The sequence below is a fragment of the Streptomyces sp. NPDC036822 genome, from assembly GCF_055609145.1.
In genome coordinates this window covers 1-56,058 of the sequence record NZ_JBVJPY010000009.1, presented here as the reverse complement: position 1 = coordinate 56,058, position 56,058 = coordinate 1, and the positions used below count along the sequence as shown (strand labels likewise).

General features: G+C 72.6%; 51 protein-coding genes and 1 pseudogene (1 of these 52 only partly in view). 31 read left to right on the top strand and 21 right to left on the bottom strand.

Annotated features, from left to right (window positions below):
• Window positions 1-734: the 5' portion of a poly-gamma-glutamate hydrolase family protein gene (locus ACZ68P_RS21230; protein ID WP_471008324.1), read on the bottom strand. 211 nt of this gene lie to the left of the window's left edge; 734 of the gene's 945 nt are visible here — the first part of the coding sequence; it begins with the start codon at window positions 732-734; its stop codon lies beyond the left edge, outside the window.
• Between the two features lie 281 nt (window positions 735-1,015).
• Here ACZ68P_RS21230 and ACZ68P_RS21225 point away from each other — a divergent pair, with 281 nt between their 5' ends.
• From ACZ68P_RS21225 to ACZ68P_RS21210, 4 genes and pseudogenes are all read left to right on the top strand, one after another.
• Window positions 1,016-2,242: a polyprenyl synthetase family protein gene (locus ACZ68P_RS21225; protein WP_471008323.1), complete on the top strand. Its 1,227-nt coding sequence runs from the start codon at window positions 1,016-1,018 to the stop codon at window positions 2,240-2,242.
• Window positions 2,239-3,759: pseudogene (gene crtI, locus ACZ68P_RS21220) on the top strand (phytoene desaturase family protein); the annotation flags it as partial. The gene ACZ68P_RS21225 and the pseudogene crtI, both read left to right, overlap by 4 nt.
• A 286-nt stretch (window positions 3,760-4,045) precedes the next feature.
• Window positions 4,046-5,041: a phytoene/squalene synthase family protein gene (locus ACZ68P_RS21215; protein ID WP_471008321.1), complete on the top strand. Its 996-nt coding sequence runs from the start codon at window positions 4,046-4,048 to the stop codon at window positions 5,039-5,041.
• Entirely contained in the window at window positions 5,038-6,075 is a 1,038-nt protein-coding gene (locus ACZ68P_RS21210; RefSeq protein WP_471008320.1) for a DUF5914 domain-containing protein, read from the top strand. The genes ACZ68P_RS21215 and ACZ68P_RS21210 overlap by 4 nt, the downstream gene beginning before the upstream one ends.
• Window positions 6,076-6,228: 153 nt before the next feature.
• Here the strand turns inward: ACZ68P_RS21210 and ACZ68P_RS21205 are convergent, their stop codons facing one another.
• The 9 genes from ACZ68P_RS21205 to ACZ68P_RS21165 all read right to left on the bottom strand — a co-directional run bounded on the left by ACZ68P_RS21205 (window position 6,229) and on the right by ACZ68P_RS21165 (window position 16,455).
• The gene (locus ACZ68P_RS21205; protein WP_471008319.1) at window positions 6,229-7,788 is read right to left on the bottom strand and encodes an FAD-dependent oxidoreductase; all 1,560 of its coding nucleotides are present in this window, start codon (window positions 7,786-7,788) and stop codon (window positions 6,229-6,231) included.
• Complete coding sequence (locus ACZ68P_RS21200; RefSeq protein WP_471008317.1) at window positions 7,785-8,519, bottom strand: class I SAM-dependent methyltransferase; 735 nt, start codon at window positions 8,517-8,519, stop codon at window positions 7,785-7,787. Before ACZ68P_RS21200 ends, ACZ68P_RS21205 begins: the two co-directional genes overlap by 4 nt.
• Window positions 8,516-9,736 (bottom strand): lycopene cyclase family protein, encoded by a 1,221-nt coding sequence (locus tag ACZ68P_RS21195; protein ID WP_471008316.1) that lies wholly within the window; start codon window positions 9,734-9,736, stop codon window positions 8,516-8,518. Before ACZ68P_RS21195 ends, ACZ68P_RS21200 begins: the two co-directional genes overlap by 4 nt.
• On the bottom strand, window positions 9,733-10,443 hold the full coding sequence (locus tag ACZ68P_RS21190; RefSeq protein WP_471008314.1) for an SDR family NAD(P)-dependent oxidoreductase: 711 nt from the start codon (window positions 10,441-10,443) through the stop codon (window positions 9,733-9,735). Before ACZ68P_RS21190 ends, ACZ68P_RS21195 begins: the two co-directional genes overlap by 4 nt.
• A gap of 101 nt (window positions 10,444-10,544) precedes the next feature.
• Window positions 10,545-11,834, bottom strand: a complete 1,290-nt coding sequence (locus ACZ68P_RS21185; protein WP_471008313.1) for an NAD(P)/FAD-dependent oxidoreductase — start codon at window positions 11,832-11,834, stop codon at window positions 10,545-10,547.
• A 325-nt stretch (window positions 11,835-12,159) separates the two neighbouring features.
• Window positions 12,160-14,262, bottom strand: coding sequence for an MMPL family transporter (locus tag ACZ68P_RS21180; RefSeq protein WP_471008312.1), 2,103 nt, complete (start codon window positions 14,260-14,262; stop codon window positions 12,160-12,162).
• 202 nt (window positions 14,263-14,464) lie between these two features.
• Complete coding sequence (locus ACZ68P_RS21175) at window positions 14,465-14,956, bottom strand: MarR family winged helix-turn-helix transcriptional regulator (RefSeq protein ID WP_471008311.1); 492 nt, start codon at window positions 14,954-14,956, stop codon at window positions 14,465-14,467.
• 140 nt (window positions 14,957-15,096) lie between these two features.
• A complete protein-coding gene (locus ACZ68P_RS21170; RefSeq protein ID WP_471008310.1) occupies window positions 15,097-15,678 on the bottom strand; it encodes a fasciclin domain-containing protein in 582 nt (193 codons plus the stop codon).
• Between the two features lie 165 nt (window positions 15,679-15,843).
• Complete coding sequence (locus tag ACZ68P_RS21165; protein WP_471008308.1) at window positions 15,844-16,455, bottom strand: RNA polymerase sigma factor; 612 nt, start codon at window positions 16,453-16,455, stop codon at window positions 15,844-15,846.
• Between the two features lie 184 nt (window positions 16,456-16,639).
• Here ACZ68P_RS21165 and ACZ68P_RS21160 point away from each other — a divergent pair, with 184 nt between their 5' ends.
• From ACZ68P_RS21160 to ACZ68P_RS21130, 7 genes are all read left to right on the top strand, one after another.
• Window positions 16,640-17,872 carry a MerR family transcriptional regulator gene (locus ACZ68P_RS21160; protein ID WP_471008307.1) on the top strand — a complete coding sequence of 411 codons (1,233 nt, stop codon included), beginning with the start codon at window positions 16,640-16,642 and terminating at the stop codon, window positions 17,870-17,872.
• A gap of 323 nt (window positions 17,873-18,195) precedes the next feature.
• Window positions 18,196-19,380, top strand: coding sequence for an ATP-binding protein (locus ACZ68P_RS21155; RefSeq protein WP_471008306.1), 1,185 nt, complete (start codon window positions 18,196-18,198; stop codon window positions 19,378-19,380).
• On the top strand, window positions 19,377-19,787 hold the full coding sequence (locus tag ACZ68P_RS21150) for a roadblock/LC7 domain-containing protein (RefSeq protein ID WP_365722294.1): 411 nt from the start codon (window positions 19,377-19,379) through the stop codon (window positions 19,785-19,787). Before ACZ68P_RS21155 ends, ACZ68P_RS21150 begins: the two co-directional genes overlap by 4 nt.
• A complete protein-coding gene (locus ACZ68P_RS21145) occupies window positions 19,784-20,161 on the top strand; it encodes a DUF742 domain-containing protein (protein WP_471008304.1) in 378 nt (125 codons plus the stop codon). The genes ACZ68P_RS21150 and ACZ68P_RS21145 overlap by 4 nt, the downstream gene beginning before the upstream one ends.
• Window positions 20,136-20,729, top strand: coding sequence for a GTP-binding protein (locus ACZ68P_RS21140; RefSeq protein WP_365722298.1), 594 nt, complete (start codon window positions 20,136-20,138; stop codon window positions 20,727-20,729). Before ACZ68P_RS21145 ends, ACZ68P_RS21140 begins: the two co-directional genes overlap by 26 nt.
• Window positions 20,730-20,737: 8 nt before the next feature.
• The gene (locus ACZ68P_RS21135; RefSeq protein ID WP_471008303.1) at window positions 20,738-22,087 is read left to right on the top strand and encodes a cytochrome P450; all 1,350 of its coding nucleotides are present in this window, start codon (window positions 20,738-20,740) and stop codon (window positions 22,085-22,087) included.
• Between the two features lie 293 nt (window positions 22,088-22,380).
• Window positions 22,381-23,619, top strand: a complete 1,239-nt coding sequence (locus tag ACZ68P_RS21130) for a tryptophan dimethylallyltransferase family protein (RefSeq protein ID WP_471008300.1) — start codon at window positions 22,381-22,383, stop codon at window positions 23,617-23,619.
• 94 nt (window positions 23,620-23,713) lie between these two features.
• Here ACZ68P_RS21130 and ACZ68P_RS21125 read toward each other — a convergent pair whose 3' ends face one another.
• Window positions 23,714-25,051, bottom strand: a complete 1,338-nt coding sequence (locus ACZ68P_RS21125) for a flavin-containing monooxygenase (protein WP_471008297.1) — start codon at window positions 25,049-25,051, stop codon at window positions 23,714-23,716.
• A gap of 163 nt (window positions 25,052-25,214) precedes the next feature.
• Complete coding sequence (locus ACZ68P_RS21120; protein ID WP_471008295.1) at window positions 25,215-26,522, bottom strand: ROK family transcriptional regulator; 1,308 nt, start codon at window positions 26,520-26,522, stop codon at window positions 25,215-25,217.
• A gap of 173 nt (window positions 26,523-26,695) precedes the next feature.
• On the opposite strand from ACZ68P_RS21120, the gene ACZ68P_RS21115 reads away from it, so the two are divergent.
• The 4 genes from ACZ68P_RS21115 to ACZ68P_RS21100 are packed head-to-tail and all read left to right on the top strand — an operon-like array spanning window position 26,696 to window position 31,321.
• The gene (locus ACZ68P_RS21115; RefSeq protein ID WP_471008294.1) at window positions 26,696-28,000 is read left to right on the top strand and encodes an ABC transporter substrate-binding protein; all 1,305 of its coding nucleotides are present in this window, start codon (window positions 26,696-26,698) and stop codon (window positions 27,998-28,000) included.
• Between the two features lie 12 nt (window positions 28,001-28,012).
• Entirely contained in the window at window positions 28,013-29,005 is a 993-nt protein-coding gene (locus ACZ68P_RS21110) for a carbohydrate ABC transporter permease (protein ID WP_471008292.1), read from the top strand.
• Between the two features lie 55 nt (window positions 29,006-29,060).
• Entirely contained in the window at window positions 29,061-29,900 is an 840-nt protein-coding gene (locus tag ACZ68P_RS21105; protein ID WP_471008787.1) for a carbohydrate ABC transporter permease, read from the top strand.
• Between the two features lie 35 nt (window positions 29,901-29,935).
• A complete protein-coding gene (locus tag ACZ68P_RS21100; RefSeq protein ID WP_471008291.1) occupies window positions 29,936-31,321 on the top strand; it encodes a GH1 family beta-glucosidase in 1,386 nt (461 codons plus the stop codon).
• 162 nt (window positions 31,322-31,483) lie between these two features.
• Here the strand turns inward: ACZ68P_RS21100 and ACZ68P_RS21095 are convergent, their stop codons facing one another.
• Window positions 31,484-32,503 (bottom strand): LacI family DNA-binding transcriptional regulator, encoded by a 1,020-nt coding sequence (locus ACZ68P_RS21095; RefSeq protein WP_471008290.1) that lies wholly within the window; start codon window positions 32,501-32,503, stop codon window positions 31,484-31,486.
• A gap of 277 nt (window positions 32,504-32,780) precedes the next feature.
• Here ACZ68P_RS21095 and ACZ68P_RS21090 point away from each other — a divergent pair, with 277 nt between their 5' ends.
• The 12 genes from ACZ68P_RS21090 to ACZ68P_RS21035 all read left to right on the top strand — a co-directional run bounded on the left by ACZ68P_RS21090 (window position 32,781) and on the right by ACZ68P_RS21035 (window position 46,713).
• Window positions 32,781-34,985 (top strand): galactose-binding domain-containing protein, encoded by a 2,205-nt coding sequence (locus tag ACZ68P_RS21090; protein WP_471008288.1) that lies wholly within the window; start codon window positions 32,781-32,783, stop codon window positions 34,983-34,985.
• A 122-nt stretch (window positions 34,986-35,107) separates the two neighbouring features.
• A complete protein-coding gene (locus ACZ68P_RS21085) occupies window positions 35,108-37,288 on the top strand; it encodes a discoidin domain-containing protein (RefSeq protein WP_471008285.1) in 2,181 nt (726 codons plus the stop codon).
• A gap of 100 nt (window positions 37,289-37,388) precedes the next feature.
• On the top strand, window positions 37,389-38,474 hold the full coding sequence (locus ACZ68P_RS21080; protein ID WP_471008283.1) for a DUF1996 domain-containing protein: 1,086 nt from the start codon (window positions 37,389-37,391) through the stop codon (window positions 38,472-38,474).
• A 103-nt stretch (window positions 38,475-38,577) separates the two neighbouring features.
• Complete coding sequence (locus tag ACZ68P_RS21075) at window positions 38,578-40,044, top strand: GH1 family beta-glucosidase (protein ID WP_471008282.1); 1,467 nt, start codon at window positions 38,578-38,580, stop codon at window positions 40,042-40,044.
• A gap of 156 nt (window positions 40,045-40,200) precedes the next feature.
• Window positions 40,201-41,451, top strand: coding sequence for a phospholipase D-like domain-containing protein (locus ACZ68P_RS21070; protein ID WP_471008280.1), 1,251 nt, complete (start codon window positions 40,201-40,203; stop codon window positions 41,449-41,451).
• A gap of 196 nt (window positions 41,452-41,647) precedes the next feature.
• On the top strand, window positions 41,648-42,529 hold the full coding sequence (locus ACZ68P_RS21065) for an SDR family oxidoreductase (RefSeq protein ID WP_471008278.1): 882 nt from the start codon (window positions 41,648-41,650) through the stop codon (window positions 42,527-42,529).
• 135 nt (window positions 42,530-42,664) lie between these two features.
• Window positions 42,665-43,126, top strand: a complete 462-nt coding sequence (locus ACZ68P_RS21060) for a hypothetical protein (protein WP_471008275.1) — start codon at window positions 42,665-42,667, stop codon at window positions 43,124-43,126.
• Window positions 43,127-43,232: 106 nt separating this feature from the next.
• Complete coding sequence (locus tag ACZ68P_RS21055) at window positions 43,233-43,574, top strand: VOC family protein (RefSeq protein WP_471008273.1); 342 nt, start codon at window positions 43,233-43,235, stop codon at window positions 43,572-43,574.
• Window positions 43,575-43,608: 34 nt separating this feature from the next.
• Window positions 43,609-44,109, top strand: a complete 501-nt coding sequence (locus ACZ68P_RS21050) for an MSMEG_6728 family protein (protein WP_471008270.1) — start codon at window positions 43,609-43,611, stop codon at window positions 44,107-44,109.
• Window positions 44,110-44,328: 219 nt separating this feature from the next.
• Window positions 44,329-45,522: a spore photoproduct lyase family protein gene (locus ACZ68P_RS21045; RefSeq protein WP_471008268.1), complete on the top strand. Its 1,194-nt coding sequence runs from the start codon at window positions 44,329-44,331 to the stop codon at window positions 45,520-45,522.
• An 82-nt stretch (window positions 45,523-45,604) separates the two neighbouring features.
• On the top strand, window positions 45,605-46,435 hold the full coding sequence (locus tag ACZ68P_RS21040) for a DUF1206 domain-containing protein (protein WP_471008265.1): 831 nt from the start codon (window positions 45,605-45,607) through the stop codon (window positions 46,433-46,435).
• Between the two features lie 116 nt (window positions 46,436-46,551).
• Window positions 46,552-46,713 (top strand): hypothetical protein, encoded by a 162-nt coding sequence (locus ACZ68P_RS21035; protein ID WP_471008262.1) that lies wholly within the window; start codon window positions 46,552-46,554, stop codon window positions 46,711-46,713.
• A gap of 242 nt (window positions 46,714-46,955) precedes the next feature.
• On the opposite strand, the gene ACZ68P_RS21030 is transcribed toward ACZ68P_RS21035, so the two are convergent.
• The 3 genes from ACZ68P_RS21030 to ACZ68P_RS21020 all read right to left on the bottom strand — a co-directional run bounded on the left by ACZ68P_RS21030 (window position 46,956) and on the right by ACZ68P_RS21020 (window position 48,749).
• On the bottom strand, window positions 46,956-47,408 hold the full coding sequence (locus ACZ68P_RS21030) for a hypothetical protein (RefSeq protein WP_471008260.1): 453 nt from the start codon (window positions 47,406-47,408) through the stop codon (window positions 46,956-46,958).
• 98 nt (window positions 47,409-47,506) lie between these two features.
• On the bottom strand, window positions 47,507-48,076 hold the full coding sequence (locus tag ACZ68P_RS21025) for a mycothiol transferase (RefSeq protein WP_471008785.1): 570 nt from the start codon (window positions 48,074-48,076) through the stop codon (window positions 47,507-47,509).
• 58 nt (window positions 48,077-48,134) lie between these two features.
• Window positions 48,135-48,749, bottom strand: coding sequence for an HPP family protein (locus tag ACZ68P_RS21020; protein WP_471008259.1), 615 nt, complete (start codon window positions 48,747-48,749; stop codon window positions 48,135-48,137).
• Between the two features lie 389 nt (window positions 48,750-49,138).
• Between ACZ68P_RS21020 and ACZ68P_RS21015 the strand changes: the two genes are divergently transcribed.
• The 3 genes from ACZ68P_RS21015 (at window position 49,139) to ACZ68P_RS21005 (ending at window position 51,547) form a co-directional block, all read left to right on the top strand.
• Window positions 49,139-50,881: a PP2C family protein-serine/threonine phosphatase gene (locus ACZ68P_RS21015; RefSeq protein WP_471008784.1), complete on the top strand. Its 1,743-nt coding sequence runs from the start codon at window positions 49,139-49,141 to the stop codon at window positions 50,879-50,881.
• 53 nt (window positions 50,882-50,934) lie between these two features.
• The gene (locus ACZ68P_RS21010; protein ID WP_471008256.1) at window positions 50,935-51,192 is read left to right on the top strand and encodes a hypothetical protein; all 258 of its coding nucleotides are present in this window, start codon (window positions 50,935-50,937) and stop codon (window positions 51,190-51,192) included.
• Window positions 51,193-51,340: 148 nt separating this feature from the next.
• Window positions 51,341-51,547, top strand: coding sequence for a hypothetical protein (locus tag ACZ68P_RS21005; protein ID WP_365722447.1), 207 nt, complete (start codon window positions 51,341-51,343; stop codon window positions 51,545-51,547).
• A 208-nt stretch (window positions 51,548-51,755) separates the two neighbouring features.
• Here ACZ68P_RS21005 and ACZ68P_RS21000 read toward each other — a convergent pair whose 3' ends face one another.
• Window positions 51,756-52,016, bottom strand: a complete 261-nt coding sequence (locus ACZ68P_RS21000) for a hypothetical protein (protein WP_471008254.1) — start codon at window positions 52,014-52,016, stop codon at window positions 51,756-51,758.
• A gap of 489 nt (window positions 52,017-52,505) precedes the next feature.
• Between ACZ68P_RS21000 and ACZ68P_RS20995 the strand changes: the two genes are divergently transcribed.
• Complete coding sequence (locus tag ACZ68P_RS20995; protein ID WP_471008251.1) at window positions 52,506-52,925, top strand: hypothetical protein; 420 nt, start codon at window positions 52,506-52,508, stop codon at window positions 52,923-52,925.
• A 210-nt stretch (window positions 52,926-53,135) separates the two neighbouring features.
• Here the strand turns inward: ACZ68P_RS20995 and ACZ68P_RS20990 are convergent, their stop codons facing one another.
• From ACZ68P_RS20990 to ACZ68P_RS20975, 4 genes are all read right to left on the bottom strand, one after another.
• Entirely contained in the window at window positions 53,136-53,543 is a 408-nt protein-coding gene (locus ACZ68P_RS20990; RefSeq protein WP_471008250.1) for an ATP-binding protein, read from the bottom strand.
• Window positions 53,544-53,651: 108 nt separating this feature from the next.
• A complete protein-coding gene (locus ACZ68P_RS20985; RefSeq protein ID WP_471008248.1) occupies window positions 53,652-54,299 on the bottom strand; it encodes a LutC/YkgG family protein in 648 nt (215 codons plus the stop codon).
• The gene (locus ACZ68P_RS20980; protein WP_471008247.1) at window positions 54,296-55,774 is read right to left on the bottom strand and encodes a lactate utilization protein B; all 1,479 of its coding nucleotides are present in this window, start codon (window positions 55,772-55,774) and stop codon (window positions 54,296-54,298) included. The genes ACZ68P_RS20985 and ACZ68P_RS20980 overlap by 4 nt, the downstream gene beginning before the upstream one ends.
• Window positions 55,771-56,058, bottom strand: a 288-nt coding sequence (locus ACZ68P_RS20975; protein ID WP_471008245.1) for a heterodisulfide reductase-related iron-sulfur binding cluster, incomplete at its 5' end; no start/stop codon positions are given. The genes ACZ68P_RS20980 and ACZ68P_RS20975, both read right to left, overlap by 4 nt.

Below are 56,058 nucleotides of genomic sequence, written 5' to 3'. Positions count from 1 at the left end.
ATGTTCGCCGGGTCGTCGCCGTTCAGCGGACTGTCGACGCCCGCGACGACCACCTTCACCTCGAGGTCGGGATCGCCGGTCTCCGTGGTGAAGCCCGCATCGGCGAAGGCCCGTGCGAGGTTCCGCATCAGCCGCTGGTCCCGGCCGCCGATCAGGATCTGCTTGGCCGGGCCCGTCTCGGGTCGGAAGCCGTGCAGGGAGACGGCGTACAGGTTGTGCCCGCAGACGGCGAGGGCCGCCGGGTCGTCGCAGTGGGTCGAGGTGACGTGGAGATCGTCGTGGGAGGTCAGCGCCTCGAACATCCAGTAGTCCCGCTGCGGCACTCCGGCCCTCGGCGCGGGGAGGGTGGTTCCGGCGCCCGCGAGCTCGTAGCCGGCGATGGCAAGGCACAGTTCGCTGGTGCCGGCCTCGATGCCACCGCCGTGCGGGGCGATGACGGCCGTGCTGCGGACGGCCTCGCTCGTCGCGCTCGCGTTGTCCAGCAGCTCGGTGCGGGCCCCGCAGCGGAAGCGGCGCATCCAGTCGACGCCCTCCTGGAAGGCGCCGCTGGCGTACAGGGCGGTGTTCGTGGCGAATCGCTCCGCGGCGGCCGTCCCCGTGGCCGTGGCCGTGGCCGTGGCCGTGGGAGTGGCGGCGGCGGCGGTGGCGCCGCTTCCGGTGACGTCGGCGAGCACGGGCAGCCCGGCGACGGCGGCGACGGAGGTCAGGACGGTTCTGCGGCTGGTGGGCTTCATAGAATGATCATCTCCGATGGCCCGGCCGTCCCGGTAGCCCCTCCCCGCGGACGGCTCGTCCGCGACGGTCTCCCCTTCTCGCGCGGGCCGTTCGTCTCTCCACCCCCGGTCACACGAGCCGTGCGGCGGCGGCGCCGCGGCCCCTGCCGTAGCGCGTGTTCCGCCGAGCGGGTGACGCGCACTCCCATGAGGCGGCACAGCGGGCAGGCATGAACGCATCCGTGTGCGCGCCGGCTGCCGAAGTACTGCGCGTGCGCGGAAACGGATCTGAGGGGAGTGCCATGCTCCGTACGAGTGCGACGGCGGCGAGAACGGCGGAGGCGGAGGCGTCGGAAGGGGTGACGGCGGGGCCGGGCGCGGCGATCGTGGACGTCCTGGACGGTCCGTCCGGTACCGGCGGCGGCCCGCGCACGGCCGGAGAAGCGGTGGCGGCCGTCGAGTCCGTCCTCGCGGAACACCTCGACGCCCGGGTCAGGGAGGCCGGCCGGATCGACGCCGTGTCCGCGCGCGAGGTGGCGAGCCGGGTGGCCGGCTTCGTCCGGGGAGGCGGCAAGCGGCTGCGGACGGCCTTCGTGTGGTGCGGGTGGCAGGCGGCGGGCGCGGGCGGCGACCCGGAGGTTCCGCTGCGCGTCGGGGCGGCCATCGAACTGCTCCAGGCCTGCGCGCTCATACACGACGACCTCATGGACGGCTCGCCCGTGCGCCGCGGCGGGCCGGCCGTGCACCGCCAGTTCGCCCACCTGCACCGGGCGCACAGCATGAACGGTTCTGCTGACGCCTACTCCACCACCGCCGCCGTCCTGGCGGGCGACCTCGCCCTGGCGTGGGCCGACGACCTGCTCACCGACACCGCTCTCGCCCTCCCCCCGACCGCCGGACGACGGCTCCACCGCGAATGGCGGGCGATGCGGGGGGAGATGGTCGCCGGTCAGTACCGGGACGTACGCGCGCAGGCGACCGGCTCGTCCGGTGTCGACGAGGCGCTCTCCATCGCGACGCTGAAGAGCGCCCTGTACACCGTCGTCCGCCCCCTCGCCCTGGGCGCCTGCGTGGCCGGGACGGGGGCCGACGACGGCGCCATGGAGGCGCTGCGGGCCGCGGGCAGCTGCGCGGGCCTCGCGTTCCAGCTCCGCGACGACCTGCTGGGCGTGTACGGGGATCCCGCCGTGACCGGAAAGCCCGCCGACGAGGACCTGCGCGGGCGGAAGCTGACCTACCTCCTCGCGGTGGCCCTGGAGCGGGCTACGGAGTCGCACGACGGGGCGGCGGTCGACGCGCTCGGGCCCGGCCGCGTCCCCCGCTCCGAGCCGGACGTCGCCCGGATGCGGGCCGCCCTGGAACGCACCGGCGCCCGCGCGGTGGTGGAGGAGGAGATCGCCGGCCTGTGCGCCAGGAGCGTGCGCCACTTCGCGGCCACCGGAGCGAGCCCGGGCGTGCGGGCCGAGTTCGCCGCGCTGGTGGACAGGGCCGCCGGTACGAAGCCGGCCACGGAGAGGGAGAACGCATGAGGACCGTGTCCGGGCCCACGGACCACGTGGTGGTGGTCGGCGCCGGCCTGTCCGGGCTCGCCGCCGCCCTGCACCTGCTCGGTGCCGGCCGCCGGGTGACCGTCGTCGAACGGGACGCGGTGCCCGGCGGCCGGGCCGGCCGGCTGGAGGTCGGCGGCTACCGGATGGACACCGGCCCCACGGTCCTCACGATGCCGCACCTGGCGGACGAGGCGTTCGCCGCGGTCGGCGACAGCCTGTACCGCCGCGTGGAACTGATCGCCCTGCACCCGGCCTACCGGGCCCGCTTCGCGGACGGCAGCCTGCTGGACGTCCACACCGACGGCGACGCCATGGAGGCCGAGGTCCGGCGCTTCGCCGGCGCGGCCGAGGCCGAGGGCTACCGCCGGCTGCGCGCCTGGCTGCGGCGGTTGTACCAGGCGCAGATGCGCCGCTTCATCGACACCAACTTCGACTCGCCCTTCCGGCTCCTCCACCCCGATCTGGCCCGGCTGGCGGCACTGGGCGGCTTCGGACGCCTGGACGCGCAGATCGGCAGGTTCCTCTCCGACGAGCGCCTGCGCAGGGTGTTCTCCTTCCAGGCGCTGTACGCCGGGGTGCCACCCGCCCGTGCACTCGCCGCGTACGCCGTCATCGCCTACATGGACACGGTCGCCGGCGTCTTCTTCCCCAAGGGCGGCATGCACGCACTGCCCCAAGCGATGGCGGACGCCGCGGCCGACGCGGGCGGAGCCTTCCGCTGGGCGGCCGAGGTGAGCGCGCTGGAGACCTCCGCCGGGCGGGTGCGGGCCGTGCGCCTCGCCTCCGGGGAGCGGATCGCCTGCGACGCGGTCGTCCTGACACCCGACCTGCCCGTCGCGCACCGCCTCCTGGGCCGCGCCCCGAGGCGGCCCGTGGCCCTGCGCGCTTCACCGTCCGCGGTGATCCTGCACGCCGGTACCGACCGGACCTGGCCGGAACTCGCCCACCACACGATCTCCTTCGGGGCCGCCTGGGAGGGGACCTTCGACGAACTGACCCGTACGGGACGGGTGATGAGCGACCCCTCGCTGCTCATCACCCGACCGACCACGCACGACCCGGAGCTCGCGCCGGCGGGCAGGCACCTGCACTACGTCCTGGCCCCGTGCCCCAACACCACGACGGGCCCCTCGGCCGCCGCCTGGGACGAGCTCGGACCCCGCTACCGCGACAGCGTGGTCGCCGAACTGGAACGGCGCGGTCTGCACGGCTTCGGGGCCTCCGTCGACCGGGAGGTGCTGGTCACCCCGGCGGACTGGACGGCCCAGGAGCATCTGGCGGGCACCCCGTTCTCCGCCGCGCACACGTTCGCGCAGACCGGCCCCTTCCGGCCCCGCAACCTCGTCCGCGGCTACGACAACGTCGTCCTGGCCGGATGCGGGACGACGCCCGGGGTCGGAGTCCCGACGGTCCTCGTCAGCGGCAAGCTCGCCGCCGCCCGGATCACCGGCGTCCGCCGTCCGGCGGGGGCGCGCGGACACGGCGGGCGGCCCGGCGGCCCGCCCGCGCGCGCCGACGACACGACCCGGCGGACGGCCGGCGCGGGCAGGGCCCTCGACAGAGCGGACGTGCCCGCGACCGCCACGGCCGCCCCCGGCCACGGCGTGGACAGGCTCGTGACCGAAGAGACGGGACCCGGCCACCGCGCGGACAGCCCTGCTGCCGGCACGGTCAGGCCCCCTGCCGGCACCGTCAGCTCCGCTGCCGACACCGTCAGGCCCGCCGGCACCAGCGCCGGCGGGCAGGTGCGCACCACCCTCCCGGACTCGAAAGGCAGTACCCATGACCCGTCGTGAACTCGACGCGGCCGGGGTGACGGACCCCGGCCTCCGCGCCGCCTACACCCGGTGCCGGCAGCTCAACGCCCGTCACGGCCGGACGTACTTCCTGGCCACCCGCCTCCTGCCGCTCGAACGGCGCTGCGCCGTCCACGCGCTGTACGGCTTCGCCCGCTGGGCGGACGACATCGTCGACGACCTCGACCGCGAACAGCCGCCCGCGGAGCGCGACCGGCTGCTGCGCCGCCTGGAGAGCGACCTGGCGCGGGGGCTGCGTACCGGCCACGGTGACGAGCCCGTCGTGCGGGCCGTGACCGACACGGCCGAGCGCTACGCCATCGACCCCGGTCTCTTCGCCGACTTCCTGGCCTCCATGCGCAGCGACCTGACCGTCACGGACTATCCGACCTACGCGGACCTGCACGCCTACATGCACGGCTCGGCCGCCGTGATCGGCCTGCAGATGCTGCCGGTCCTCGGAACGGTCGTCGACCGTGAGACGGCGGCGCCGCACGCGGCGGCGCTCGGGAGGGCGTTCCAGCTGACCAACTTCCTGCGCGACGTGGGCGAGGACCTGGACCGGGGGCGCGTGTACCTGCCCGCCGATCTGCTCGCCGCGCACGGGGTGGAGCGGCCGCTGCTCGAGTGGAGCCGCCGCACTGGCGGCCGGGACCCGCGCATCCGCTCCGCCTTCGTCGAGTTCGAGGCGATGACCAGGACGGTCTACCGGGAGGCCGAGCCCGGTGTCGCCATGCTGGAACCACGGGTACGGCCGTGCATCCGCACCGCGTTCACGCTGTACGGAGGCATCCTGGACGCGATCGCGGCCGATGACTACTCCGTACTGCACCGCCGGGCCGCCGTGCCGCGCCGGCGTCGGGCGGCGACGGCGGCGGCGGGCCTCGTCCGCATCCTGGCCGCGCGGGTACGCCCCCGCACCGGGCGTGGGACGGCCCGGACGCCGCACACGGTGGCGCTGCGCGAGGGAGCACGCCGGTGAGGGACGGCGACGGCGGGTCGGCGAGGGCGGGCCGGACGGGCGGGAAGCGCTGGACCTCGCCGCTGCGCGTGCGCCGCGCCCCCGCGTGGGAACGGCAGCCCGCACCATGGCGGGAGGCCAAGCCGGCCCTGGTCGCGGAGGCGCTCGAGCGGGCGACGGCGAGGCCGTCGGGAAACTGGTTCGTCGTCGGCGCCTCGCGCGAGATCGAGGCGGGCGGCCGGGCGTACGGCAGGACCGTGGGCGGCGTCGAGGTGGTCCTGTGGCGCGGCGAGGACGGTGGACTGCGCGGCGGTCCCGGAGCCTGCCCCCACCTCGGGGCTCCCTTGCGGGACAGCCGGGTCGTGTGCGGGACGCTCGTGTGCCACTGGCACGGACTGGCCCTCCCCGGCGGCCCGTACGCCGGGTGGGAGCCGTTCCCCGTCCACGACGACGGGGTGCTGGTGTGGGTACGTCTCGACTCGGTGGGCGGCGAGCCACCGCTGGAGCGCCCCGTGGTCCCGGAACGGCCGCGGCACGAGGGCGCGATCGACGCGGTGTACACGGGAGTGGGGCGGTGCGAGCCGGAGGACGTGGTCGCCAACCGGCTCGATCCCTGGCACGGCTCCTGGCTGCACCCCTATGCCTTCGTCAACCTGCGGGTGGCCGGGACCCCGCAGGGCGACGAGGACGACGACGCGTTCGCCGTCGACGTCTCGTTCAAGGTCGCGGGCAGCCTGGTGGTGCCGGTCAGGGCCGTGTTCACCGCGCCGACGCCCCGCACGGTCGTCATGCGCATCACCGAGGGGGAGGGTGTCGGCTCGGTGGTCGAGACGCACGCCACCCCCCTGACCCCGCGAGGAGACGGCAGCCCCCGCACCGCGGTGGTCGAGGCGGTCGTCGCGGCCTCGGACCGGCGGGGCTTCGCCCTGGCCCGTGCGGCGGCCCCGCTGCTGCGGCCGATGATGCGCCGCACGGCCGGCCGGCTGTGGCGCGACGACCTCGCCTACGCGGAACGCCGCTGGTCGCTGCGCCGCGCCGGCCGCTTCCCCGGCTGAGGACGGGCGGGGCCCGCCGGCGGGCACCGCCCACCGGCGGGGCGGGCTCACCCGGCCCCGCCGGCGGTACGTTCCCCTGCCCTCCGCTCGACGCGCCCTCCCGGCTGCCGGGGGCCCTCCGTTCGACGCGCCCTTCCCGCCGCCGGGCGAGGGTCAACGGCGTGTTCCCAGCGCGGCCAGCGCCCGCATCGCGCGGGAGCGGCCGCCGCGCGGTACCGTCCAGAGCACCTCTCCGCGGACCCCCCACCCGGCGAGCAGGGCGTTGGCCGCCAGGAAGCCGGAGGTCGCCGCCCGTTCCATCAGGGCCACGGGAAGACCGGTGCGCACCATGTCACCCGCCACCATCAGGCGCGGGTGCGGGGTCGTTACGGAGGGACGGCGGTCGTAGCCTCCGACGGGGAACATCGGGCAGTCGGACCGCCATTCGTGGACGGCGTCGACGATCCGGGCGTCGCGGGTCTCCGGGTACACCTCGTGGAGCTGGGCGACGAGCCGTTCCTGCACCTCCTTCTGCTCGGCGTCCCTATCCGCCGCGTAGGCGTGGAGCTCGACGACGGAACCGCCCGTCCGCCGCGCCCAGCGGGCGGCCTCGCCCTCCCAGCGGTCCAGGACGCTGATGTTGTCGAGGTCGCCGTATCCGCTGGTGCCGAGGAAGCCGGCCCGGTCCCCTCGGACGGGCCGGTCGAGCCACAGCCGTGAGACGAGGAAGGGCGGCGCCGTGCGCAGGACGGCGATGTCCTCGCGCCACGCCGCGTCGCCCAGCCCCGGCGAGGCACCCACCACCGCGCGCAGCCCGGCCGGGTCCAGGGCAAGGACGACCGCCTGGTACCGCTCGGACGTGCCGTCGCCGTCCACGGCCAGCTCCCCGTCGTCGAGCGGCCGGACGCACCGGACCGGCGTGCCGGTGCGCAGCCGTACCCCGAGCCGCTCCAGATGGCCGCCGAGGGGCTCCCACAGCGCCTGGGGAAACGGTTCGCGCGGCACATCGAAGAGCAGGCCCTCGGAGGAGCCGAGGAAGTAGATGTGGAACATCAGCAGGAGTTCGGCGGCGGACAGTTCGGCCGGATCGACGAAGAAACTGCGGGAGAAGACCTCGAACGCCAGATGGTGCGCCGCCTCGGGGAAGCGGATGTCGCGCAACAGGTCGCGGGCGCTGACGCCGTCGAACCGCTCGTACACCTCGGGCACGCTGACGTCGAGCAGCGGCAGCGCCGCCCGCGGATTCATCGAGGCCAGGTCACGCCACCCGAACGTCGGGCTGAGCGCGACGAATCCCAGCGCGCTCCACGGCGGGGTCCTCGGCACGCGCGCGAAGCTGTCGGTCAGACCGCCTCGGTGGCGCAGCGGGTAGTCCGGCACCGGAGTGAGCGCCCTTAGACCGGGGTCCGCGCGGCGCAGGAGGGCGCGGAGGTTGTAGTACTGGCGGAAGAAGGCGTGGAAGCCGCGGCTCATGGTGGCGCCCGACCCGTCCGCGAGGTGGACGGGCCAGCCGGTGAGCCGGCCGCCGAGCGCCGCCTCCCGCTCGTAGAGGGTCACGCGGACCCCGCGTTCGGCCAGCGCCGTCGCCGCTGCGAGGCCCGCGATGCCGCCGCCGATCACGGCGGTGCCGGGCGCCTCGCCCGTGACCCGCTCCCGTCCCGGCGCCGGCAGGAGCACCTCGGCCCTCGGGTCGCGGCCGGGGCGGGGGACCCGGGGACGGCGCGCGGGCCTCATCGGGCCTCCGCCGGGACCGGCCGCGGAGTGCCGCCGGCGACGAAGGTGTGGACGATCCCGGTCTGCCAGCCCGCCACCGGCAGCGCGCGCACGAAGGGGAAGCCGGCGCGCGCGACCCTGGCCGTGAACGCGTCGGCGGTGTCGAAGTCGAGGACACTGCGCCACAGATGACGGTAGAGCTCGCCGTCGCCGCTCGCGGACCCCACCGGGACGATCACACCCGCGCAGATCGCGTTCCACAGCACGCGGTGGACCGGCGAACCGCTCAGGCTGTACTCGTGCACCACGAGCCGGCCCCCGGGGCGCAGGAGCGCGCGTACGGCGCGCAGGACGGCGTCCGGGTCGGTGACGTTGCGGAACAGGTAGGCCGCGAAGACGGCGTCGTACGGCTCCCCGTCCCCGGCGGCGAGGAGCTCCTCGGCGGCCAGGTGCCGGAAGCGCACGTTGGCCGGCCAGGGTTTGGCGAGAGCCCGCTCCAGCATCCCCGCGGACGCGTCGACGGCCTCGATGCGGGCCCGGGGAGCGGCCCGCAACAGGGCCCGCGTCGACGTGCCCGTACCGCAGCCCAGGTCGAGAACGCGCAGGCCGGCGCCGAGGCGTGGCAGCCCGAGCCGGTGCGCCGAGCGCAGAAGGTCGGTGCGGTATCCCGGGTTCAGCGAGGTGAGGCGGTCGTAGGAGTGGGCGGCGTGATCGAAGGCGCGGGCGAGATCGCGGTCGCGCAGGAGCGTCATGGACGGCTCTCCTCGGGTCGGTGGGCAACGCGGCGGGGCAGGAAGGGGAGTTCGGCGGCGGTACGGAGCATCGGGCCGACGGGGGTGCGCAGACCGATGCCGAACTCCTCCCACGGAGTGCTGCGCCCGTCGAGGAAGCGCAGGAGCCGTTCCATCGGGACGCGGCGGAACAGCTCGGTGAAGAACGCCGGCCCGTCGATCCGCCCGGTGTCGAGCGCACGCAGCATGACGGCGTCCATCGCGAGGGCCCTGCGGGGGTGGGGGCGGGGGACGTGCGCGGTGCCGTCGCGCAGCGCGGTGGCGATGGCCCGGCTCTGCCGCTGGACCGCGGCGAAGGTGTATCCGGTCGCCGGCCGGGTGGCCCCGCCCGCCGCCCCGATCCGGAAGACGGCCGGGCCGACGCGTCGGGGGAACCGGCCGTCGGTCATGGGGATCACCCCCTGCTCGGCGGACTCCACCCTCAGCGGTCCCAGCCGGAGCACGTCCGCGGTGTACTGCCGCAGGGCGGCGTCGTAGCCGGCCGCCGTCAGAGGGGCCCTGGAGAACTCGGTGTACTCGATCAGAGCGTGCTCCGGCCCGAGGGGCAGGACGTAGCCGAACGCGAGTCCGTGGCGGGGCTGGGGCACCCGGAAGTCCATGAGGTCGGCCACGTCGGGATCGAAGCGCGGGGTCGCGGTCCGCACGAACCACCCCCGGAAGTGCTGGAGAAGGGTCGTACGGGACGGCGGCAGACCGTGTCGCGGGGGGCGCGAGTCGAAGACGTACCGGCCGCGCACGGCCACCGTCCGGCCGTCCTCGGTGCGGCAGCCGACCTCGACCCCTCCGCCGATGTGCCGCACGGTGTGCGCCGTGGCGCGCAGCACGCGCGCCGCCGGATGGTCCGCCAGCCGGGAGTGGACCAGCCGTTCGAACCCTCCCGATCGCAGCATGCGGTACCGCAGCGGAAGGGGCGCCGCTTCGACGGCGCCGCCGTCCGCGCCGACGACCCGCAGCCGGGGCCAGGAGGCGACCGTCGCCTCGGCGAACTCCCCGGGGCCCTCGTCCCAGTAGCACCAGGTGCGCTCGGCCGGACGCAGCGGGCCGTCGGGTGCCTCCACCACCGTGACCGCCGTGGTCCCCGTCCGGGTGAGCCAGTGGGCCAGGCTGAGCCCGGCCGCGCCCCCGCCCAGGATGACGACCCGGTCCTCCCCGCCGTCGTCCGTCGTGCGGCGCCTCACCCGGCGCGCCGTTCGAGGACCGGTGTCCCGTGGGCGTCCCAGCGCACCCGCTCCGTCTCCGTGCCGAGCGCGTCGGCCACGGACCGGACGACGAGTCCCAGATCCCCACCGGCCGGCATCGGCGGAGGGCTGCCCATGACGGCCCTGGCGGCGAAGCCCGTCTCCAGGTGGCCGGGGCGGATGTCGAGGACCCGGACGCCGTCCGCGCGCACCTCGCGGCGTACCGCGTCGAGCCAGGCGCCGAGCGCCGCCTTGGAGGCGCAGTAGTCGGCCATCGCGGGCTGCGGCCGCTCCACGACGACCCCGGTGACGGCGGCGATGACACCGCCCCGCTCAAGGACCCGGAGTGCGGAGCGGAAGATCGCCGCGGGCGCCAGCGCGTTCACCGTCGTCAGATGCTCCGCCACGGCGTCGCTCACCTCGCCCGCCCGGCCGAAGGCGACCGCGCCGAACGCGGTCAGCACGGCGTCGAGGCCGCCGAGCTCCCGGGCCGCCGTCTCGACCGCGCGGGCGCACGCGTCGAGGTCGTACGCCTCGAAGCGGGCCGTGGGGCAGCCGCCCAGCCGCTCGGACACGACCGCCAGCCGCCCGGCGTCCCGCCCGGCCAGCGCCAGGCGCGCTCCCCGCGCGGCGAGTTCGGCCGCCACCGCGCCGCCGATGACGCCTGTCGCGCCCGCCACCAGCACACGCGCACCGTTGATCTCCACGCCTCACTCCCGTCCGACGCCTGATCTTCCGTCCCGCCCCCGGGTACGGATGCACGCCGGGACGCATCCGAGGGGCGGACCGGACCGGGGCGGTCGGGCGCTCATCCTTCGGGCGTACGGGTCGGCGGGCCGGCCGACTCCTGGGACGCCAGTACCTCCCGCGCGGCTCGGCCGCCCGAGGCCAGCGCCCCCTGGACGGAACCGGTCGCCCGGTGGTCGCCGCAGACGTACCGGCCGGCCGCGAAGCGGGTCGTCCGGCTCAGCGGCCAGGGCGGCCGCATCGCGGGCAGCGCGCCCTCGACGGTGTAGGCGGCGACCGGGTCCCAGCCGCTCGTGTCGGTGTCGTACAAGGCGGCCAGGCGCTCCCGTACGGCGGCCTCGCCGCCCGGCGGACCGGCGCCGAGCACCGAGGTCGACACGAGGGCGGTGCCGGGCGGGGCGTAGGTGGGCGCGGCGTCGCTGACGACGCAGGTGTTGAGCACCGCCAGGGTGCTGTCCACCACGAGGACGGGCTCGGAGAGCGGTGATACTGCGGCCGCGTGGTAGTACGTCGTCACCGTACGGCTGTCCGGGACCGCGAGGCCCGGCAGCAGACGGGCGGCGGTGACGGCGTCCGTCGCCACCACCACCGTGGACGCCGGCCGCTCGCGTCCGTCCGCGAGCAGGACCCCGGAGTCGGTGACCTCGGCCACGGGCGACTCGAGCCGGAGCGTGCCGTCGGGGAGGTCCCGGGCGAGCCTGGCCGGCACCGCGCCGATGCCGTCGGCGGGCAGACAGAGGGTGCCGCGCGCCATGCTGCGCCAGACCAGGTGGAAGAAGCGGGCGGACGTCTCCAGTTCCTCTTCGAGGAAGACTCCGGCCAGGAACGGCCTCAGCAGGTCGTCGATCACCTGCGGCGAGACTCCGGCGGAGCGCAGTGCGGCCTGTGTGGTCGTGTCGCCCCGCCGCCGGAGCACGCCGACCGGGAGCAGGACGTCCCCGAGCGTCAGGGCGGCCAGTGCGGCGAGGTCCCGGGCGGACAGCGCCCGGCCGGGCAACAGCGCGGCCGCCTCGGAGGGACGCCGGGTGGGATCCGTGAGGCGTACCCGGCCGGTGGGCGTCAGGGCGACGAGGCCCGGGGTGAAGGGCCGCAGGCGCAGGGCCTTCAGATCGAGGCGCTTCTTCACCTGCGGGTAGGAGGTGTTGAAGACCTGGAAGCCGCGGTCGAACAGGAAGCCGTCCCGTCGGTCCGTCCGCATCCGGCCGCCGACGCCGTCGGAGGCTTCGAGTAGTTCGACGCGCTGCCCGGCGCGGCTGAGGTCGAGGGCGCAGGCGATCCCGGCGAGGCCGGCACCGACGACGATTGTGTCGGTCCCCGTCCCCGGCAGCGTCCCCTGCTGGTGGGTGGTCATCCGTGCTCCTCGCCCCTCCGCCGTACACATCCCCGCACGTGCCCAAGCCGACCACGATCGGCACGCCGACGCCAGGCGCCTCCACGGGGCTACGCCGAACGTGGGACGGGACGGGAGGGACGGCCGGACGTGAGCGGGACGGCCGCGCGGAGCCCGGCCCGGGGATGTCCCGTCGTGCGGCCACGCCCGGTCGTGGAGCTCACGTCCCCCGTGATGTCCCGTCGTGGAGCGCATGGCCGGCCGCCCCGAGGCACCCGGTCGTGGAGCCCACGTCCGGACGCGGGGCGCCCGGTCCTGGGCGCCCCGCCGCCTCGTCCTCGCGGGGTCAGGCGCGAGGGGCGGGCGTCGCGGCCTCGCGGGCCGTCTCCCGGCTGAGCTTTCCGGGCCACCACGCCTTGCGGCCGATGTCCACGACGAGCGCCGGCACGAGCAGCGAGCGGACGACCAGAGTGTCGAGCAGCACGCCGAAGGCCACGATGAACGCGATCTGGACCATGAAGGCCAGCGGGACGACGCCGAGTGCCGCGAAGGTCGCCGCGAGCACCACGCCCGCCGAGGTGATGACCCCGCCGGTGGCGGTGAGACCCCGCAGGACGCCTTGACGGGTCCCGTGGGCCAACGACTCCTCGCGTACGCGGGACATCAGGAAGATGTTGTAGTCCACCCCGAGCGCCACGAGGAAGACGAACCCGTAGAGCGGGACCGAGGCGTCCGTGCCCGAGAACCCGAAGACGCCCTGGAACACGAGCGCCGAGACGCCCAGCGTGGCGAGGAAGTTGAGGGCGACCGTCGCGATGAGCAGGACCGGCATGACCAGCGACCTGAGCAGCCCGACGAGGATGGCCAGGATGATCGCCAGCACCACGGGGACGATGAGCATCCGGTCGCGCTCGGAGGTCCGCTGGGTGTCGTACTGCTGCGCGGTGTAGCCGCCGACGAGCGCGTCGGCGCCGGGGACGGCGTGCACCGCCTCGCGCAGACGGGCGACGGTGTCCTTGGCCGCGTCGCTGTCGGCGGGAGCCGCGAGGGTGACGTCGACCCTGGCCCTGCCGTCCACCACCAGCGGTGCGCCGGCGCCCGGCCGCCCGGAGGCGGTCAGCGGCGCGGCGGACGCCACGCCGTCCGTCTGCTCGGCGGCCCGCCGCACCTGCGCGAGCCGGTCGGCGTCGGTGATCACGACGGCCGGGTTCCCCGAACCGCCCGGGAAGTGCTCGGCCAGGGTGGCCTGCGCGGCGACCGAGGGGGCGTCGTTCACGAAGATCTCGTCGAGCGGCACGCCCTTGGAGTTCAGGGTCGGCGCGAAGGCGGCGCAGGCGAGAAGACCGGCCAGGGTGACGGCCCAGACCTTGCGGGGGGCGCGGTCGACCAGCGCGGCCACCCGCCCCCAGATGCCCCTGCCGTCCGCCGCCTTCGGCTTGGCCGGCCAGTAGGCGCTCCGGCCCAGGAGGACCAGGACCGCGGGCAGGAACGTGAGCGTGCTCAGCACGGCGCAGACGATGCCGATGGCGCCGACGGGCCCGAGCGCGCGGTTGTTGGTGAGGTCGCTGAACAGGAGCGCGAGCAGTCCCAGGGCGACGGTGGCGGCGCTCGCGGTGATCGGCCCGAAGGACTGGCGCAGGGCGGCGCGCATGGCGGTGAACCGGTCCGCGTGGCGCGTCAGTTCCTCGCGGAAGCGAGCGGTGAGCAGCAGCGCGTAGTCGGTGGCGGCGCCGATGACGAGGATGGAGAGGATGCCCTGCACCTGCCCGTCGACGCGCACGACGTCCCGGTCGGCGAGTGCGTAGACGACGGCGCAGGCCAGGCCGAGGGCGAAGACGGCGCCGAGGATGACGACGAACGGCAGCAGCAGGCTGCGGTACACGAGCAGGAGGATCACCAGGACGGTCACGAGTGCCACGACCAGTAGCAGCCCGTCGATCCCGGCGAAGGCGTCGGAGAGGTCGGCCTGGCTCGCGGCCGGTCCTGCGAGCTGGGCCGTGGTGCCGGGCACCGTCTCCGCCGCCGCCCGGATCCGCTCCAGGACGTCCGGCAGCTGCTCGCCGAGGTCGGGCCGCAGCGGAACGACGCCCTGGAGCGCCTGGCCGTCGTCGGACGGCAGGGCGGGCGACGCCTTTCCGGCTGTGCCGGTCTCGCCGTCGAGGGAGGAGAGCGCGGCGGTGGCGGCCTGCCGTTGCTCCGTCGTGATCCGGGCGCCGGAGGAGGCGGTCCAGACGACGACGGCGGGCAGCGTCTCCTGCCGGCGGAAGTCCTTGCCGGCCTCGATCACCTGGGTGGACTCGGCGTTCCTCGGGAGGAACGCGGCCTGGTCGTTGGTGGCCACCTCGCCGAGCTTTCCGGCGTACGGCCCGAGTGTGCCGCCGATGCCGAGCCAGGTGAGGAGGAGCAGGACGGGCACGGACCACCGGGCGACCGTAGCGAAGCTGAACATGGCACTCCAGGAGAGGGCGAGCAATGACTCAACGATTAACTATCTCAATGATTGAAATACTTTCTCACAGTGCCCTGCTCCGATGGGAGTCGGGCCCTGTGAGGGGTGAGCGCGGTGCGGGTGGATCCGTGAGCGCCGAGCGGGTCCGGGTGGGACCGTCCTCACGCTTCCGTCCCGGAACGGATGCCCCGTGACGGCCGGATCAGTGCGCCTCGCGCAGCTCTTCCAGCTCGTGGTTCAGCGCCGTGAGGAACCGCAGGGCCACGGACAGCTCCTCGTCGCTGAAGCCCGCCTGGGCCCGGGCGGTCGCCTCGGCCAGCGGCAGGAAGTGCGCGCGGGCCGCCGACCGGGCGCCGGCGGCGTAGTGCAGATGGACGACCCGGCGATCCGTGCTCTCACGGGCCCTGCGGACGTGCCCCGCTCGCTCCAGGCGGTCCAGGCACGCGGTCACGGCTCCCGAGGTGAGACCGAGGTGCTCGCGCAACCGGCCGGGTGTCAGCGGGGTGTCGGAGTCCAGGATCGCCGCCAGAGCCTGGACGTCGGTGGCGTGGAGCCCCTGCGCGGCCGCGAAGGAGTGGGCCATGCGGTTCATCTCGCCGTTCAGATACCGCAGCCGCACCGCGAACGCCTGCAGCTCGCGGCCCGGGGTGTCGGCGGCCGCGTCCGCCCCCGCCGCCTTGTTCGTCCTCGCCATGGGGGCAGCCTATAGAGCGAGGGACGGAAGTCTCCCCGACGGCCCGGCCGCGCCCCGGCCGGACGCGACCGCGCCCCCGGCGGCGGCACGGCCGCGCCGGGGGAGTCGGCCTCGGGGCTCAGGACGTCGGCGTCGCGATGTCAGGACTTCGGCATCAGGACCGTGTCGACGACGTGGACGGTCGCGTTCTCCGTCTTCACGTCACCGCAGACGATCGTCGCGGAGTTGTTCACCTTGTACGCGTCACCGGACTGGGACGTGGTCAGCTGGTCGCCCTGCAGCGTGGTGAACGTGCCGTTCGGCAGCTTGTCCCGCGTCACCGTCTCGTCCACGACGTGGTAGGTGAGCAGGTTGGTCAACTGCTCCTTGTCGTTGAGGATCTTGTCGAGGTCGGCCTTCGGGATCTTCGCGAACGCGTCGTTGGTCGGCGCGAACACGGTGATGTCGTCGGCGTTGTTGAGCGTGTCGACCAGGCCCGCCTTCTTCACGGCGGTGACCAGCGTGGAGAGGGCCGGGTTGTTGGACGCCGCGGTGGCGACCGGGTCGTCGGCCATTCCGGCGGCGCTTCCCTCACCGCTCGTCGGCAGCGAGGCGCAGGCGGGCCCGAACGGTTCCTGAACGGGGCCCGCCTGTGCCGCGGGCGCCAGCGCGAGGGCGAGGGGGAAGAGGAGCGCACCTGCTCCGCTGAGAGCGGCGACCCTGACGCGATGGGTGGTGGTCATGTGCTTCACCTTTCCGGGAACCGCAGGTGACGGGCTACTGCTCTGGTGCCGCCTGCTTGTGGAGTGTTATCCGTGTGCGGGTCTTTCGGATGACGATCGGGGTGGTGGATCGTCCGGTTCCGGTGATGGGCCCGCCGGGTCGTGTCACGGCCCGGCGCCGGCCGGTCACGCGGGCTGGGCGCCGCCCTCCTCGATGCGCCGACGCAGCACGTGCATGCCACGCCGGGCGTGGCTCTTCACGGTGCCGAGCGGCAGGCCCGTGCGCTGGGCGATCTGCACCTGGGTGAGGTCGCCGTAGAAGGCGAGGGCGAGGATCTCGCGCTGCGCCCGGGGGAGCCTGCGCAGTTCGTCAGCCAGGAAGACCTGATCCAGTATAGTGTCCGGCCCCGCGCCGGACGGGAGACCGGACGGCGCGTTTCCCGCGGCCGCCGCCGCGATCTCCGTCCGACGGGTCCGCGCGGCCAAGGCGTCCACGATCTTGCGCCGGGTGATGCCGACGAGCCAGGCGCCCAGGGATCCGCGATCCGGACGGAAGCCCGCCCTGCCCCGCCAGGCGGCGAGGAAGACCACCTGGGTGACGTCCTCCGCCTCCTTGGAGTCGCCGAGGGTGCGCGCGGCCATGGTGTGGACCAGACCGCCCCACTCGCGGTAGATCGCCGCGAACGCCTCCTCGTCACCGCGCAGCAGTCCGCCGGCCAGTTCCTCCGGCCCGGGGTGCTCCCGGACCCGAGGGCCCGGGTCGGCGACGAGACGCCGCTCCACCTGCGTTGCGGTCATGATGCGCTCCTTTCCGTCTCGGTGGACCGGCGTTGTGGGCGAGTGGCCTGCACGGCCTGTCCGCGAGCCCTGGTCCGTGACCGCTGCCGCTGCCGGTGCGGTCGCGGATGCTCGATGGCTCCAGTCTTGGAGCTGAGAAACGACGCAAGCAACATGCGTCGTTTGTGCGTCGTATGGTGACCGTGTGGCTAATGGCAGGCGAAAAGACGACGGAAGGGGGGCCGGCCCGGGCGCGGCCGGGCTCACCACCGGTTCGGTCGCGCGTCGCTTCGGCGTCGCGCCGACCACCCTGCGCTCGTGGGACCAGCGGTACGGCATCGGCCCCGCCGCCCGGGTGGGCGGCAAGCACCGGCGCTGGACGCCGGAGGACATCGCCTTGCTGGAACGCATGTTCGCCCTCACCAACGCGGGTCTGCCGCCTGCCGAGGCCGCGCGGGTGGTCCGTACGGAATACGGCGCCGCCCCCGGCCCGGCGGCTTCCTCCGGCTCCATGGCGGCCGTGGCGCCCCCCTCGGAGCCGGCCGCCCCCTCCGCCGCAGGCCCCTCCGCCCCCGCCTCCCACCCCGCTTCCGATCCCGTTCCCCACCCTGCTTCCGGTCCCGTCCCCGGATCCGGCGGCGGCTCCGGTCCCGTCCCCGACGTCCCGGACGCCCCCGGCGATGCCTCCCTGCCTCCCGAGCGAGGGCAGGGCCCGGCGGAGACGCCGGCCCCGCCGCGTCCCCCTCGGCGAGCTTCCCGGACCGCGCCCAAGGGGCGCGCGGCCGGCGGGCTCGGGCTGGGCGACGCCCGGATCGAGTGCCGGGGCCTCGCCCGCGCCGCGCTGCGGCTCGACGCGCTCGCGGTCGACCGGCTCCTCGAAGCGGCCATCGCCGAGCACGGTCTGGTGACCGCGTGGACGGAGGTCATCGTGCCCACGCTGCGGGCCGTCGGCCGCAAGTGGGAGACCTCCGGCGAACGGTACGTGGAGGTGGAGCACCTCCTGTCGTGGCACGTCTCCACCGCGTTGCACCGGCGGCGGGGCGCGCCTCCCGACAGCGCCGCCGACGGCCTCGCGCTCCTCGCCTGCGTGCCCGGCGAGGCGCACGCCCTGCCGGTCGACGCGCTGGCCGCGGCCCTGTCCGAACGCGGCCTCCCCCTGCGGATGTTCGGCGCGGCCCTGCCCGCCGAGGCGCTGATCGAGGCCGTCCGCAGGACGGGTCCCCACGTCGTGGTGCTCTGGGCCCAGTCCCGGACCACGGCGAGTCGGCCGCTCGCCCAGCACGTGGCCCAGATGACGTGGGGCGTGAGGGGCGCGCGCCGCCGGCCCGTCGTGCTCACCGTGGGCCCGGGCTGGACGGCGCCGCTCGTGCCCGGCACCCTGCGCCCCCTCGCGCTGGCGGAGGCCGTGGAGGCGGTGGCGGCGGCCCTCCGCGGCTGAGCCGGTACGGGCGGGGCGCGGCGGAGTGGCGCCCACGGGGGAGCGGTCGGCCCTTGACTCCCGTACGACAGATCCGTACGCGATTCCACCCCTGACCGCCGAGTGGTCGAGAGTGGTCAATATCCGTCAGAAATCCCCATATTGACGTTCAGTTAGGTGTTCGTTACCGGTGATACGATCACCGCGTTTACCGGAGTGGCGGACAGGTGTACGACGCCATCGGCCACGGGGGACGACAGGGGGCACTCCGGTACGGACGGCTGCCGGTCCGCCCGCATGGACGGAGTTCGGCAGCTGGCCGTCAGTCGCCTGAAGAGAGTCTTATGACGCATCACATACAGAACCCAGTGCTCTGGGCCCTCCTCGTCGCCGTCCTTGGTGCAGTCGTCGTCATCGTCCGTCAACGCCGCTCGGCGCGGACCCTGCTGCGCGACATCGAAGGACTCAGGGCCCACTACTCCGAGCTGGAGACCAGCTACGCGAAGTCCGTGGAGGCGGAGAAGGAACGCGCCCAGGAGTCGACGAAGACGGTCCTCAAGTCCGCGATGCGGACGCTCCAGGGCCTGGCCGCCGAACAGCAGTTGGTCATCTCCGGCCTGCAGAACAAGTACGGCGAGTCCGTCATCCTGCAGGACCTGCTGGAGATCGACCACACCAACTCCCAGTTCGGCCGGCGCGCGCAGTCCATCGCCGTGCTGTGCGACGGCTGGCTGGGCCGGCAGCGTGAGGTCGCCTCCGTCTACGACGTGGTCCGCAGCGCGCAGGGACGCGTCCGTCACTTCCGGCGCGTGGAGATCCTTTCGCAGGTGGACTTCGGCATCACCAGCCGGGCGGTCGAACCGGTCGCGCTGGCGCTCGCCGAGCTGCTCGACAACGCCACCAGTTACTCCAGTCCCGACACCGTCGTCGAGATCAACATCCGTACCGTCCCCAAGGGCGTCTGCATCGTCGTCGACGACGCCGGTGTCGGTATGAACGACGAGGAGCGGGCCAAGGCCGCGAAGCTCCTCTCCAGTGAGCGGGTCTCCGGTGTCTCGGGACTCGGCAGTCCGCCGCAGTTCGGGTTCGCGGTGATCGGTGTGCTCTGCGAGCGCTACGGATTCGAGGTGTCGGTGGATTCGGACTCGCCGTACGGAGGCGTCCGCGCGGTTCTCCTCCTGCCGCACGAGCTGCTCACCGGCATGCCGGACAAGAAGGCCCCGGCTCCGGCCGTGCCCGCCGTCCCCGCCGGCTCCGTCGCGGAACCGGCCGGGCCCGAACCCTCGATGGTCGCGTCGTCGACCGCCGACGGTCTGCCGAGGCGCCGCCGCAAGCGGCCGATGGCGATCGTGCCCGGCACGGCGCCGGCCACGCGCGCGTCCGCGTCGACCCGCTCCGGCGCGGAGACCGCGGCGATCCTGGGCGCCTTCCAGCGGGGCACGCAGTCCGGACGGGCCACGGGCCCGGACGGGGCGAACGAGACAGGCAGCACACACGATGCGAGCAGCGAAGGGCATGAGTTCTCGTGAATGACGATCTGTCATGGATGCTTGACAGCGCCTTGGAGATCCCCGGTGCGCTGCACGCGGTGCTGATCTCCGCGGACGGTCTGCTGATGGCCCGGACGAGGGACTTCGACAAGGACAACGCGGACACCGTCGCCGCCGCGATGAGCGGCGTCCAGTCGCTCAGCCGCTCACTCGGGTTCTTCGTCGACGGTGGCCATGGCGGCCAGCTCCGGTGGCGCCAGACGCTGGTCGAGTTCGACGGCGGCTGGGTCTTCCTGATCTCCGCCGGGGAGGGCGCCTACCTCGGCGTCTCGGCCTCGCCGGACGTCGACATGCAGGACATCTCCTTCCGGATGCAGCAGCTCGTCGGCCAGCTGGGCAAGGTGCTGATGACCCCGCCGCGCGAGAACCTCGGCGTGCGCTCATGACCGGTTTCGGCGAACTGGAGTCCGAGGCCGCGGAGTTAGTGCGACCGTACGTCATCACCAAGGGACGCGGGCTGCCCGACGCGGAGCAGCTGACCCTGATCACCCTGGTGACCGCGGTCGACGACCACCAGCAGCGACCGACCCGGCTCTCCCCCGAGGAGCAGGGACTGCTGGACCTGTGCACCGCCGGCTATCTGTCCGTCGCCGAGATCGCGGGGCACACCCGGCTGCCCATGGGTGTGGTGAAGATCCTCCTGTCCTCCCTCACCGAGGCCGGCTACCTCATCACCCGGCCTCCCGTACAGCGTGCCTCGCTGGCGGACAAACACATCCTCGAGGAGGTGCTGCATGGACTCCGCACCAAGTTTGGATGAGCGGGCGTACGTCCGCGCCGGGGCGACGCAGACCGCGGTGAAGATCCTCGTCGTGGGGCACTTCGCGGTCGGCAAGACCACGTTCATCGGTGCGATCTCGGAGATCCCTCCGCTGTCCACCGAGGAGACGATGACGCGCGCCGGCGAGTCCTTCGACGACCTCAAGGGCGTCCGGAGCAAGACCACCACCACGGTGGCCATGGACTTCGGCCGCCTCACCATCAGCGAGCGCGTCGTCCTCTATCTGTTCGGGACGCCCGGTCAGCAGCGCTTCGTGCAGATGTGGGAGGACATGGCGCGCGGCGCGCTCGGAGCGCTGGTCCTGGTCGACCCCGAGCGGCTGGCGGACTCCTTCGCCGTGATCGACCTGATCGAGCAGTACGGCCTCGACTACGCGATCGCCATCAACCGCTTCGACGGCACACCGGACCGCGAGGTGCGGGCGCTGCGCGAGGCGCTGGACCTGCTCGACGACACCCCGGTCGTCACCTGCGACGCACGGGACGAGAAGTCCTCCGCCGACGCACTGATCACTCTCGTCCGCTATCTGCTGGACCGCGCTCACTAGGAACCGTCATGGACGCTCAACCCACCGCTCCCGTTCCCCCGCCCGGGTGCCCGGCTCATGCCGACGGCGGCCGGGTGCCGCTGTACGGGCCGGAGTTCGCGGCCGATCCGCAGGCGTACTACTCCTACCTGCGCCACTACGGCCCCACCGCGCCCGTGGAGCTCGCTCCCGGGGTGGAGGCCACCCTCGTCACCGACTACGCCACCGCGCTGCAACTCCTGCAGAACTCCAGCTCCTTCCGCAAGGACGCGCGCCGCTGGCGGGACCTCAACGAAGGACGGATCAGCCCGGACAACCCGGTCGTGCCCGTCCTCGCGTACCGGCCCAACTGCATGTTCAGCGACGGCGCCGACCACCTGAGGCTGCGCCAGGCGGTGACGGACAGCATGGCCCGCGTGGACACGCGCAAGCTCAGCCACAGCACCGAGCAGGTCTCCGAGTACCTCATCAGCCAGTTCGGCGCGCGGGGCTCCGCCGACCTGCTCGGCGACTACGCCAAGCAGCTGCCGCTGTTCGTGTTCAACGAACTCTTCGGCTGCCCCGCCGACATCGGTGACCGAGTCGTGTTCGGCATCACCGGCATGTTCGACGGGGTCAACGCCGAGAAGGCGGTCGAGGTGCTGTACGGGGCCGTCGGCGAGCTGGTCGCGCGCAAGCGCGCCAGGCCGGGCGACGACGTCACCTCGTGGCTGATGCAGCACCAGGCGAACCTGACCGATGAGGAGATGGTCCACCAGCTCGCCCTCCTGCTGGTCGCGGGCAACGAGCCGCTGCGCAACCTCATCGGCAACACCCTGCACCGGCTCCTCACCCACGACGGCTACGCCCACAAGGGCGGCCTGATCGACGAGGCCCTCGACGACACGTTGTGGGAGAACCCGCCGATGCAGAACCTGGCGCCGCACTACCCGGCGACGGACCTGGAGTTCGCGGGGGAGAAGTTCCGTGCGGGTGACCTCGTGCTGGTCAGCTTCGCGGCCGCCAACAGCGGCCCGGCTCTGACGGCCGCGCGTCAGGCCGGCAGCAACCGCGCCCACCTGGCGTGGAGCGCGGGCCCGCACGCCTGCCCGTCCAAGGACCCCGCCCGGCAGATCACCGTGACCGCCGTCGAGAACCTGCTCAACCGGCTCCCCGACATCGAACTCGCCGTGCCGGAGGACAGCCTGACCTGGCGTCCCGGTCCGTTCAACCGCGGCCTCGCCACCCTGCCGGCCCGGTTCACCCCGGTCGAGACCGTGCGCAGGACCATCCCGCAGGCGCAGCCCCAGCCGTCCGCCACCCCCGGGCCGGCCCAGGACGGCGCCACGCGCGAACGCGCCGGAAAGTGGAGCCAGTTCCTCAAGTGGCTGACGAGGTGATCAACAGAACACCTGGCGGCTTCTCTCGTACCGCATGAAACTTCAGCCTCAGGGGTAGTGCACGCGTTGTTCCGTCCCGCTCACGAGGCAAAGGAGGTGTCGTGGACGACATAGTCGCCGACGCCGCTTTCATGCAGGACCCGGCAGAGTCGGACCCCCTCGATACCCGCCCCGCCAGGCGGGTATCTTCTTGGGCGGTCCGGCCTCCGGCGGCAAGACCCGGGAGCGTCTCCCCGCCAGGCATCCCGGCGACGCTCGGCGGGCGGACGCTCGGCGGCCATACGGCGAGACAGATGCTGCGCCTCTGTGAGGCGGCGGGGCTGGACGGAGCCGACTCCGCCGCCTACGCGCGGACCGTGCTCACGGCGCTCGGCCCCGTCGCCGACCGGCCGCTCGATCTGCCGGCCCCCGACGACTCCTTCCTCTCCGACGACCACACGCCGGTGGAGTTCTCGCTCTCCTTCACACCGGACGCGGACCCCACGCTCAGGGTGCTGCTGGAACCGGGCTGCGGAGCCGGGGACCTGGCGCGGAACGGGCGCACCGGACTGCGGGTCGTCCGCGAGATGGCGCGGCGCTGGGGATTCAGCACCAAGCCGCTGGACGAGGTGGAGGACCTGTTCTTCCCGGCGGCCCCCGAAGGCCCCTTGGCGCTCTGGTGCGCGCTGGAGCTGCTGCCCGGCGGCATCCCCAAGCTCAAGGTCTACCTGAACCCCGCCGCCTCGGGGCAGGAACGTTCCGCCTGGACCGTACGGGAGGCGCTGCGCCGGCTCGGCCACCGCCAGGCGTTCACCTCACTGCCCGAGGGCGACCGCCACCTCTTCCTCGCCCTCGATCTCGGCGACTGGGACGAGCCCCGGGTGAAGGTCTATCTGGCGCACCAGGACCTGTCGGCGCGGGAGGCGGCCGAGCTGTCCCGCGTGGACGGCGTACGCGAGCGGCGTGAGATCTCGACGTTCTTCCGCATGGCCGCCGGCGACGGAACGGGCGCCCCCGACCTCACCCCCCAGGCCGCCGCGACCGGCGCCCACTCCACCGCAACCGGCTTCGCCACGGCCGCCTCCACGCTCGACGCCGGCCCCGCGGTCCTCGGTACCGCCGGCCCCGCCGCCCTCGATGCCGCGGCCCTCGGCCTCGACGCCCGGGACCCGCGGCCCGACCGCCGTCCCGTCCAGTCCTGCCACGCCTTCACCCGCACCACGACCGGCCGCCCGAGCGGCTTCACGCTCTACATCCCGGTCCGCGACCACGCCGCCCACGACGGCGTGGCCCTCGAGCGGGCGGTGGCCGTGCTCCGCCGCTACGGCATGGACCCCGCCCCCCTGGTACGCGCCGTCTCCGCCGTGACCTCGCGGCGGCCCGAGGACGGCGTGGGGCTCATCGCCTACGTGGGCCTGGTCCACCAGCAGGGCCGTGCGCCCCGGGTGACCGTCTACATCTCCTCGGAGGCGTACGAGGTCAGGCCGCCGGCCCCCGCCGCGACCACCCGGACCGCTGCCCCCGTCGGCGGCGGCGCCCAGGCCCCCGGCTGATCCGGACAGGCTCCAGGGCGGCCGCCCGCATCACCCGGTGACCGGGCCGTGGTCGCGCCGGAGCCCGACTCCGGCAAGATCGGCAAGACACTCCCTAGGCGTCCTGCAACTCCCGCAGGTCCCGCAGGTAGGGGCCGACGTCCACCTGGATGGACGCGCCCTCCGACGTGCCGTAGCGCTCCTCGATGCCCTTGAGGTACGTCCGTATCTCCTCGCGCATGACGTCGGCGGGCGGCAGACCGATGTCCCCGCCGACGACCTGGGCCACCCAGCGGGCCTGCTCCTCCACGAGGCGGGTGATCGACCCCACGGGGCGGATCAGACCGACGAAGAGCAGCCCGGGCCGGTCGGGGGCGACCACGCGGCGGTACAGCTCCACCGTCCCGCGCCGCGGGTCCGCGGGGCACCCGGCGGGGAGGAAGGGGAAGGACATGCGGAAGCCGGTGCAGTAGACGATCGCGTCCGCCTCGACCGAGGTGCCGTCGGTGAATCGCACCCGGTCGCGGTCCAGGGACTCGATCGCGGGCTTCGGCAGCACGGCGCCGTGCCGTATGCGGCTGAGGATCTCGTCCGAGATCGTGACGGCCGAGGAGAAGACGGCGTGGTCGGGCTCGGGCAGGCCGTAGTCGGACAGCCTGCCCCGCGCCACGAACAGCGCCTGCTCGACGAAGCGGCGCTGCTCGGGGAAGGACATGGTGTTCCACCACGGCGCGTCGGCGATCAGGTCCACGGACATGCCGAAGAGCTGCTTGGGCACGATGTGCAGCCCGCGCCGGACGGACAGGACGGTCCGCGCGGCGTGCCGGGAGAGGTCCGCGGCGATGTCCACCGCCGACGCGCCCAGGCCGACGACGACCACGCGCTGCCCGGCGAAGTCCTTCCCCGCCTGGTAGTCCATCGAGTGCAGAATCCTTCCTGCAAAGGATTCCGCGCCCGGGGGCAGCGAACGGGGCAGCGACGGCTCGGTGTTGTGACCCGAGGCGACGACCACCTGCCGGAAGCGCCGCTGCGTCACCTCTCCGGCCACGCCCCTGCTGGTGACCGTCCAGGCGCTGTCGTCGTCCTGTCGCACGGAGAGCACCTCGGTGCGCAGTTCGATCCGCGGCAGCAGGCCGGCCCACTCGGCGAAGGACCGCAGATAGGCGGCGACGTCGTTGTGCCGGGGGTAGAGGGGGAGGTCGTCGGGCATCGGGAACTCGGCGTAACCCGTGAGCTGCTTGGCGCTGTTCAGGTGCAGCGACAGATAGGCCGGCCCGCGCTCGCCCGCCCCGGGCTGGCGCCAGATCCCCCCGACGTCCGGCGCCTTCTCCAGGCAGACGAAGTCGACGCCCTTGTTCGCAAGTGCGCGCGCGGTCGCCAGTCCCGAAAGACCGGCACCGATGACACACACGGTCGCGGCGATGGAACCGCCGCCGGCACGTGACCCGCTCAAGAATCCCCCTCCACAGCACACCGTCCGTCCCTGTGACGGGCGTTGACTTCCCAGTCGACTCCCGCCTCACACCCGCCGTGGGCAACACGACACCGTGGGACGGCCGCGACGGATGTCGCGGATGTGCCCGCGTGGGACCCTGAGGTCTCACGATACCGACCGGTCAGGGCGACACCCGGTCCTGGAGGGCCGCCTGCCAGGCGGGGGCCGGCGTGCTGGGCGCGCTCTCGGGTCGTCGGCCCCCGCGGGCGAAGAAGTCGGCGAGGGGGAGCAGGGCGGCGCCGACGGTGACGGCCTCGGGGCCGAGGGTGCCCAGGCAGATCTCGGTCCTGCTGGCCGGGTAGCGCAGCGCGTACTGCTTCGCGTAGGCCGTCACGGTCTCCAGGAAGCGGGCGCCGAGCTGGAGGCCCGCCCAACCGCCGACGAGGATCCGCTCCGGCTGGAAGAGGTTGATCAGGTCGGAGAAGCCCGCACCCAGGTACTCCGCGGTCTCCTCCAGGACGGCGAGCGCCGTGGTGTCGGGCTCGGCTCCGGGGGCGGGAGGGTAGGCGGCGGCGAGCATCGCCGTCAGGGCCGTCTCCTCGTCGGCGCCGGCCGGGGGTTCGCCGCCCGCCTCGCGCCACCGCTCCAGCAGCGCCTCGGCCCCCGCGTACGCCTCCAGGCAGCCCTGGGCGCCGCAGCGGCAGCGGCGCCCCCGTACCCGTACGGTCAGATGTCCCCACTCCACCGCGCGCCCGGACCCGAGGGGGTCCGAGACCACGCAGGCGCCGACGCCCGAGCCGAAGAGCACGACCACCGCGCTGCGCGCGCCCCGCCCTGCCCCGAACCACATCTCCGCCTGGCCGAGGGTCTTGGCGCCGTTGTCGATCCAGTACGGCACTCCCGTCGGCAGGTCCACGGATGCCCGCAGCAGCCGTTCCAGGGGGACGGCGTGCCAGCCGATGGTCTGGCCGTGCACCACGGAGCCGTCCTCGGTGGTGCGGGCGACGATGCCGGGGACGCCCACGCCGACGCCGAGGAGGCGCTCGGGCGGTACGTCCGCGGCCCGCAGCACCTCCGCGATGCCTTCGCGCAGATGGCCGACGATGACCTCCACGTCGTAGCGCGCCGTGCGCGGTCCGGAGCTGGCCAGCGGCCGCTCGGTGCGCGCGAGCTCGGTGAGGGTGAGGTCGAAGAGCTCGATCCTGACCCGGGTCTCGCCGATGTCCACGCCGATCATGCAGCCGCTGGCGGGGGAGATCCGCAGCAGGGTCCGGGGCCGTCCGCCGGCCGAGTCGACGCTGCCGGCCTCCTCGACCAGCCCCTCCGCGACGAGCTCGGCGACCACGTTGCTGACCGATCCCGAACTCAGTCCGGTCGCGGGGCCGAGCATGAGGCGGCTCATCGGCCCGTCGAAGTACAGCCTGCGCAGCACCGCGGTGCGGTTCTCGCGTCGCAGGTCACGCACCGTGCGGCCACTTCTCGCGTGCACTTGTGTCCCCGTCTCTGAAGTCGTTCGATGCAACATACCTGCATGACAGGCCTTGACGCGACCTTCTCATGGGGTTTAACTCACATCCTAAATTAAGCCGATGTGACGGAGAGCGGCCCGGGCGCCCTCACCGTGTCGGCCCTCCCGTCACCCCCGAAAGGGACCCAGGAGCCATGCGCAGAATCAGAGCCGCAGTCACGGGTGCCGTCACCCTGTCCCTCGTCCTCACCGCCACCGCCTGTGGCGGGGGAGAGGGAAGTGAGTCCCAGCCGAAGACCCTGACCTACTGGGCCTCCAACCAGGGCTCCAGCCTGGAGGTCGACAAGAAGGTGCTCCAGCCCGAACTCGACCAGTTCGAGCGGGAGACCGGGATCAAGGTCAAGCTGGAGGTCATCCCCTGGTCCGACCTGCTCAACCGGATCCTGACGGCGACCACCTCCGGCCAGGGCCCCGACGTCCTCAACATCGGCAACACCTGGAGCGCCTCCCTCCAGTCCACCGGCGCCCTGCTCCCCTGGGACTCGAAGAACTTCCAGGCCATCGGCGGCAAGGACCGCTTCGTCGACTCCGCGCTCGGCTCCACCGGCGTCGCCGGCCAGGACCCGGCCGCCGTCCCGCTCTACTCCATGGCCTACGCGCTCTACTACAACAAGAAGATGTTCAAGGACGCCGGCATAGAGAAGCCGCCGGCCACCTGGGACGAGCTGATCACCACCGGCAAGAAGATCAGCAAGGACGGCAAGTGGGGCGTGGGCGTCGAGGGCTCCAACCTGTCCAACAACATCCACCAGGTCTTCGTGTTCGGCAAGCAGCACGGCGCCGACTTCTTCACCCCTGACGGCAAGGCCGACTTCACCTCCGACGGCGCCGTCGCCGCCGTGAAGCAGTACGTCGACCTGATGGCCACCCAGAAGATCGTCGCCCCGGGCAACGCCGAATACTCCCAGAACCAGTCGCTCAGCGACTTCGCCAAGGACCGGACCGGCATGGTCCTGTGGCAGACCCCGTCGCAGACCTTCGCCTCCCAGGGCATGTCCGAGGAGGAGTGGGGCGTCGCCCCCGCCCCCGTCCAGTCCGGCAAGCCCGGCCAGGGCAAGCAGACCAACTCCATGGTCGCCGGCATCAACATGGCCGTCTTCAAGAACACCAAGAACCTCGACGGCGCCCTGAAGTTCGTGAAGTTCATGACCAGCGACAAAGAGCAGACCATGCTCAACAAGGCCTACGGCTCCGTCCCGCCGGTCAAGAGCGCCCAGAACTCCCCCGAGTTCTCCGGCCCGTCGCTCGCCGTCATCCGCGACACCCTCGCCACCAGCGCCGCCGCCCTTCCGCAGGTCCCCGAGGAGTCGCAGTTCGAGACCGTCGTCGGCACCGCGGTCAAGGAACTCTTCGCCGACGCCGCCGCCGGCCGGGCCGTCACCACCGAGTCCGTCCGCGCCAAGCTCGACAAGGCCCAGCAGCAGATGCCCAAGAAGTAGGCAGCCCCTCCCATGACCAGAACCACCGCCACTCTCGAGAGTGAGCCGGCGGTGCGCAAGGCGACACCCGGAGAGGCACCCGCACCACGCCGCTCCGGGCGTCGCCGCACCGCACTGCCGTACCTCCTGCTCCTGCCCGCCCTCCTCCTCGAACTCCTCGTCCACCTCGTGCCGATGCTCATGGGCATCACCATGAGCTTCAAGGAGCTCACCCAGTTCTACATCCGGGACTGGTCGGAGGCCCCGTGGTCCGGGCTCGACAACTTCGCCGTCTCGGTCGACTTCGACGCACCCGTCGGCCAGGCGTTGCTCAAGTCCTTCCTGACCACCTGCCTGTTCACCGTCCTCTCCGTGGGACTGTGCTGGGTGCTCGGGACGGCCGCGGCGATCTTCCTCCAGGAGAACTTCCGCGGCCGGGGCTTCCTGCGGACCCTCTTCCTCGTCCCGTACGCCCTGCCCGTCTACGCGGCCGTCATCACCTGGGCGTTCATGTTCCAGCGCGACAACGGCCTCATCAACCACGTCCTGCACGACCAGCTCGGCATCGGGGACAGCCCCGCCTTCTGGCTCATCGGCGACAACAGTTTCTGGGCCCTGCTCATCGTCTCGGTGTGGAAGGGCTGGCCCTTCGCCTTCCTCACCGTCATGGCCGGACTCCAGAACATCCCCCGGGACATGTACGAGGCCGCCGCGCTCGACGGCGCCGGCGTGTGGAAGCAGATCCGCCACATCACCCTGCCGTCGCTGCGACCGGTCAACCAGGTCCTCGTCCTCGTGCTGTTCCTGTGGACGTTCAACGACTTCAACACGCCGTTCGTGCTCTTCGGCAAGGCGGCACCGGAAGCCGCGGACCTGATCTCCCTCCACATCTACCAGTCGTCCTTCCAGACGTGGAACTTCGGCACCGGCTCGGCCATGTCCGTGCTGCTCCTGCTCTTCCTCCTCGTCGTCACGGGCGTCTACCTCCTGGTCACCACCCGGGGAAGGAAGGCCACCGATGCCTGAGCACGCACGCGGGCACCGGACCGCCCGGCCTTCGATGAGCACGCCCCGCTCCCCGATGGCGGCGCCCCGCTCCTTCCTCTGGACCCGCCGGATCTTCCTCACCCTGCTCACCGGCTTCGTCGTGCTGCCGGTGTACGTGATGATCTCCAGCTCCCTCAAGCCGCTCGAGGACGTCTCGGGCAAGTTCGAGTGGATCCCCTCCGGCCTCACCCTCCGCCCGTACGTCGACATCTGGGACACCGTCCCGCTCGCCGACTACTTCGTGAACTCCCTGATCGTGGCGGGCGCGGCGACCGTCTTCTCGGTCACCGTCGCGATCTTCGCGGCGTACGCCGTCAGCCGCTACACCTTCCGCGGCAAACGGGTCTTCACGGTGACGGTCCTCTCGACGCAGATGTTCCCCGGCATCCTCTTCCTGCTGCCGCTCTTCCTCATCTACGTCAACATCGGCAACGCCACCGGCATCGCCCTCTTCGGCTCGCGCGAAGGCCTGATCCTCACCTATCTGACCTTCTCGCTGCCGTTCTCCATCTGGATGCTGACCGGCTACTTCGACTCGATCCCCCGGGAACTCGACGAGGCGGCCAAGGTCGACGGCTGTGGACCGATCAGCGCGCTGTTCCGGGTGATCGTCCCGGCGGCGATCCCCGGCATCATCGCCGTCGCCGTCTACGCCTTCATGACCGCCTGGGGCGAGGTCCTCTTCGCCTCCGTCATGACCAACGACACCACCCGCACCCTCGCCGTCGGCCTCCAGGGCTACGCCACGCAGAACGACGTCTACTGGAACCAGGTGATGGCCGCCTCCCTCGTGGTGAGCCTCCCCGTCGTCGTCGGGTTCCTCCTGCTCCAGCGCTATCTCGTCACCGGACTCACCGCGGGTGCGGTCAAGTGACGTCCTTCCCCCCATCGATCACGAAGAGGTTCCCTGTGTCCGAATCCACCGACTCCCGCCCGCTCGATCTGGAGGCGTTCCCCCCGGACTTCTCCTGGGGGACGGCGACCTCCGCGTACCAGATCGAGGGCGCCGTCGACGAGGACGGCCGCGCTCCCTCCATCTGGGACACCTTCAGCCGCGTGCCCGGAGCGATCGACAACGGCGACAACGGCGACACCGCCTGCGACCACTACCACCGCTGGCCCGAGGACGTCGCGCTGATGAAGGGGCTGGGCGCCGACGCGTACCGGCTCTCCATCGCCTGGCCGCGCGTCGTCCCGGGCGGTGACGGCACCGTCAACGCCGCCGGTCTCGACTTCTACGACCGGCTCGTCGACGGACTCCTCGACGCCGGCATCACGCCCTCCGTCACCCTCTACCACTGGGACCTGCCCCAGGCCCTCCAGGACCGGGTCCAGGACAGCCACGGCGGCTGGACCGAGCGGGCCACCGCCGAGCACCTCGCCGCGTACGCCTCCGTCGTCGCCGAACGGCTGGGGGACCGGGTCACCCAGTGGGCCACCCTCAACGAGCCGCTCTGCTCCGGGTGGATCGGCCACCTGGAGGGCCGCATGGCCCCCGGCCTGACCGACATCACGGCCGCCGTCCGCGCCTCCTACCACCTGTTGCTCGGGCACGGCCTCGCCACCCAGGCCATCCGCGCCGCCGCCCCCGGCGCCCAGGTCGGCCTGGTCACCAACCACTCCACGGTCGAGGCCGCGTCCACCCGGCCCGAGGACATCGCCGCCGCCCTCCGCATGGACGGCCACACCAACCGCTGGTGGCTGGACCCCGTCTACGGCCGCGGCTTCCCCGCCGACATGCGCGAGCTGTACGGGGTCGAGCTGCCGGAGCGGCCCGGGGACGCCGAGACCATCGCCGCCCCGATCGACTGGCACGGGCTCAACTACTACTTCCCGGTCACCGTCGCCGACGACCCCGAGGGCCCCTTCCCCTACGCCCGGGAGGTGCGTCTCCCGGACGTGCCCCGCACCGGCATGGACTGGCAGATCGACGCCGACGGCCTGGAGACCTTCCTGCTGCGCCTCACCGAGGAGTACGGGGTGCGGAAGCTGTACGTCACGGAGAACGGCTCGGCCTTCCCCGACACCGTCGGCCCCGACGGGGCGGTCCACGATCCCGACCGGACCCGCTACCTCGAACAGCACCTGGCCGCGTGCGCCGGCGCGCTGCGCAAGGGGGCCCCGCTCGCCGGGTACTACGCCTGGTCGCTGCTCGACAACTTCGAGTGGGCTTACGGCTACGACAAGCGCTTCGGCCTCGTCCACGTCGACTACGCGACGCAGAAGCGGACCGTGAAGACGAGCGGGCAGCGGTACGCGGACATCATCCGCGCCCACCGCGCCGGGAGCCGCTGACCGGTCGAGGCACCTGGGGGGCGGGGGCCGTCGTCGCGCCTTCCGCCCCGCTCGGGCGCCTCGTCGCCCCGGCTCCCGGCGCCGCGTTCCGGTCCGCCGTCCGCCGCCGGTGACGGGCGGACGACAGCCGGTGGGCCAGGCCCGGGTCAGGCGGAGTCCGGGTCAGGCGGATTCGCGTACCACGAGCACCGGCTCGAACACCTTCGAGGAGGTCTCGGGCCGACTGCCGTCGAGCTGCCCGGCCAGGAGCCCGGCCATGGCGGCCGCCATCCGTTCCACCGGCTGGCGGACGGTGGTCAGCGCCGGGCGGCTCTTGCGCGCCGCCATGGAGTCGTCGAAGCCGACCACGGCCACCTGGTCCGGGACGGCCACCCCCCGCTCGCGCAGGTACTGGCACGCTCCCTGCGCCATCAGGTCGTTGGCGGCGAACACCGCGTCGATGCCGGGGTCTTCCTCCAGCAGCCGGGCCATCGCCTGCCTGCCGCTGTCCACCGTGAACCGTCCCCGCACGACGGGCACGGACGTCACCCCATGGGCGGCGAACGCCTGCCGGAACCCGTCGAGCCGCGCGCGGGCGGTCGGGGCGGAGGCGGGCGCCGCGATCGTGGCCGGCCGCCGCCGCCCCGTGGCCCAGAGGTGTTCGGCGGCCAGCCGGGCGCCCGCCTCGTTGTCGAGGTCGACGTAGCCGCACGGCACCGTGTCACGGTGGCGGCCGAAGAGCACCGTCGGAAGACCCGCCGCCACCAGCATCGCCGGCAGCGGGTCGTCCTCGTCGAGCGAGACGACCAGGGCGCCGTCGGCGCCGCCTTGCCGCAGGTACTCCACCAGCTGGGACCGGGCCTCCTCCGACTCGGCCACCAGCAGCACCGGCTGGATGCCGCTCTTGCGCAGCGCCGGAAGCACGCCGTCGACCACCCGCCCGAAGAACGGGTCCGAGAAGACCCGGGCGGCGAACGCCCTGCCCGTCGCGGAGAAGACGAGACCGACCGTGCCGGTGCGGCGCGTCACCAGGGACCGGGCGGCCTGGTTGGGTGTGTAGCCGATACGCGCGATCGCGTTCCGCACGCTCTGCTGGATCTCGGGCGCCACGTTGCGCACGCCGTTGACGACGCGCGACACCGTTGCCCGGGACACCCCCGCCTCACGTGCGACGTCCTCCAGTGTCGGCTCTCGATTCCCCACGCGTGAACCTTAACGGGGCCAGACGGCCGGCGAGGCCCGCGGTCCAGGTCAGGCCCCTGAACGACCCACGTGCGCCTCCTGTACGCCCTGGGCGCCGGACGTGCGCCGTCCTGACCCGTCCCGCCCGCGGCTCCGCAGGGGCGCGCGAAAGAGGGGTCGACCTTAATGAAAGCCAAAAGAAAAGCCATGTCCTACTTCTTGACCGCCCGCGCGCGCGGCGGGCATGGTTTCGGAGAGCGCTCTCCCACGTTTCCGTTCTGTATACCGAGGAGCCCCCATGCCTACCGTCGGGCCCCCGCCGGCCTACCGGCGCCCCGCTTCAACCGTCAGACGGGCCACCGTCGGCGCACTCGTCTCGTCACTGGCCGGCGCCCTGCTCGCCGTCACCCCGGCCACCACGGCTCAGGCCGCCCCCACCCTGCTCTCCCAGGGCAAGACCACCACCGCCTCGTCGAGCGAGGGGGCCGCCTTCGGGCCGGGCGCCGCCGTCGACGGCAACCTCACCGGGACCCGCTGGGCCAGCCAGTGGCAGGACTCCCAGTGGATCCAGATCGACCTCGGGCAGAGCGCCACGCTCAGCCGCGCCGTCCTGACCTGGGAGGCCGCGTACGGCAAGAGCTACCAGATCCAGGCCTCCGACAACGGCACCGACTGGCGGACCCTCACCAGCGTCACGGCAGGCGACGGAGGCACCGACGACATCACCCTCTCCGGGTCCGGCCGCTACGTCCGGATGAACGGACTGACGCGGGCCACGGGCTACGGGTACTCGCTGTGGGAGTTCCAGGTGTACGGCACGCCCGGTGACGGCGGTGGCGGCGGTCCGCAGTTGCCGGGTGGTGGTGACCTGGGCCCGAACGTGCACGTCTTCGACCCGTCCACGCCGGGTATCCAGAGCAAGCTGGATCAGGTGTTCCAGCAGCAGGAGTCGGCCCAGTTCGGTTCGGGGCGGCATGCGTTCCTGTTCAAGCCGGGGACGTACAACAACCTGAACGCGCAGATCGGCTTCTACACCCAGATCGCCGGACTCGGCCTGCGCCCCGGCGACACCACCATCAACGGTGATGTGACCGTGGACGCGGGCTGGTTCAACGGCAACGCCACGCAGAACTTCTGGCGCGGCGCCGAGGGCCTGACCCTGAACCCGGTCAACGGCACCAACCGGTGGGCGGTCTCGCAGGCGTCCTCCTTCCGGCGTATGCACGTCAAGGGCGGGCTGAACCTGGCGCCGAACGGCTACGGCTGGGCCAGCGGCGGCTACATCGCCGACTCGAAGATCGACGGCCAGGTCGGCAACTACTCCCAGCAGCAGTGGTACACCCGCGAGAGCTCCATCGGCGGCTGGTCCAACAGCGTCTGGAACCAGACCTTCTCCGGTGTCCAGGGCGCTCCGGCCACCTCCTTCCCCGAGCCCCGCTACACCACGCTCGACACCACCCCGATCTCTCGCGAGAAGCCGTATCTCTATCTGGACGGCAGCGAGTACAAGGTGTTCGCGCCCGCCAAGCGGGTCAACGCCCGCGGCACCAGCTGGGCGGGCGGCACCCCGCAGGGTGAGTCGATTCCGCTGAGCCAGTTCTACGTGGTCAAGCCGGGCGCCACCGCCGCCACGATCAACCAGGCGCTGGCCCAGGGCCTGCACCTGCTGTTCACGCCGGGTGTCTACCACGTCGACCAGAGCATCAACGTCAACCGGGCGAACACCATCGTGCTCGGCCTCGGCCTCGCCACGATCATCCCGGACAACGGCGTCACCGCGATGAAGGTGGCGGACGTCGACGGCGTCCGGCTCGCCGGCTTCCTGATCGACGCGGGCCCGGTCAACTCCCCGACCCTTCTGGAGATCGGTCAGCAGGGGGCCTCCGCCGACCACGCTGCCAACCCCACCACCGTGCAGGACGTCTACATCCGCATCGGCGGCGCCCACGTCGGCAAGGCCACCACCAGCATGGTCGTGAACAGTGACGACGCGATCGTGGACCACACCTGGGTGTGGCGTGCCGATCATGGTGAGGGCTGGGGCTGGGAGACCAACCGGGCGGACTACGGCGTGCGGGTCAACGGTGACGACGTGCTCGCCACGGGTCTGTTCGTGGAGCACTTCAACAAGTACGACGTGGAGTGGTACGGCGAGCGTGGGCGCACGATCTTCTACCAGAACGAGAAGGCGTACGACGCTCCCAACCAGGCGGCGATCCAGAACGGTACGACGAAGGGGTACGCCGCCTACCGGGTGGACGACTCGGTGACCACGCATGAGGCGTGGGGGCTGGGCAGTTACTGCAACTACAACGTGGATCCGACGATCGTGCAGGACCACGGTTTCAAGGCGCCGGTCAAGCCGGGGGTGAAGTTCCACAGTCTGCTGGTGGTCTCCCTGGGCGGTATGGGCCACTACAACCACGTGATCAACGACACGGGTGCCTCCACGATCCCCGCCGGCACCTCGACCGTGCCCTCGACCGTCGTCTCCTTCCCCTGACCTCCCCCGGGACGCGCCCACCCCGGCGCGTCCCGGCTCCGCACCCCTTCCGGGCGGCGCCCCGTCCCCGCAGCGCCGCCCGGAAGGCGAACCCCCACCCCGTTGTCCGTCCAGGAGCTGTCATGAACACGACCACCGCCCCGACGGTGCGAAGGCGCGTCCGTAAGCGCGCCCGCACCACCGGATCACTCATCTCCCTGGGTGCCCTGCTCGCCACCTCCGCCACCCTGCTGACCTCAGCGCCCGCCACCGCGGCGGAGACGCTCCTCTCCCAGGGAAAGCCCGCCACCGCCTCGTCGAGCGAGGGCGCCGCGTGGTCCGCGGCCGCCGCCGTCGACGGCGACCTCACCGGAACCCGCTGGTCGAGCCAGTGGACCGACGCCCAGTGGATCCAGGTCGACCTGGGCAGCAGCACGAACATCAACCGCGTCGTCCTGAACTGGGAGGGCGCGTACGGCAAGGCGTACGACATCCAGCTCTCCGACAACGGGACCGACTGGCGCACCGTCAAGTCCGTGACCGCCGGCGACGGGGGCACCGACGACCTGGCGGTCACCGGCACCGGCCGTTACGTGCGCCTCCAGGGCATCACCCGGGGCACCGGCTACGGCTACTCGCTGTGGGAGTTCCAGGTCTACGGCGGCGGCACCACGCAGCCCGTCGGCGGCGCGGTCAAGGTGACCGGCTCGCAGGGCAACTGGCAGCTCACCGTCGGCGGGCAGCCGTACACGGTCAAGGGCCTCACCTGGGGCCCGGCGATGGCCGACGCCCCCCGCTACATGCCGGACCTGAAGTCCATGGGCGTCAACACCGTCCGGACCTGGGGGACGGACGCCTCCAGCAAGCCCCTGCTCGACGCCGCGGCCGCCAACGGCCTCAAGGTGATGAACGGCTTCTGGCTCCAGCCCGGCGGCGGCCCCGGCTCCGGTGGCTGTGTCAACTACGTCACCGACACGACGTACAAGAACACCATGCTCACCGAGTTCGCCCGATGGGTCGACACCTACAAGTCGCACCCGGCCACGCTGATGTGGAACGTCGGCAACGAGTCCGTCCTCGGCCTGCAGAACTGTTACGGCGGCACCGAGCTGGAGGCCCAGCGCAACGCGTACACCTCCTTCGTCAACGACGTCGCCAAGAAGATCCACTCCATCGACCCCGACCACCCGGTCACCTCCACAGACGCGTGGACCGGTGCCTGGCCGTACTACAAGCGCAACGCCCCGGACCTCGACCTGTACTCGATGAACTCCTACGGCAACCTCTGCAAGGTGCGTCAGGACTGGATCGACGGCGGCTACGACAAGCCGTACATCATCACCGAGGGCGGCCCGGCCGGCGAGTGGGAGGTCCCCGACGACGCCAACGGCATCCCGGACGAACCGACCGACGTGCAGAAGGCCGACGGCTACACCACGGGGTGGAACTGCGTCACCGGCCACCGGGGCGTCGCCCTCGGTGCCACCCTCTTCCACTACGGCCTCGAACACGACTTCGGCGGCATCTGGTTCAACCTCCTGCCCGACGGGTTGAAGCGACTCTCCTACTACGCCGTGAAGAAGGCGTACACCGGCTCCACCGCGGGCGACAACACCCCGCCGGTCATCACCAACATGACGGTCAGTCCGGCCACCGCGGCTTCGGCGGGACGTGAGTTCACGGTCCGCGCCGAGATCCGTGACCCCGAAGGCGACCCGATCACCCCCAAGATCTACCTGAGCGGTAACTACGCCAACGGCGACAAGCGTCTCGTCGACGCGCAGTACCGCTCCCTGGGCAACGGCACGTTCGCCGTCACGGCGCCCGAGAAGCTCGGCGTGTGGAAGGTCTACATCCAGGCCGAGGACGGCCGCGGCAACGCCGGCATCGAGACGAAGTCCGTCAAGGTCGTCGCCCCGCCCGTCAGCGGCACGAACATCGCCCTGAACAGGCCCGCCACCGCCTCCTCCGCCCAGGCCTCCTACGGCGACTGCCCCTGCCCCGCCTCCAACGCCGTCGACGGCAAAGCCGGCACGCGCTGGGCCAGCGACTGGAGCGACCCGCAGTGGATCCAGGTCGACCTCGGCTCGGCCAAGCCCATCCGCACGCTCCAGCTCGTCTGGGACCCCGCCTACGCCAAGTCCTACGAGGTCCAGGTCTCCGACAACGGCACGACCTGGCGGACCCTCCACACCACCACCACCGGCAACGGGGACATCGACACCATCGAGACCGCCACCACCGCCCGCTACGTCAAGCTCCAGCTCACCGCGCGGGGAACCGGCTGGGGCTACTCGCTCCACGAGTTCGGCGTTTACAGCTGACGGCCGCCCGGCCGCCCGAGCCGTACACGTCGTGACCGGCGCGCGGCGGCGGGTCCCGTCGCCGCACGCCGTCGCCCGTACACCGACCGAGGAGATCTTCATGAGAATCCGTGGCAGGACCCTGCCCGCGTTGCTTCTCGCCACCGCCCTGGGCGTCTCGGCCCTGTCCGTGAACGCGTTCACGGCCGCGTCCGCCTCCACCACCGACAGCGCGCCGACGGCTGTCTCCGTCCACACCGGACACGTGAGGGGAGCGTCCGCCCTCGCGTCGGGCGACGACCCCGACGGCGACGGGTACATCGTCGCCAACCCGCAGGTCACCGGCGTCACTCCGTCGACGGCGGTCCCGCCGCCGGCCTACCACCACGAGTTCCAGGCCGGCTGCGCCGTCACCCACACCGCGGCGGAGGACCCGATCCTCTACCCCGGGCAGCCCGGCGCCTCGCACGACCACACGTTCATGGGCAACACCACCACCAACGCCCACTCCACCACCGCCTCGCTGACCCCGGGCCCGACCAGCTGTACCGCGCCCGCGGACGCGTCGGCGTACTGGATGCCCTCGCTGTACAAGGGGAACACGAAGATCCTCCCCGTGGGCCCTCAGGTCATCTACTACAAGTCCGGCGTCACGGACTACCGCAGCGTGCGGCCCTTCCCCAAGGGCCTGCGGTTCGTCGTCGGCAGCCCCATGCAGAGCGCCCAGGAGTTCCGCAACCACAAGGGCTTCGTCGAAGGCTGGGAATGCGGTGACAGCTTCTTCAACACCGACTTCCCGGCGAGCTGTCCGAGCCGGCCCGACGTGCAGCTCAACCTCCGCTTCCAGGCGCCGAGTTGCTGGGACGGGAAGTACCTCGACACACCCGACCACAAGAGCCACATGTCCTACACGGTGGTCAAGCCCGGCACCAACGACAACATGTGCCCGGCCTCCCACCCGGTCGCCCTGCCGATGATCGAGTTCAAGATGGCCTGGCCGGTCAACGGCGACATGTCGCAGGTCCGGCTCTCCAGCGGCAGGGGCTACTCCTTCCACTACGACTTCTTCAACGCGTGGGAGGAGCGCACGCTCAAGGCCCTCGTCGACCACTGCATCGTCGGCGGCCTGCAGTGCGACACCCGGGGCTTCGACCTCTACCGCCCCGAACGCGGCGCCGTGCTGAACGCCGACCACCGCCTGCCCTGACCCGCATCCCGTGCGGCCCGGACGTCCACCACGGCGTCCGGGCCGTCCGCGCGCCACCGCCCCGAGCCGTTCCGCATCCCGTCGAGCGAGGAGATCGCCCCTCATGACCACCACCGTGCCGTCCGCCACCGTGCCGTCCGCCACCGCCCCGTCCTCCTCCGCCCCGTCCTCCACCGCGGACCACGACGCGCTGATCGACCGGCTGCCCCCGGACTTCCGCTTCGGCGCGGCCACCTCCGCCTTCCAGATCGAGGGTGCGACCGCCGAGGACGGCCGCACCCCCTCCATCTGGGACACCTTCTGCCGCGTCCCGGGGGCCGTCGACAACGGCGACGACGGTGACATCGCGTGCGACCACTACCACCGCATGCCCGAGGACGTCGCCCTGCTCGCCGGCCTCGGCCTCGACACGTACCGCTTCTCCGTCGCCTGGTCCCGCGTCCAGCCGCACGGGCGCGGTCCGGTCAACCCGGCCGGCATCGGCTTCTACGACCGGCTGGTCGACGAACTCCTGGCGCGCGGGGTCACCCCGTGGCTGACCCTCTACCACTGGGACCTGCCCCAGGAACTCCAGGACACCGGCGGCTGGCCCGCCCGCGACACCGCCTACCGCTTCGCCGACTACGCGGAGCTGGTCCACGACCGTCTCGGCGACCGCGTCGAGCACTGGACGACGCTCAACGAGCCCTTCTGCTCGGCCGTCCTCGGCCACGTCGAGGGGGTTCACGCGCCCGGCGGCCGCTCCCTCGCGGACGGCGTGCACGCCCTGCACCACCTGCACCTGGGCCACGGCCTCGCGGTCCAGCGGCTGCGCTCGGCGGCCCGGCGCCCCCTGGACCTGGCCGTCACCCACCTCCTCGGCACCAGCCGGCCCGCGACCGACACCCCGGCCGACCGCGAGGCCGCGCGCCGGGCGGACGCCCTCGGGTTCCGCTTCTACCTCGACCCGATCCTGCGCGGCGCCTACCCCCAGGACCTCATCGACGACCTGGCCGTCCACGGGATCGAGATCCCGGTCAAGGGCGGCGACCTGGAGACCATCGCCGCCCCCATCGACACCCTCGGCGTCAACTACTACCGCTCGATGCGGACGTCCGGCGTCGACGAGAACGGTGCCACCCACGACGCCCACGGCATCCCGGTCACCCGCAACCTGCCGCACGGCGGCCTGCCCGTCACCGGCCTCGGCTGGGAAGTCATGCCCCACGACCTCACCGAGCTGCTGCTCCGCGTCTCCCGTGACTACCCGGGCACTCCCATGGTGATCACCGAGAGCGGCGCCGCCTACGACGACCACCCCGACGCCCACGGCTTCGTCGACGACACCGCCCGCACGGCCTACCTCGCCGCCCACCTGGCCGCCGTGTCCCAGGCCCGGCTCCAGGGAGCCGACGTCCGCGGCTACTTCGCCTGGTCGCTCCTGGACAACTTCGAGTGGGCCTACGGCTACGCCAAGCGCTTCGGCCTGGTCCGCGTCGACTACGCCACCCAGACCCGCACCCCCAAGCGCAGCGCCCTCTGGCTCCGCGACACCGCCCACCGCGTCCGGGGCGCCTCCGCATCCGAGTGAGACGGCGAGGCCCCGGACGCCCTCTCCCTCGACGGGCGCGACGACCCGGCGACACCTCGCGCCCGCCCTCCGCTTCCCATGACCACACGATCGCGCGCGGACGCAAGGGCGCTAGGGTCATGATCACTACAAGTGGAGTTCCTACGAGGAGAGTTCATGAGGACCAGCCTCCGCAGACGTCTGTCAGCGGCCGTCACCGCCCTGGTGCTGACGGCCGGCGCCATCGGTTCCGCGCAGAGCGCCACCGCCGAGGAGACGGCGCCGGCCGAGGCGGCCGCCGTACCGGCGCTCGGGCCGCTGTTCAACACCCCGACGTCCGCCGACCCGGCCGCGCAGTACGCCATCAGGAACCGCGTCCGCGAACTCCTCGCCGCCGCCGACGACGGCTCGACGATCCGCATGGCGATGTACCACCTGTGGGACACCACCATCGCCCAGGACCTCGCGACCGCCCACAGCACCCGTGGGATAGCCGTGCAGGTGGTCCTCGACGAGACGACGGTCAGCGCCCCGGAGGGCAGCCCCGCCTCGTACGACACGCTCAAGGCGGCGCTCGGCACCGACATCACCAAGAACTCGTACGTCACCCTGTGCGCCGAGGGCCGGTCGTGCCTGGGCTCGACCACGAGCGGGATCAACCACAACAAGTTCCTGCTGTTCAGCAGCGTCGGCGGCGGCGCGGCGACGCAGGTCGTCCTGCAGACGACCTCGAACCTGACCCCCTCGAACTACCTCCGTTACTGGAACAGCGCCGTCGGCTTCGCCGGCAACTCCACCCTCTACGCGGCGTACACCTCGTACTTCGCCAAGCTGACGCAGCAGAACCGGGCCGCCTGGGACTACACGTACGCCGGCGCGGGCGACTACAAGGCGTACTTCTTCCCGCGCGCCGGGACCACCGACGACACCGACACCGTCGTCAACACCCTCGACAACGTGGGCTGCACCTGGAGCGACTCGGCCGGGACCTACCGCACCGCGATCCGCGTGGCGATGCTGAAGATCACCCGCCAGGCGGTCGCCGACAAACTGCGCTCCCTCGCGGCGGCCGGCTGCACGGTCGACATCGTCTACAGCGAGACCGACACCGGCACCTGGAACGCCCTCCACGGCCAGACCCGCCTCACCCCCCGCTGCTACCAGCACGACCACGACTCCGTCTCCGGCACCCCCAACCGCATCGTGCACTCCAAGAACCTCATGATCGACGGCATGTACGCGGGGGCACGGGAGAAGCTGGTCTTCACCGGCAGCCACAACTGGAGCGGCCCGGCCCTGCGCGACAACGACGAGACGATGCTGCGGATCACCACGCCCGCGGTGTACGACGCGTTCGTGGCCAACTTCGCCCAGACGAAGGCCGCGGCCTTCCCTGGTACGGCGGACGACACCGGCGCCTGCCGCTGACCCCCGCCGCGGCGTCCCGCCCGCCGGCAGCCCCGGCCCCGCACAGGCCGCCGGGGCAGCCCCTCCGCCACGCGTCCGATGCGGCAATCGGCGCAGCCGGCAGGCACGGCTCCGCCGGCGGTGGTGCCATGGTCGTGCCTCTCCGGCCGGGGGAGGCACGGAACCACGTGGCCCCGGTGCACCCCCTTGGAGAACCATGTCCCACGCCAACCCCTTGAAGGGACGTACGGCGGTCGTGACGGGAGCGGCGCGCGGTCTCGGCGCCGGGCTCGCCAGGGAGCTGGCCGGACGGGGGATGCGGGTCGCCCTGCTCGGGCGGGAGGCCGAGACGCTGGAGCAGGTCGCCCGACGGCTGCCCGTGGAGAACCGGTGCTACGAAGTCGACGTGACCGACGACGACCTGATGGAGCGGACGGCCCACCGCGTGACGCGGGACCTCGGGGAGCCGTCGGTGGTGATCGCCAACGCGGGCATCGCCGAGGGCGGCCCGTTCGCCACGTCCGACCCGCGGACATGGCGCCGCGTGATCGAGGTCAACCTCGTCGGCAGCGCGGTCACCGCCCGGGTGTTCCTGCCCGGACTGCTGGCCTCACGGGGCTACTTCCTCCAGGTCGCCTCGACCGCGGCCTTCGGGTCGGCCCCGATGATGAGTGCCTACTGCGCGTCGAAGGCCGGGGCCGAGTCCTTCGCGCAGTCGCTGCGCGCCGAGTGCGCCTACCAGGGCGTCGGCGTCGGCATCGCCTACCTGCACTGGACGGACACCGACATGGTGCGGGACGTGGACGCCCATGACGTCCTGAGGGAGCTGCGGGCCCACATGCCGCGCCCGGCGCGCAAGGTGTACCCGGTGGAGCGGGTCGCGACCTGGCTGGCCGACGCGGTCCTACGCCGCTCCGCCACCGTCTACGCGCCTCCCTGGCTGCGTGTCGCACAGCCCGTACGCCCCCTCCTGCCCCTGCTCGTGGCCTGGACCTCGGCCCGCACCCTGCCGCGTCTCGCGGAAGGGGGCCCGCTGCCCGCGACGGGCCTGCTCGGACCGGGCGGACTCGCCGACGAAGCGGGCCGTGACCGCCCCTAAGTCCGTGTCCGTCACGTCTCGCTGCCCAGGGCCGCCGACCGGCGGCAGCCGCGACGGCCACCGCGCGTTCCCCCGGCCGGGCCAGCGCCGCCGCCCGCGGGTGTGCGGCCGCCACGCCCAGGGCACCAGTGCGGCATGGAACTCGATGACGGGCACCCCCACGACCGGCGCCGTGTGCGCCCCGAAGGAGTCGGCGACCTGACGGTCGAGGCACTGGGCTCCCTGTCCAAGGCCCTGGAGACGACCGAACGGGCTCGCGGTCACCTCTACTCCTTCCACCAGCTCACCGGTACCGCCGACCTCGAACTGGACCGGGCGGTGGAGCTGCTCAGGCAGGCGGGTCACGACGAGTGGGCCGACCTCGTCCTACGGGAGATCCTGGGCCGGAACGTCATCCCCGGACACTGGACGTACCAGATCATCGAGGCGTACGACCGGACGTACTACGAGCCGTTCAAGGGACTGGAGCGCGATGCCGTCTCCGCGCTCGCCGAGGGCCGCGACCACCTCTACGAAGCCGAGATGAAGGAGAAGCGCCGCACCCACGGCCACCGGGACCACACCGCCCAGCCGGAAGGACGCCACGAGGGGCCCTGAGGAGACCCCACGGGAACAGCGCGGTGCCCCGGCGCCGTGCTGTGGCCCGCCCCGGCCGCCGCTCCCTGATCCGGCCTGATCGACAAGACGCCCCTAGGATGACGTCATGGCCGTCGATCTTTTCGCAGGCATCCCGGTGGAGGACTACGCAGCGGCGCTCGCCTGGTACGAGAGGCTGTTCGGCGCCCCGCCGGCGTTCCTCCCGAACGACACGGAAGCCGTCTGGAAGCTGGCGGACCACCGCTACGTCTACATCGAGCACCGGCCCGGCCGCGCCGGCCACGCCCTGCACACGCTCTTCGTGGACGACCTCGACCGGCGCGTCGCCGCCATCGCCGGCCGCGGGCTCTCGCCCACCGACCGCGAGACCTACGCGAACGGCGTCCGCAAGGTCACCTACCACGACCCGGACGGCAACCAGATCGGGTTCGGCGGCGCTCCGCTCTGACCCCGTCGGCCACGCACGGGGTAGGGGTTCGTGCATGCAGACATTTCTCCCGTACCCGGACTTCACCGAGTCGGCCGCCGTGCTGGACCCGAGACGTCTGGGCAAACAGCGCGTCGAGGCCCTGCAGGTCTTCCGGGGACTCACCGTCCCCGGATACGGCTGGCGTCGGCATCTGGCGGTGCGGATGTGGGCCGGCTACGAGGAAGCCCTGGTGCGCTACGGACTGGACGTCTGCGGCGTGTGGACGGCGGAGGGGCGCCCCGACACCTGCGCCGCCACCCTGATGGCGGACTACCTCGCCTGGCGGCCCAGGGCCGTCGTGCGCGAACAGGGCGACCTCACAGCCGACGGCGAGCTGCCGCCCTGGCTCGGTGACCCCGCGTTCCACCGCAGCCACCAGTCCGCGCTGCTGCGCAAGGCCCCTGAGGTCTACGCCCACCGCTTCCCCGGGGTCCCCGACGACCTCCCCTACGTCTGGCCCCCGTCGGACCGGGAGAGCCACTCCGACCCGGACGGCCCCGCCGACCGGCCCTGAGCCCCGGCGGCGGCCGGCCACCGCGCCTCGCCGCCCCGGCGGGCCGCCCCCGCCGGGACCCCTGCCCTCCGTACACGCGGCGGGACCTCACCGCGCCTCGCCGCCCCTGCCGTCCGGCTCCGCCGGAACCCCGCCCCCCTCCGTACACTGGGACGACGCCGTGTCATCGGCCACGCGCCGGCCCGGCACCCGCGTCAGCACCGTGCCAGCGGAGAGGACATGCGACAGCGTTCCGGAGAACCGGGGGACGAACCGGTGGACGACGCCGAGGGCCTGTTCAGCATGGACGACCTCCTGGCGGCGGCAGCGCCGGCCGACGAGGCCGGCAGCCGCCCGTTCCGCGACGGAACGCGGGCGCGCATGCTGCTGCACGTGGCGGAGATCCACGCCGAGCCCGCCGCCGCGGACTCCTGGCGGGGGCGCCAGATCATCGCGCGCTTCCCCGAGGCCCGCCTCGTCGAGACCGACTCCCATTGGCGCATCCCGCACCTCCACGGCAACGAGGGAAACGCCGAACGGTGGGTGAGGGTCAAGCGCGAGACGCTGGTCCTGGGCGAGCGCAAGTCCTTCGGCGTCCGCCCCAACGGCCGGTCCGCCGACTGGATCGCCCCCGGACTCTCCAACGGCTGCGCCATGGCCTGCGCGTACTGCTACGTCCCGCGCCGCAAGGGCTTCGCCAACCCCATCACCGTCTTCACCAACGTCGACCGCGTCCTGGGCAGCCTGGGCCGCCACATCGCCGCCGCGGGCCCCAAGCCCGAACCCAACCAATGCGACGAGCACGCCTGGGTGTACGACATCGGGGAGAACGGTGACTGCTCGGTGGACGACCTGATCAGCGACAACACCGCCGACCTGATCAACGCGTTCCGCCGGTGGCCGACGGCCAAGGCGTCCTTCGCCACCAAGTTCGTCAACCCGGACCTGCTCCGCCTCGACCCCCGAGGCCGCACCCGGATCCGCTTCTCCCTGATGCCGCCGGACGACTCCAAGCTCCTCGACATCCGGACCAGCCCGGTCCCGGACCGCCTCGCGGCGGCGGCGGACTTCCTCGACGCCGGCTACGAGGTGCACTTCAACCTCTCCCCGGTGGTGATCCGTCCGGGCTGGGAACAGGCCTGGGACGAGCTGCTCCGCGCCATGGACGACGTGCTCCCGCGCCGGGTGCGGGAGCAGGCGGCGGCCGAGATCATCATGCTCACCCACAACCAGGACCTGCACGAGGTCAACCTCGGCTGGCACCCCCGCGGCGAGGAGCTCCTGTGGCGCCCTGACCTCCAGCAGCCCAAGCGCTCGGAGAACGGCAGCTTGAACGTCCGCTACCGCAACGCGGTCAAGGCGTCCGCCGTCGAGTCGATGCGCCGGATGATCGAGACCCGCGCCCCCTGGCTGCGCGTGCGCTACGCCTTCTGACCCGCCCGGGACCGGCGACGGGAGGGTTGGCTTCGGGGGGACGGGGCACCCGCTATCTCCGGAACCAGGGGAGGGGCGGGACATGACAGGAGTGGGGTCACCCACGGCGGTGGCGAGACGAGCGGCCCACGGGGACGCGGTGAGGGCGGGCGCCCGGGCGGGCCTTGCGGCGCGCGGAGTGCTCTATCTGCTGATCGGCGTCCTCGCCGTACGCATCGGATGGACGGGCACCGGCGAACAGGCCGACCGGGGCGGCGCCCTGGCCGAGGTCGCCTCCACTCCCTTCGGCGCCGTCCTGCTGTGGGCCCTGGGCGTGGGGCTCGCCGGAATGGCGGTGTGGCGCCTGACGGAGGCCGTGTTCGGCGCCGCCGGGCCGGACGGGGGCCGCGCGACCAAGCGGGCCATGTCCGGCTTCCGGTTCGTCTTCTACGCGGTCGTCTCCTTCCTCGTGCTCTCCTTCGCGGCGGGGTCCCGGGGCAGCGGGGCGGGGTCGAGCGACCGCCAGAGCCAGGACGTCACCGACCGTGCCCTGGGCCTCCCGGGCGGCCAGTGGTGGGTCGGCGCGGTGGCCGCCGGCATCGTCGTCGCGGGGCTGTGCATCGCGGGCAGCGCCTGCCTGCGGAAGTTCCGCAAGCACCTGAAGTGGGGCGGGATGTCCACGAACCAGCGCCGCTTCATGAACCTCACCGGGGTCGCCGGCGGTGTCTCCCGCGGCCTCGTCTTCGCCGCGGTCGGGTTCTTCGCCCTCAAGGCCGCCGTTCAGTTCGACCCGGCCGAGGCCAAGGGCGTGGACGACGCGATCCGTTCGTTCGCCTACACCCCCGCCGGCCCGTGGCTGCTCATCACCGTGGCGGTCGGCCTGGCGCTGTTCGGGGTGTTCTCCTTCGGTGTCGCCAAGTGGCGCAACGTCTGACCGGGAAGAACCGAAGGTGGTGGACGGGGCGCTCGCCCGCCACCGGTCATCGGGCGCCCCGGATCCACTCCTCGTAGCGCGTGGCCGCCAGGTGACCGTGCGCGATCGCCCGCGCCATGGCCGGCGCGGAGGCCGCCTGGCCGGCGGCTCTGGAGGACGTCTCCATCGCCGACCTGGCGAGGAACGTCGACGAGGACTACGGCCCCACCGCGCTCGCCGGCATCGGCACCTGGCTGACGGGCGAGGCCGACGACGGCGCCCCGCCCGGCGCCCGCTGAGCCGATGCCGGAGAAACCGCCCCGGGGCCTGCCCAGCCGACGTCGGCGAACCCTTTCGCCCCATGCTGAGCCGACGCCGGAGAAACCGTCCGGCGATCGCTCAGCCGACGCCGGCGATACCGTCCGGCGATCGCTCAGCCGACGCCGGCGATACCGTCCGGGGGCCATGGAGCAGACGACGGCGCCCCGGCCCGGCGACCGTCGGCCGCTGTGCCGGGGCGCCGTCGCCCATGCCGGGCGTACTACGCCGAGCCCGCCGACGGGCGCCGCAGGCGGGACCGGCTGCGCTCATGGCCGTCCGTGCCCTCGCGGATGGCCTGTGCCCGGTCCATCTGCGCCCAGCCGGCGCCCGCCTGGGTGTTCGTCTCCTCCCGGGCGTTCCTGAGGCCGTAGTGCGCGATCAACCGCTCCTCCTCGGCCACCGTGAGAACCCCGTCGTGCTCCGGCGTCACACGCGGAGCCCGCTCGATCAGGGCGAGGGGGTACGGCACCGCCAGGCGCCCTTCCCTCGGCTCGGCGCCACGAAGCGGGACGAAGGCGTCCCTCGGGCCCGTGCCCCGGTCGATGATCCGCGCCCACTCGGGCTTCCCGGTGGTGTCGTCCAGGAGGAAGTAGTCCACGTCGCCCACGTGCTGCCCGCCCTCGCCGTCGACCGGGCATCCGGCCAGGGCCGCAAGCTGCCGCTCGGTGATCACTGGTGCTCCTCTTCCGTCCCGTCGCGCTCCCTGTCGCCCGTCGGGTACCCCCACCGGTCGTCGTGACGCGTCCCGGCCGGGACCGGAATTCCCCGGGGCTACTGGCCGACCCGGCCGTCGACGCACTCGCGCAGCAGATCGGCGTGTCCGCAGTGCCGGGCGTACTCCTCGATCCGGTGCACCATCAGCTCGCGGACCGCGATGCCCTCCCGGCCCACGCGCACGCCCAGGTCCGCGTGCGCGGCCAATGCGGCGTCGACCGCCGCCTGCTCGCGCTCCAGATCGGAGTAGGCGCCGTCGACCACGGCCTGTTCGGCGACGGCTCCGTCGAAGTCCGCGTCCTTCCTGCCGTACAGCCTCGGCAGCGGGTCACCGTCGCTGATCCAGTTGCGCCAGTCCCGCTCCACCTCGGCGAGGTGCCGGAGCAGGCCGAGCAGCGACATCGTCGACGGCGGGACCGACCGACGGGCCAGCTGCTCCGGGTCCAGGCCCTCGCACTTCATGCGCAGGGTCAGGCGGTAGTTCGCCAGGAAGTCCAGCAGCGTCGCGAGCTCACCCTCCGGACCGGCTCCCTCGCTGTCGCGGGGGTCGTCGGCGGGGTCCGTCCACATGTCGGGGTAGACGGTCGCCTGGGTCCATCGTGCAGGTTCGTCGCTCATGGAGATCATCTTGGCCGCACGGGGAACGCGCACGCCACTGCTTTCCGCCGGCGGCCATCCGGCCGCCTCACCACCAGTAGGAGGGGTACTTCGGTGCGTTGCGCCGGATACGGGAAGCGGCGTACCCGGTCAGCACGAGCAGGACGGCCGAGCCGAGCAGCAGAGGCACGTACCGGGTGGGCGCGGGCGTCTGGAGAACGATCACGACGGCGGAAGCACACGCGGGGGAGTGCGGGGTGCGGGCGGCCGTGTTCAGGGCGAGCGTGACACCGGCCGCCACCGCAGCGGCCCAGGGACTGCTGCCCGCAGCTCCCAGCACGGCGAAGCCCGCCACCGCGCCGACGAGGTGGCCGATCACCACGCTGCGGGGCTGCGCCAGGGGGAGCGCCGGGGCGCTGTGCACCAGGGCGGCGCTGGCGGCCAGGGGAGGTATCAGCACCGGCTCGTGGATGACGGCGCCGATCGCGACCAGGCCGAGCAGGACCGTCGTCGCGGCGCTGACGCTGTGGAAGGCGGCCGACGGCGCGGGCCGGGCAGGGGCCCGGCCGGAGATCCTCAGCCGCCGGACACGAGCGGCGCCGTGCCGTGACGCCCTCCCGGTGGTGGGCCGCGTGGACGGCGTGGGCTGCGTGGCCGGGGCGGGCTGGGCGGACTCGGGACGCGAAGGGGCGTCGATACTCATGTGCGGTGTTTCCGGGACAGGCGGCCGGGCGGCCGGGGCAGGGACGAGAACGGTGACGAGAACGGCGACGTCGACGTCGTACGGGCAATCTCTGTGATCGACAGCCGGCCCGGCGCCGCGCCTCAACCCGATGCGGCGGCGCGACGTCCACGACTCTAACCAGCGGGTTTGCGACGGAATGCACCGGGGGGTGGGGCACGGCGGCGGCCGATGAGCCGGCGCCCGGTGCTTCTCGGGCCCGCAGCGGCGGCTGTTTCGACCCGCTGACATGGGACAGTAGGCGTGTGCAGCCAGAGGTCGGGGTGGGTGGAGGCGCGGGCGTGGTACGGGCGAAGACGCAAGCGAGCCCCGGCGGAGACGCTGTGACGGCCCCGGCCGACGTGTTCGACATGTTCGGCGGTCTCGAGGCGCCCGCCTACCTCGTGGACGACCAGGGGACCATCGCCCGGGTGACGGCGCGGGCCGAGGCGCTGTTCGGGCGGCCCGCCGCGGAGCTGATCGGTCAGGACGCCCATGCCCTCCTGCACCGGGACGGCGACGGACGTACGATGCCGCGCGCCCAGTGCCCGATCATGCGGGCCTTCCTCGGCCGGCTCGTCGAGCACGAGGAGCAGGGCTGGTTCGAGCGGGCCGACGGTCAGCTCCTCCGCCTGTGGTGGCTCGTCGTCCCGTGCGCGCTCGCCGACGGCGGGAAGGGCGCTCTGGTCGTGTTCGGCGAGTCCGCGCGCGCCCTGACCCCGTGGGACGCCACCGCCGACGCCACTGCCGCCGCCGCTCTCCCGACCCTTTCCGCGCCCGCCTCCACCCCTCCTCCCCCGGCCGAGCCGACCTCCGACACGTCCGGAGCCCTGACGGAGCTGGGCCGGCTCGCGCTGCTGGCCGAGACGACGACCCGGCTGACGTCCACCCTCGACAGGGACGAGGCGCTGAAGCGGCTGGTCACACTGCTCGTGCCGCGCCTGGCGGACTGGGTGGTCATCGACCTGCTGACCGAGGACCGGGAGGTACGCCGCGCGGCCGTGGTCCACCACCAGGACGGCGCTCTGGTCCACCGGACCGACCTGGAGGGATCGCTCCCGCCGGTCCCGCAGGAGTCGACGATGCCGCTCTCCCGGGCGTTGCGCGGCGCGGCGTCGGCCCTGGCCGGGCCCGACACGTACAGCGGGACGGCGGACTCCGGCATCGCCGTCGAGCAGCGACGGCTCTTCAAGGCCACGGGGATCCACTCCGCCGCCATCGCGCCCATCCGCACCCTGCGGGAGGTCCTCGGCGCGCTCACCCTCGGCCGCTCCGAACAGGCCGAGGCGTTCACCCCCGCGGACCTCTCCCTCCTGGAGGACATCACCCGCCGGGCCGGACTCGCCCTGGACAACGCGCGCCTCTACCAGCGGCAGCAGCGGGTGGCGGAGACCATGCAACGCCATCTCCTGCCGCACCTGCCCACCGTGCCGGGTCTGCGGATGGCCGCGCGCTACCAGCCCGCGCCGCACGCCTCCCAGGTCGGCGGTGACTGGTACGACGCCTTCACCCTGACCGACGGCGCGACCGCCGTGGTGATCGGGGACGTCGGCGGCCACGATCTCGACGCCGCCGCCGGGATGGCACAGTTGCGGAACATGCTGCGGGCGTTCACCTGGTCGCAGTCGGGGCCCCTGAGCCAAGCCGTCCAACGTCTCGACGAGGCGCTCGACCACATCGTGGAGGCCTCCACGGCCACCCTCGTCCTCGCCCGTGTCGAGCACGACGAGGAAGGCGGCTGGCGGTTGCGGTGGACCAACGCCGGCCACCCCCCGCCGCTCCTGGTGGGCGAGGACGGCAGTGCGCGCTTCCTCACCCCCGGCGGCGGCATCATGCTCGGCACCCGTGCGCGGCTTCCCCGCGCCGACCATGTGGAGGCGCTGCCGCCGCGCTCGACGCTGCTGCTCTACACCGACGGCCTGATCGAGTCCCGCACCCACACCCTCGACGACGGCCTGGCCCGTCTCCGTCATGAGGCGGGGCGTCTGGCCGACCGGCCGCTGGACGCCTTCTGCGACGTCCTCCTCGACCGCGTACGGCCCGCCGACAACGACGACGACGTCGCGATCCTGGCGCTGCGCGTCCCCGACGGGGACGCCGAGGCCACGGCCTGACACCTCGTCCGTACGGGTGATGACCGTCGGACGGCTTGATCGTTGAGGGAGTCATGAACACCATGAAGCGCGTCCTCACCGTCGGACTCCTGGCCGGCGTCGTCCTGGTCCTCCCCGCGCCCTCGCAGGCCGCCGAGCCCGCCCCCGACCCGGTGACGGGGCGCCTCGACTCCGCCGCCGCGTCCACCATGAACGCCGCCGCGGCGACGGCGCAGGCCGGCTTCGGGCTCGGAGCCGGTTCCTACGACTACGCCGAGGGGACGGCGAACTCCTTCGCCCACAGCCTCGCGAGCACCAGGCTGCTCGGCTAGGTCGACCGAGGCGATGTCCTGCCGATCTTGCTGGGCCGGTCCGGACGACAGGCCGGACCGCCGAAGGGGTCCGTCGCTGTACGGAGGCGCCGTTTTCGGGGCAGACGTACCACAGCGGCCGATGGTCGGCCGGGCAGGAGGCGTAGCCATGGCACAGGCACCCCGACCCGTTTCGGCGGCAGACGCGGCCCGGTCGGCCCTGGACGAGGTGTCCGATCCCTCCGCCAGGGCGGTGGCGCTCGCGCTGCTGGCGGTCTGTGACGAGTTGCGGGCGGTGTCCGAGAAGACGGGCAGCGTGGACGCGCGGCTGGAGCAGGTGAACCAGTACCTCGGGGCCCTCGCCAACAAGCCCTGATCTCCGCCCCGCGGCAGGCGGGCCGGCTCACCCGGCCGGTCCCGGATTCCCCCACCGCGGCACCGGGGCGGGGAATCCGGGACCGGGCCGCGCCTGGTCGACGTGTTCCTCGCCTGGGCGACATGCGCACCGTCGGCGACAACCTCGCCCTGCTCACCTACCGGCCCGTCCGGGACGTTCCCTGAGAGGCGTCCCGCCGTGAGCCGCCTCAGCGGGGCAGGAGGAGAGGCGACAGGGCGACGGTGACCGAAGCCCCCGTGAGCATGACGACGCGGACGACGGTCGCGGGCTCCCCGGTGAACAGCTCCACCGTCCGGAGCCAGGCCGTCCGGGAGCGGCGGCTCGCGGTCCGGTCGTCACCGTCGGCGGGGGCGGGCGGCTGCTCGGTCCACCGAGCGCAGGGTGATCCTTCGCCCCTGAGCCAGTAGACACCGTCCATCACCGTGTACTGGTTTCTGCGAGTCTGCATGCCGGACTCAACTCCGGGACACGGCACGGGGCAACGCGACGGCGGCACTTCGCCACCGAATCGCAATCTTCGCCGGGGCCCGAGTCTCTCAGTCCTGCCAGGAGAAGAGCAGGGTGTCGACGCTCAGGGGTTCGCGGGAGCCGAAGTGGTAGACGCTCAGCCCGGTGACCCGTATCGCGCCGGTCGTGTCGTCGATCCAGCGGAAACCGGCTCCTTCCAGGGCTTCGCGGACCGCGCGGGCGTTGTCGGGGCCGGCGTCGGAGTCGGTGGCGCGATGCGGACCTCGCCCACGTCGCCCGCGTCGCGGACACGGGCCATCAGGTCGGCGACATGCGGCTCCGGCAGCCGGCCGGTCAGCGCGACCACGCAGGGCTTGCGCCGCCACCAGGGATGGGCCCGGCCGGGACCGCTCGGGCCGGTCGACGTACTCGGGTGCGGCTGAGTATCCGCGCTCTGGGCGGTGACCGGTGGGGCGGTGAGAGTGAAGCCATGCGACAACGACGACTGAATCGCGCCCCTCGGATCTCGGCCGCGGCCGTGACGGCTGCCGTGGCGATGGGGGCGTGGGCCGCCTGGCTGGGCTGGGACCAGCACCGGGACGTGCACCCGGACGGTTCGACCACCGGCCCTTACGAGGCCTGGCAGGTGATCGGACTGGTCGTCATGCTCCTGGCCCCGGTGTACTGGACGGCCTCGCGCGGACGCGTCGCCGACGCCGTCCTCGGCACGACCGCCGGCCTGGCCGTAGCCGCCTGGGTCGACTGGTCGGACGACTCCAGCGGCCTCTTCGTGGTCGGCGTGGGGATGATCGTGGTCGGAAGCCTCGCCGTGACGAGCGTCGTCGGTTCCGGGATCGCCTCGCTGACGCGCGGACGGGGAGGAGAGGGCGTGGGGCGGCACGGCGTGTGACCGCACACCGAGCCGCCCCACGCCGGAACACTGGACGGAACCCCCTTACGGCGGAGGGCGTTCCGTCCAGCGGCTTCTCGGCCTCAGGGGCGCATCGCCGGGGGTGAGGTGTGGACCACGAGCGGGTTAGTTCATGGTGTGATTTAAGAAGTGAGCGGTGGACCTGTCAAGGCTTTGGCACGGGCCTGGGCAGCTCCCCGGCCGACCGGGTCACTCCGCCGATCCGGTGGCCGGCCGGAAGCAGGCCGTCACCGTCTTGCCGTGCCGCTGGCACCGCATGGCCCAGTCGTCGGCGAGGGCCTGGACGATGCTCACGCCCCGGCCGGAGACCGCGCTGTCGTCGGCGTCGCGGGGCCGGGGCAGCGACGGGTCGTCGTCGTGGACGCTGATGTGGAGGCAGTCGCCGTCCCAGGTGAGCACGAGCTGCGCGTCGCTGTGCGCGTGGACGTGGGCGTTGGTGAGCAGTTCGGAGACGGTCAGGATGATGGCATCCACCGTCTCGGGTTCCCGTGCCGTCCACGGCAGGGAGGCCAAGTGCCCCCGCGTCCACTGCCGTCCGGCGCGCACACCCCCGGACACGGGGAACGAGTGCGCCCAACCCATCGCCTTGACTGTCACGTTCTTCACTCCCCAAGAGCGGCCGAGGACGCTGCCCGCGTCACTGCCCGTACGGGAGGCGGGTACCCGGCATTCGCCACGACAGGCGTCCGGGCCTGTGCCGAAGGTTCACAGGTCGCCGACCAGCACCACCTCCAGGGTGCGGGGCCCGTGAACGCCCTCCACCCGGTCCAGTTCGATGTCGCTGGTCGCGGACGGACCGGAGATCCAGGTCAGGGGGCGGACGGGATCGAGGCGTTCGAGGGCCTGCGGCACGGAGGAGACCACCTGGTCGGGGACGCGTACGACGCAGATGTGGTGGTCGGGCACGAGGGTGAGGCGACGGCGCCCCTGGCCCGCGGAGCCGTCCAGGACCAGGGTGCCGGTCTCGGCGATGGCCACCGCACAGCCGGTGACGACACTGCCCACCCGGTCCAGTTCGTACGGGGTGCTCGCTGCCCGGTCGCGGACGGGCTCGGCGTCGGTGGCCGCGAGCCACTCCGCGGGCAGCCCCTCCGGCACCAGCACACCGGACGCACCGCGCTCGGCGAGCAACCGGGCCAGCAGCACCGGCAGGCCGCCGGCGTCGACGCGGTGCACCACGGCACGGTAGTCGGCCAGGTTCTCCGCCAGGAGCGCGACCGTCTCCTCCGGGGTGCGCGAGCCGTGCTCCCGTACGTAACCACGCGAGACGGCGTGCTCGTACGCGACCTGACCCGCCGGAACATCGGCCAGCGCCCGCCGGACGCGGTCCAGGATCGTCCTCCTGCCGGTCATGACGCCTCTCCCTTCCCACCGTTCGTCCGCAGCCACCAGTCGCGGAACGGCTCAGCCGGCACCGCGGGCAGATCCCGGCTCGCGGTCCACGCGCGGCCCGGGCCGGGGAGCCGGCGCGGATGGAAGCGCCGTGTGCGGCTCGCGAGCCGCTGTCCGGTGCGCAGGACGGCGGGGTGACCGAGCGCCCAGCGGGCCGCGCGCAGGGCGGCGCGCTCGGCGGCGTGCCCGCGGGCGGGGCGGATCACCGTCTTCGTGCCGTCACGGGTGACCGGGCCGCCTTCGACCACCCTCTCCCGTAGGTGGATGAGGACTTCGGGGATGTCGATGGCGACGGGGCAGGCGTCGTAGCAGGCGCCGCAGAGGGTGGAGGCGTAGGGGAGGGTGGTGTCGATGTCGGTGGTGGTGCCGCGGAGTTGGGGGGTGAGGATGGCGCCGATGGGGCCGGGGTAGACGGAGCCGTAGGCGTGGCCTCCGGCTCGTTCGTAGACGGGGCAGACGTTGAGGCAGGCGGAGCAGCGGATGCAGCGGAGGGCTTGGCGGCCGGTGGTGTCGGCGAGGGTGTCGGTGCGGCCGTTGTCGAGGAGGACGAGGTGGAAGGTGTGGGGTCCGTCGTTGTCGGTGGTGCCGGTCCACATGCTGGTGTAGGGGTTCATGCGTTCGGCGGTGGAGGAGCGGGGGAGGGTTTGGAGGAAGACTTCGAGGTCTTGCCAGGTGGGGATGGTCTTCTCGATGCCGACGACGGAGATGAGGGTGTCGGGGAGGGTCAGGCACATGCGGCCGTTGCCTTCGGATTCGACGACGACGAGGGTGCCGGTGTCGGCCACCATGAAGTTGGCTCCGGAGATGGCGACTTTGGCGCGGAGGAACTTTTCGCGGAGGTGGAGGCGGGCGGCTTCGGCGAGGGCGGTGGGGTCGTCGGTGAGGTCGTGGGGGGCGGGGCGGCCCCAGTTGCTCATTTCGCGGGTGAAGATGTCGCGGATTTCGTGGCGGTTGCGGTGGATGGCGGGGACGAGGATGTGGGAGGGGCGGTCGCGGCCGAGTTGGACGATGAGTTCGGCGAGGTCGGTTTCGTAGGCGCGGATGCCGTGGGTTTCGAGGTGTTCGTTGAGGCCGATTTCCTGGGTGGCCATGGATTTGATTTTGACGACCTCGCTTTCGCCGGTGGCTTTGACGAGGTCGGTGACGATGCGGTTGGCTTCGGCGGCGTCGGTGGCCCAGTGGACGGTTCCTCCGGCTCGTTGGACCGATTCCTCGAGTTGGAGGAGGTAGCGGTCGAGGTGGCGCAGGGTGTGGTCCTTGATCTGTTTGCCGGCTTCGCGTAGGGCGGTCCAGTCGTCGAGTTCGGCGACGGCGCGGGTGCGTTTGTCGCGGATGGTGTGGGTGGCGTGGCGCAGGTTGGCCCGGAGGGTCGTGTCGCCGACCGCGGCTCGCGCGGCCACGGGGAACGCCGGCATGCCCAGATACGTACCACTCATACGAGAGGTTCCTCCTTGGTGCTCGCCAGGATCTCGGCGATGTGGACCGGCCGCATCGCGCTGCCCAGCCGTGTCATCGTGCCGCCGAGGTGCATCAGACAGGAGTTGTCGGCCGCGCACAGCGTCCGCGCGCCGGTCGCCTCGGCGTTGCGCACTTTGTCGGTGCCCATCGCGGCCGAGACGTCGGGGTTCTTCACGGCGAAGGTGCCGCCGAAGCCGCAGCACTCCTCCGCGCCCGGCAGTTCCACCAACTCCAGCCCCTTGACGGCCTGGAGGAGCCGGCG

What these genes read in the sequence shown, in the direction of transcription:
- ACZ68P_RS21225 (WP_471008323.1), top strand. Translation starts at nt 1,016, where the DNA reads ATGCTCCGTACGAGTGCGACGGCGGCGAGAACGGCGGAGGCGGAGGCG.
- ACZ68P_RS21215 (WP_471008321.1), top strand. Translation starts at nt 4,046, where the DNA reads ATGACCCGTCGTGAACTCGACGCGGCCGGGGTGACGGACCCCGGCCTC.
- ACZ68P_RS21205 (WP_471008319.1), bottom strand. Translation starts at nt 7,788, where the DNA reads ATGAGGCCCGCGCGCCGTCCCCGGGTCCCCCGCCCCGGCCGCGACCCG.
- ACZ68P_RS21200 (WP_471008317.1), bottom strand. Translation starts at nt 8,519, where the DNA reads ATGACGCTCCTGCGCGACCGCGATCTCGCCCGCGCCTTCGATCACGCC.
- ACZ68P_RS21185 (WP_471008313.1), bottom strand. Translation starts at nt 11,834, where the DNA reads ATGACCACCCACCAGCAGGGGACGCTGCCGGGGACGGGGACCGACACA.
- ACZ68P_RS21180 (WP_471008312.1), bottom strand. Translation starts at nt 14,262, where the DNA reads ATGTTCAGCTTCGCTACGGTCGCCCGGTGGTCCGTGCCCGTCCTGCTC.
- ACZ68P_RS21175 (WP_471008311.1), bottom strand. Translation starts at nt 14,956, where the DNA reads ATGGCGAGGACGAACAAGGCGGCGGGGGCGGACGCGGCCGCCGACACC.
- ACZ68P_RS21170 (WP_471008310.1), bottom strand. Translation starts at nt 15,678, where the DNA reads ATGACCACCACCCATCGCGTCAGGGTCGCCGCTCTCAGCGGAGCAGGT.
- ACZ68P_RS21165 (WP_471008308.1), bottom strand. Translation starts at nt 16,455, where the DNA reads ATGACCGCAACGCAGGTGGAGCGGCGTCTCGTCGCCGACCCGGGCCCT.
- ACZ68P_RS21155 (WP_471008306.1), top strand. Translation starts at nt 18,196, where the DNA reads ATGACGCATCACATACAGAACCCAGTGCTCTGGGCCCTCCTCGTCGCC.
- ACZ68P_RS21145 (WP_471008304.1), top strand. Translation starts at nt 19,784, where the DNA reads ATGACCGGTTTCGGCGAACTGGAGTCCGAGGCCGCGGAGTTAGTGCGA.
- ACZ68P_RS21140 (WP_365722298.1), top strand. Translation starts at nt 20,136, where the DNA reads ATGGACTCCGCACCAAGTTTGGATGAGCGGGCGTACGTCCGCGCCGGG.
- ACZ68P_RS21135 (WP_471008303.1), top strand. Translation starts at nt 20,738, where the DNA reads ATGGACGCTCAACCCACCGCTCCCGTTCCCCCGCCCGGGTGCCCGGCT.
- ACZ68P_RS21130 (WP_471008300.1), top strand. Translation starts at nt 22,381, where the DNA reads ATGCTGCGCCTCTGTGAGGCGGCGGGGCTGGACGGAGCCGACTCCGCC.
- ACZ68P_RS21115 (WP_471008294.1), top strand. Translation starts at nt 26,696, where the DNA reads ATGCGCAGAATCAGAGCCGCAGTCACGGGTGCCGTCACCCTGTCCCTC.
- ACZ68P_RS21110 (WP_471008292.1), top strand. Translation starts at nt 28,013, where the DNA reads ATGACCAGAACCACCGCCACTCTCGAGAGTGAGCCGGCGGTGCGCAAG.
- ACZ68P_RS21105 (WP_471008787.1), top strand. Translation starts at nt 29,061, where the DNA reads ATGGCGGCGCCCCGCTCCTTCCTCTGGACCCGCCGGATCTTCCTCACC.
- ACZ68P_RS21090 (WP_471008288.1), top strand. Translation starts at nt 32,781, where the DNA reads ATGCCTACCGTCGGGCCCCCGCCGGCCTACCGGCGCCCCGCTTCAACC.
- ACZ68P_RS21085 (WP_471008285.1), top strand. Translation starts at nt 35,108, where the DNA reads ATGAACACGACCACCGCCCCGACGGTGCGAAGGCGCGTCCGTAAGCGC.
- ACZ68P_RS21080 (WP_471008283.1), top strand. Translation starts at nt 37,389, where the DNA reads ATGAGAATCCGTGGCAGGACCCTGCCCGCGTTGCTTCTCGCCACCGCC.
- ACZ68P_RS21075 (WP_471008282.1), top strand. Translation starts at nt 38,578, where the DNA reads ATGACCACCACCGTGCCGTCCGCCACCGTGCCGTCCGCCACCGCCCCG.
- ACZ68P_RS21070 (WP_471008280.1), top strand. Translation starts at nt 40,201, where the DNA reads ATGAGGACCAGCCTCCGCAGACGTCTGTCAGCGGCCGTCACCGCCCTG.
- ACZ68P_RS21065 (WP_471008278.1), top strand. Translation starts at nt 41,648, where the DNA reads ATGTCCCACGCCAACCCCTTGAAGGGACGTACGGCGGTCGTGACGGGA.
- ACZ68P_RS21060 (WP_471008275.1), top strand. Translation starts at nt 42,665, where the DNA reads ATGGAACTCGATGACGGGCACCCCCACGACCGGCGCCGTGTGCGCCCC.
- ACZ68P_RS21055 (WP_471008273.1), top strand. Translation starts at nt 43,233, where the DNA reads ATGGCCGTCGATCTTTTCGCAGGCATCCCGGTGGAGGACTACGCAGCG.
- ACZ68P_RS21050 (WP_471008270.1), top strand. Translation starts at nt 43,609, where the DNA reads ATGCAGACATTTCTCCCGTACCCGGACTTCACCGAGTCGGCCGCCGTG.
- ACZ68P_RS21045 (WP_471008268.1), top strand. Translation starts at nt 44,329, where the DNA reads ATGCGACAGCGTTCCGGAGAACCGGGGGACGAACCGGTGGACGACGCC.
- ACZ68P_RS21040 (WP_471008265.1), top strand. Translation starts at nt 45,605, where the DNA reads ATGACAGGAGTGGGGTCACCCACGGCGGTGGCGAGACGAGCGGCCCAC.
- ACZ68P_RS21035 (WP_471008262.1), top strand. Translation starts at nt 46,552, where the DNA reads ATGGCCGGCGCGGAGGCCGCCTGGCCGGCGGCTCTGGAGGACGTCTCC.
- ACZ68P_RS21025 (WP_471008785.1), bottom strand. Translation starts at nt 48,076, where the DNA reads ATGATCTCCATGAGCGACGAACCTGCACGATGGACCCAGGCGACCGTC.
- ACZ68P_RS21020 (WP_471008259.1), bottom strand. Translation starts at nt 48,749, where the DNA reads ATGAGTATCGACGCCCCTTCGCGTCCCGAGTCCGCCCAGCCCGCCCCG.
- ACZ68P_RS21015 (WP_471008784.1), top strand. Translation starts at nt 49,139, where the DNA reads ATGTTCGGCGGTCTCGAGGCGCCCGCCTACCTCGTGGACGACCAGGGG.
- ACZ68P_RS21010 (WP_471008256.1), top strand. Translation starts at nt 50,935, where the DNA reads ATGAACACCATGAAGCGCGTCCTCACCGTCGGACTCCTGGCCGGCGTC.
- ACZ68P_RS21005 (WP_365722447.1), top strand. Translation starts at nt 51,341, where the DNA reads ATGGCACAGGCACCCCGACCCGTTTCGGCGGCAGACGCGGCCCGGTCG.
- ACZ68P_RS21000 (WP_471008254.1), bottom strand. Translation starts at nt 52,016, where the DNA reads ATGCAGACTCGCAGAAACCAGTACACGGTGATGGACGGTGTCTACTGG.
- ACZ68P_RS20995 (WP_471008251.1), top strand. Translation starts at nt 52,506, where the DNA reads ATGCGACAACGACGACTGAATCGCGCCCCTCGGATCTCGGCCGCGGCC.
- ACZ68P_RS20985 (WP_471008248.1), bottom strand. Translation starts at nt 54,299, where the DNA reads ATGACCGGCAGGAGGACGATCCTGGACCGCGTCCGGCGGGCGCTGGCC.
- ACZ68P_RS20980 (WP_471008247.1), bottom strand. Translation starts at nt 55,774, where the DNA reads ATGAGTGGTACGTATCTGGGCATGCCGGCGTTCCCCGTGGCCGCGCGA.